57 protein-coding genes and 1 tRNA gene (2 of these 58 only partly in view) are annotated in these 55,439 nt (G+C 61.4%); 24 read left to right on the plus strand and 34 right to left on the minus strand.

The window, feature by feature from the left end:
• The 3 genes from pbpG to AC07P1_RS04495 form a co-directional block, all read right to left on the minus strand.
• A protein-coding gene (pbpG, locus tag AC07P1_RS04485; protein ID WP_494694677.1) for a D-alanyl-D-alanine endopeptidase crosses the window boundary here: on the minus strand, positions 1 to 632 show its 5' portion. Its footprint begins 445 nt before the window's first position; the window shows 632 of its 1,077 coding nt (coding positions 1-632); its start codon is at positions 630 to 632; the stop codon falls past the left edge of the window.
• A 144-nt stretch (positions 633 to 776) separates the two neighbouring features.
• Positions 777 to 1,478, minus strand: a complete 702-nt coding sequence (locus AC07P1_RS04490; RefSeq protein ID WP_494694678.1) for a nitroreductase — start codon at positions 1,476 to 1,478, stop codon at positions 777 to 779.
• Positions 1,479 to 1,487: 9 nt separating this feature from the next.
• Complete coding sequence (locus AC07P1_RS04495; protein WP_494694679.1) at positions 1,488 to 2,423, minus strand: DMT family transporter; 936 nt, start codon at positions 2,421 to 2,423, stop codon at positions 1,488 to 1,490.
• A 349-nt stretch (positions 2,424 to 2,772) separates the two neighbouring features.
• On the opposite strand from AC07P1_RS04495, the gene AC07P1_RS04500 reads away from it, so the two are divergent.
• Positions 2,773 to 3,333: a phasin family protein gene (locus tag AC07P1_RS04500; RefSeq protein WP_494694680.1), complete on the plus strand. Its 561-nt coding sequence runs from the start codon at positions 2,773 to 2,775 to the stop codon at positions 3,331 to 3,333.
• 152 nt (positions 3,334 to 3,485) lie between these two features.
• Here AC07P1_RS04500 and AC07P1_RS04505 read toward each other — a convergent pair whose 3' ends face one another.
• The 6 genes from AC07P1_RS04505 to AC07P1_RS04530 form a co-directional block, all read right to left on the minus strand.
• Positions 3,486 to 4,208 (minus strand): ABC transporter ATP-binding protein, encoded by a 723-nt coding sequence (locus tag AC07P1_RS04505; RefSeq protein ID WP_494694681.1) that lies wholly within the window; start codon positions 4,206 to 4,208, stop codon positions 3,486 to 3,488.
• Positions 4,208 to 4,978: an ATP-binding cassette domain-containing protein gene (locus AC07P1_RS04510; RefSeq protein ID WP_315218791.1), complete on the minus strand. Its 771-nt coding sequence runs from the start codon at positions 4,976 to 4,978 to the stop codon at positions 4,208 to 4,210. The genes AC07P1_RS04505 and AC07P1_RS04510 overlap by 1 nt, the downstream gene beginning before the upstream one ends.
• An 11-nt stretch (positions 4,979 to 4,989) precedes the next feature.
• Positions 4,990 to 6,207: an ABC transporter permease subunit gene (locus AC07P1_RS04515; protein ID WP_494694682.1), complete on the minus strand. Its 1,218-nt coding sequence runs from the start codon at positions 6,205 to 6,207 to the stop codon at positions 4,990 to 4,992.
• Positions 6,208 to 6,219: 12 nt separating this feature from the next.
• A complete protein-coding gene (locus AC07P1_RS04520) occupies positions 6,220 to 7,149 on the minus strand; it encodes a branched-chain amino acid ABC transporter permease (RefSeq protein ID WP_494694683.1) in 930 nt (309 codons plus the stop codon).
• Positions 7,150 to 7,431: 282 nt separating this feature from the next.
• The gene (ispH, locus tag AC07P1_RS04525; RefSeq protein WP_494694684.1) at positions 7,432 to 8,394 is read right to left on the minus strand and encodes a 4-hydroxy-3-methylbut-2-enyl diphosphate reductase; all 963 of its coding nucleotides are present in this window, start codon (positions 8,392 to 8,394) and stop codon (positions 7,432 to 7,434) included.
• 7 nt (positions 8,395 to 8,401) lie between these two features.
• Entirely contained in the window at positions 8,402 to 8,854 is a 453-nt protein-coding gene (locus AC07P1_RS04530; RefSeq protein WP_209726685.1) for an FKBP-type peptidyl-prolyl cis-trans isomerase, read from the minus strand.
• Positions 8,855 to 9,003: 149 nt separating this feature from the next.
• Between AC07P1_RS04530 and AC07P1_RS04535 the strand changes: the two genes are divergently transcribed.
• From AC07P1_RS04535 to rpmG, 5 genes are all read left to right on the plus strand, one after another.
• Entirely contained in the window at positions 9,004 to 9,309 is a 306-nt protein-coding gene (locus AC07P1_RS04535) for a type II toxin-antitoxin system Phd/YefM family antitoxin (RefSeq protein ID WP_494694685.1), read from the plus strand.
• Positions 9,284 to 9,559, plus strand: coding sequence for a type II toxin-antitoxin system RelE family toxin (locus AC07P1_RS04540; protein WP_494694686.1), 276 nt, complete (start codon positions 9,284 to 9,286; stop codon positions 9,557 to 9,559). The genes AC07P1_RS04535 and AC07P1_RS04540 overlap by 26 nt, the downstream gene beginning before the upstream one ends.
• A gap of 89 nt (positions 9,560 to 9,648) precedes the next feature.
• On the plus strand, positions 9,649 to 10,323 hold the full coding sequence (gene radC / locus AC07P1_RS04545; protein ID WP_494694687.1) for a RadC family protein: 675 nt from the start codon (positions 9,649 to 9,651) through the stop codon (positions 10,321 to 10,323).
• A gap of 354 nt (positions 10,324 to 10,677) precedes the next feature.
• Positions 10,678 to 10,914, plus strand: a complete 237-nt coding sequence (gene rpmB / locus AC07P1_RS04550; protein ID WP_026637479.1) for a 50S ribosomal protein L28 — start codon at positions 10,678 to 10,680, stop codon at positions 10,912 to 10,914.
• 12 nt (positions 10,915 to 10,926) lie between these two features.
• Positions 10,927 to 11,094: a 50S ribosomal protein L33 gene (gene rpmG, locus AC07P1_RS04555; protein WP_008451489.1), complete on the plus strand. Its 168-nt coding sequence runs from the start codon at positions 10,927 to 10,929 to the stop codon at positions 11,092 to 11,094.
• Between the two features lie 237 nt (positions 11,095 to 11,331).
• On the opposite strand, the gene AC07P1_RS04560 is transcribed toward rpmG, so the two are convergent.
• From AC07P1_RS04560 to AC07P1_RS04585, 6 genes are all read right to left on the minus strand, one after another.
• Positions 11,332 to 12,534 carry a DesA family fatty acid desaturase gene (locus tag AC07P1_RS04560; RefSeq protein ID WP_494694688.1) on the minus strand — a complete coding sequence of 401 codons (1,203 nt, stop codon included), beginning with the start codon at positions 12,532 to 12,534 and terminating at the stop codon, positions 11,332 to 11,334.
• 112 nt (positions 12,535 to 12,646) lie between these two features.
• Complete coding sequence (locus AC07P1_RS04565) at positions 12,647 to 14,026, minus strand: mechanosensitive ion channel family protein (protein WP_494694689.1); 1,380 nt, start codon at positions 14,024 to 14,026, stop codon at positions 12,647 to 12,649.
• Positions 14,027 to 14,158: 132 nt separating this feature from the next.
• Positions 14,159 to 15,469, minus strand: coding sequence for an RsmB/NOP family class I SAM-dependent RNA methyltransferase (locus AC07P1_RS04570; protein ID WP_494694690.1), 1,311 nt, complete (start codon positions 15,467 to 15,469; stop codon positions 14,159 to 14,161).
• A gap of 17 nt (positions 15,470 to 15,486) precedes the next feature.
• Positions 15,487 to 16,122 carry a phosphoribosylglycinamide formyltransferase gene (purN, locus tag AC07P1_RS04575; protein WP_494694691.1) on the minus strand — a complete coding sequence of 212 codons (636 nt, stop codon included), beginning with the start codon at positions 16,120 to 16,122 and terminating at the stop codon, positions 15,487 to 15,489.
• A 113-nt stretch (positions 16,123 to 16,235) separates the two neighbouring features.
• Positions 16,236 to 16,622: a barstar family protein gene (locus AC07P1_RS04580; protein WP_315218838.1), complete on the minus strand. Its 387-nt coding sequence runs from the start codon at positions 16,620 to 16,622 to the stop codon at positions 16,236 to 16,238.
• 80 nt (positions 16,623 to 16,702) lie between these two features.
• The gene (locus tag AC07P1_RS04585) at positions 16,703 to 16,993 is read right to left on the minus strand and encodes a hypothetical protein (protein WP_494694692.1); all 291 of its coding nucleotides are present in this window, start codon (positions 16,991 to 16,993) and stop codon (positions 16,703 to 16,705) included.
• 89 nt (positions 16,994 to 17,082) lie between these two features.
• On the opposite strand from AC07P1_RS04585, the gene AC07P1_RS04590 reads away from it, so the two are divergent.
• From AC07P1_RS04590 to AC07P1_RS04610, 5 genes are all read left to right on the plus strand, one after another.
• On the plus strand, positions 17,083 to 17,598 hold the full coding sequence (locus AC07P1_RS04590) for a glycine zipper 2TM domain-containing protein (protein ID WP_315218809.1): 516 nt from the start codon (positions 17,083 to 17,085) through the stop codon (positions 17,596 to 17,598).
• 125 nt (positions 17,599 to 17,723) lie between these two features.
• Complete coding sequence (locus tag AC07P1_RS04595) at positions 17,724 to 18,512, plus strand: spermine/spermidine synthase domain-containing protein (protein ID WP_494694693.1); 789 nt, start codon at positions 17,724 to 17,726, stop codon at positions 18,510 to 18,512.
• Positions 18,513 to 18,637: 125 nt separating this feature from the next.
• On the plus strand, positions 18,638 to 20,449 hold the full coding sequence (gene tfpB / locus AC07P1_RS04600) for a type IV pilus assembly ATPase TfpB (protein WP_494694694.1): 1,812 nt from the start codon (positions 18,638 to 18,640) through the stop codon (positions 20,447 to 20,449).
• Positions 20,450 to 20,505: 56 nt separating this feature from the next.
• Positions 20,506 to 20,581 (plus strand) — tRNA-Lys (locus AC07P1_RS04605).
• Between the two features lie 275 nt (positions 20,582 to 20,856).
• Positions 20,857 to 21,726 (plus strand): hypothetical protein, encoded by an 870-nt coding sequence (locus AC07P1_RS04610; protein WP_494694695.1) that lies wholly within the window; start codon positions 20,857 to 20,859, stop codon positions 21,724 to 21,726.
• 25 nt (positions 21,727 to 21,751) lie between these two features.
• Here the strand turns inward: AC07P1_RS04610 and AC07P1_RS04615 are convergent, their stop codons facing one another.
• On the minus strand, positions 21,752 to 23,011 hold the full coding sequence (locus AC07P1_RS04615; RefSeq protein ID WP_494694696.1) for a hypothetical protein: 1,260 nt from the start codon (positions 23,009 to 23,011) through the stop codon (positions 21,752 to 21,754).
• Between the two features lie 9 nt (positions 23,012 to 23,020).
• Positions 23,021 to 24,568, minus strand: a complete 1,548-nt coding sequence (locus AC07P1_RS04620) for an MBOAT family O-acyltransferase (RefSeq protein ID WP_494694697.1) — start codon at positions 24,566 to 24,568, stop codon at positions 23,021 to 23,023.
• Between the two features lie 161 nt (positions 24,569 to 24,729).
• Between AC07P1_RS04620 and AC07P1_RS04625 the strand changes: the two genes are divergently transcribed.
• A complete protein-coding gene (locus AC07P1_RS04625) occupies positions 24,730 to 25,473 on the plus strand; it encodes an MGMT family protein (RefSeq protein WP_494694698.1) in 744 nt (247 codons plus the stop codon).
• A gap of 133 nt (positions 25,474 to 25,606) precedes the next feature.
• Here AC07P1_RS04625 and AC07P1_RS04630 read toward each other — a convergent pair whose 3' ends face one another.
• A complete protein-coding gene (locus AC07P1_RS04630) occupies positions 25,607 to 27,031 on the minus strand; it encodes a poly(ethylene terephthalate) hydrolase family protein (RefSeq protein WP_494694699.1) in 1,425 nt (474 codons plus the stop codon).
• A gap of 87 nt (positions 27,032 to 27,118) precedes the next feature.
• Between AC07P1_RS04630 and AC07P1_RS04635 the strand changes: the two genes are divergently transcribed.
• Both AC07P1_RS04635 and AC07P1_RS04640 read left to right on the plus strand, forming a co-directional pair.
• A complete protein-coding gene (locus AC07P1_RS04635; RefSeq protein ID WP_494694700.1) occupies positions 27,119 to 27,904 on the plus strand; it encodes a substrate-binding periplasmic protein in 786 nt (261 codons plus the stop codon).
• 83 nt (positions 27,905 to 27,987) lie between these two features.
• Positions 27,988 to 30,096, plus strand: a complete 2,109-nt coding sequence (locus AC07P1_RS04640; protein WP_494694701.1) for a dipeptidyl-peptidase 5 — start codon at positions 27,988 to 27,990, stop codon at positions 30,094 to 30,096.
• A gap of 156 nt (positions 30,097 to 30,252) precedes the next feature.
• On the opposite strand, the gene AC07P1_RS04645 is transcribed toward AC07P1_RS04640, so the two are convergent.
• From AC07P1_RS04645 to AC07P1_RS04680, 8 genes are all read right to left on the minus strand, one after another.
• A complete protein-coding gene (locus AC07P1_RS04645; protein ID WP_494694702.1) occupies positions 30,253 to 32,412 on the minus strand; it encodes a metallophosphoesterase in 2,160 nt (719 codons plus the stop codon).
• Between the two features lie 199 nt (positions 32,413 to 32,611).
• Positions 32,612 to 33,913, minus strand: a complete 1,302-nt coding sequence (locus AC07P1_RS04650; RefSeq protein WP_494694703.1) for an MFS transporter — start codon at positions 33,911 to 33,913, stop codon at positions 32,612 to 32,614.
• Positions 33,914 to 34,057: 144 nt separating this feature from the next.
• A complete protein-coding gene (locus tag AC07P1_RS04655; protein ID WP_494694704.1) occupies positions 34,058 to 34,768 on the minus strand; it encodes a BON domain-containing protein in 711 nt (236 codons plus the stop codon).
• 135 nt (positions 34,769 to 34,903) lie between these two features.
• Positions 34,904 to 35,650 carry a hypothetical protein gene (locus tag AC07P1_RS04660; protein ID WP_494694705.1) on the minus strand — a complete coding sequence of 249 codons (747 nt, stop codon included), beginning with the start codon at positions 35,648 to 35,650 and terminating at the stop codon, positions 34,904 to 34,906.
• Positions 35,651 to 35,814: 164 nt separating this feature from the next.
• The gene (locus tag AC07P1_RS04665) at positions 35,815 to 37,515 is read right to left on the minus strand and encodes a DUF8614 domain-containing protein (protein WP_494694706.1); all 1,701 of its coding nucleotides are present in this window, start codon (positions 37,513 to 37,515) and stop codon (positions 35,815 to 35,817) included.
• A gap of 56 nt (positions 37,516 to 37,571) precedes the next feature.
• Positions 37,572 to 39,305, minus strand: coding sequence for a serine hydrolase domain-containing protein (locus tag AC07P1_RS04670; RefSeq protein ID WP_494694707.1), 1,734 nt, complete (start codon positions 39,303 to 39,305; stop codon positions 37,572 to 37,574).
• A gap of 69 nt (positions 39,306 to 39,374) precedes the next feature.
• A complete protein-coding gene (locus tag AC07P1_RS04675) occupies positions 39,375 to 39,974 on the minus strand; it encodes a short chain dehydrogenase (RefSeq protein WP_494694708.1) in 600 nt (199 codons plus the stop codon).
• A 10-nt stretch (positions 39,975 to 39,984) separates the two neighbouring features.
• Entirely contained in the window at positions 39,985 to 40,584 is a 600-nt protein-coding gene (locus AC07P1_RS04680; RefSeq protein WP_494694709.1) for a short chain dehydrogenase, read from the minus strand.
• Positions 40,585 to 40,685: 101 nt separating this feature from the next.
• On the opposite strand from AC07P1_RS04680, the gene AC07P1_RS04685 reads away from it, so the two are divergent.
• Positions 40,686 to 41,621: a LysR family transcriptional regulator gene (locus AC07P1_RS04685; protein WP_494694710.1), complete on the plus strand. Its 936-nt coding sequence runs from the start codon at positions 40,686 to 40,688 to the stop codon at positions 41,619 to 41,621.
• Positions 41,622 to 41,776: 155 nt separating this feature from the next.
• On the opposite strand, the gene AC07P1_RS04690 is transcribed toward AC07P1_RS04685, so the two are convergent.
• Genes AC07P1_RS04690 through AC07P1_RS04700 form a run of 3 tightly spaced genes read right to left on the minus strand, consistent with a single transcriptional unit; the run spans position 41,777 to position 46,090 of the window.
• A complete protein-coding gene (locus AC07P1_RS04690; RefSeq protein WP_494694711.1) occupies positions 41,777 to 43,231 on the minus strand; it encodes an efflux transporter outer membrane subunit in 1,455 nt (484 codons plus the stop codon).
• 43 nt (positions 43,232 to 43,274) lie between these two features.
• Positions 43,275 to 44,900: a DHA2 family efflux MFS transporter permease subunit gene (locus AC07P1_RS04695; protein ID WP_494694712.1), complete on the minus strand. Its 1,626-nt coding sequence runs from the start codon at positions 44,898 to 44,900 to the stop codon at positions 43,275 to 43,277.
• An 11-nt stretch (positions 44,901 to 44,911) separates the two neighbouring features.
• Entirely contained in the window at positions 44,912 to 46,090 is a 1,179-nt protein-coding gene (locus AC07P1_RS04700; RefSeq protein WP_494694713.1) for an HlyD family secretion protein, read from the minus strand.
• 130 nt (positions 46,091 to 46,220) lie between these two features.
• Here AC07P1_RS04700 and AC07P1_RS04705 point away from each other — a divergent pair, with 130 nt between their 5' ends.
• A complete protein-coding gene (locus tag AC07P1_RS04705) occupies positions 46,221 to 46,943 on the plus strand; it encodes a TetR/AcrR family transcriptional regulator (RefSeq protein WP_494694714.1) in 723 nt (240 codons plus the stop codon).
• Between the two features lie 54 nt (positions 46,944 to 46,997).
• Positions 46,998 to 47,180, plus strand: coding sequence for a hypothetical protein (locus tag AC07P1_RS04710; RefSeq protein WP_494694715.1), 183 nt, complete (start codon positions 46,998 to 47,000; stop codon positions 47,178 to 47,180).
• 92 nt (positions 47,181 to 47,272) lie between these two features.
• On the opposite strand, the gene AC07P1_RS04715 is transcribed toward AC07P1_RS04710, so the two are convergent.
• A complete protein-coding gene (locus AC07P1_RS04715; RefSeq protein WP_494694716.1) occupies positions 47,273 to 47,596 on the minus strand; it encodes a TfoX/Sxy family protein in 324 nt (107 codons plus the stop codon).
• 3 nt (positions 47,597 to 47,599) lie between these two features.
• The gene (locus AC07P1_RS04720; protein WP_494694717.1) at positions 47,600 to 48,259 is read right to left on the minus strand and encodes a thiol:disulfide interchange protein DsbA/DsbL; all 660 of its coding nucleotides are present in this window, start codon (positions 48,257 to 48,259) and stop codon (positions 47,600 to 47,602) included.
• A 131-nt stretch (positions 48,260 to 48,390) separates the two neighbouring features.
• Here AC07P1_RS04720 and AC07P1_RS04725 point away from each other — a divergent pair, with 131 nt between their 5' ends.
• On the plus strand, positions 48,391 to 49,698 hold the full coding sequence (locus AC07P1_RS04725; protein ID WP_494694718.1) for a M20/M25/M40 family metallo-hydrolase: 1,308 nt from the start codon (positions 48,391 to 48,393) through the stop codon (positions 49,696 to 49,698).
• Positions 49,699 to 49,826: 128 nt separating this feature from the next.
• On the opposite strand, the gene AC07P1_RS04730 is transcribed toward AC07P1_RS04725, so the two are convergent.
• On the minus strand, positions 49,827 to 50,738 hold the full coding sequence (locus AC07P1_RS04730; protein ID WP_494694719.1) for a LysR family transcriptional regulator: 912 nt from the start codon (positions 50,736 to 50,738) through the stop codon (positions 49,827 to 49,829).
• 91 nt (positions 50,739 to 50,829) lie between these two features.
• On the opposite strand from AC07P1_RS04730, the gene AC07P1_RS04735 reads away from it, so the two are divergent.
• A complete protein-coding gene (locus AC07P1_RS04735) occupies positions 50,830 to 51,258 on the plus strand; it encodes a PACE efflux transporter (protein ID WP_494694720.1) in 429 nt (142 codons plus the stop codon).
• A 117-nt stretch (positions 51,259 to 51,375) separates the two neighbouring features.
• On the plus strand, positions 51,376 to 51,633 hold the full coding sequence (locus AC07P1_RS04740) for a hypothetical protein (protein WP_494694721.1): 258 nt from the start codon (positions 51,376 to 51,378) through the stop codon (positions 51,631 to 51,633).
• Between the two features lie 7 nt (positions 51,634 to 51,640).
• Here AC07P1_RS04740 and AC07P1_RS04745 read toward each other — a convergent pair whose 3' ends face one another.
• A complete protein-coding gene (locus AC07P1_RS04745) occupies positions 51,641 to 51,862 on the minus strand; it encodes a hypothetical protein (RefSeq protein WP_494694722.1) in 222 nt (73 codons plus the stop codon).
• A gap of 337 nt (positions 51,863 to 52,199) precedes the next feature.
• Here AC07P1_RS04745 and AC07P1_RS04750 point away from each other — a divergent pair, with 337 nt between their 5' ends.
• The 4 genes from AC07P1_RS04750 to AC07P1_RS04765 are packed head-to-tail and all read left to right on the plus strand — an operon-like array spanning position 52,200 to position 55,013.
• Positions 52,200 to 52,649, plus strand: coding sequence for a hypothetical protein (locus AC07P1_RS04750; RefSeq protein ID WP_494694723.1), 450 nt, complete (start codon positions 52,200 to 52,202; stop codon positions 52,647 to 52,649).
• Positions 52,650 to 52,651: 2 nt separating this feature from the next.
• Positions 52,652 to 53,230, plus strand: a complete 579-nt coding sequence (locus AC07P1_RS04755; protein ID WP_494694724.1) for an Nmad2 family putative nucleotide modification protein — start codon at positions 52,652 to 52,654, stop codon at positions 53,228 to 53,230.
• Positions 53,231 to 53,238: 8 nt separating this feature from the next.
• Positions 53,239 to 54,333, plus strand: a complete 1,095-nt coding sequence (locus AC07P1_RS04760; RefSeq protein WP_494694725.1) for a pyrophosphatase — start codon at positions 53,239 to 53,241, stop codon at positions 54,331 to 54,333.
• Positions 54,334 to 54,335: 2 nt separating this feature from the next.
• Positions 54,336 to 55,013 (plus strand): uracil-DNA glycosylase, encoded by a 678-nt coding sequence (locus tag AC07P1_RS04765; RefSeq protein WP_494694726.1) that lies wholly within the window; start codon positions 54,336 to 54,338, stop codon positions 55,011 to 55,013.
• Between the two features lie 174 nt (positions 55,014 to 55,187).
• Here the strand turns inward: AC07P1_RS04765 and AC07P1_RS04770 are convergent, their stop codons facing one another.
• Positions 55,188 to 55,439 carry the 3' portion of a hypothetical protein gene (locus AC07P1_RS04770; protein ID WP_494694727.1) on the minus strand. It continues 129 nt past the right edge of the window, so only the last 252 of its 381 coding nucleotides appear in the window; the start codon falls outside the window, past its right edge; it ends in the stop codon at positions 55,188 to 55,190.

Genomic DNA, 55,439 nt, shown 5'->3' on the forward strand with positions numbered 1-55,439 from the left:
GCGTTCATCGCCTCGACAAACGCCGGCTTGCCACCCGGGTAGTTGCGGCCGAGTGCCGAAGCGGCGCGGTTTTCCGAGCTCATCAGAGCGATATGCAACATGTTGGCGCGGGTCAGCTGGGCGCCGACGCGCAGGCGCGAGCTGCTGAATTTTTCGCGGTCGACATCGGCGTCGGTCACGGTCAGCACTTCGTCCATGTCCTGGTTGGCTTCGACCACGACCAGGCCGGTCATCATCTTGGTGATCGAGGCGATCGGCAAGGCGACGTTGGAATTCTTTTCAAACAATACTTCGGAGTTGGCCTGGTCCAGCACCAGCGCCACGTTGGACTTGAGGTCCAGCGGATCGTGCGTCGAGTTCAACCCGGCCAGGTCGCCCATGGTCGGCATCGCCGGCGCGGCGGTGATGATGCGCTGATAGACCACCTTGCGGCGGCCGTTGACCTTGGTCACACGCTTGACCATGCGGTCGCCGGCGTCGACCGCGGCGATGCGCACGGTCTGGCGGGCCTTGGCCTTCTTGACCACGGCTTTTTTCGGCGCGGCGGTGTTGGCGGTCGCGGCCTGGGCGGCAGTCATGCCGGCCGATGCAAACATCAGCGAAATGAGCGCACTTAACGCTAGTTTATACATTCGTATCCCCAAAAGAAGAAAAGCCGGATTTCACAATCGACTGTTGCAGTGTAGCAAAATGGTGAGAGAGCGCAAGCTAAATTATCCCTCGCAGCATCTTTGGTTGCGGATCTGCAATACGGCTTTGTTAACCTTTTATGCAAGCTAGTCCTTAACGACAAATTTAACAAATTCTTCGACACGCATACGCTCGGTGATCAAAGAATTCTCGATTTTTGTCGTATCGGCGTAACCAAGCGCCATGCCGCACACCACGGTTTCATTTTCTGGGATGTTCAGGACAGAACCGATGACCCGATGATACTGCGTAAAGGCGGCTTGCGGACAAGTATCTAGTCCCCGGCCGCGCGCCGCCACCATCACGCTCTGCAGGAACATCCCGTAATCGAGCCAGGAGCCCTGCTCCATGATGCGGTCGATCGTAAAGATCAGCCCCACCGGCGCGCCGAAGAACTCGTAGTTGCGGCCATGCTGGGCCGCCATGCCGGCCTTGTTGTCACGGGTAAGCCCCAGCAAGGCATACAAATCCCAGCCGACCTTGCGGCGGCGGTCGATATACGGCGAGACCCATTCCCTCGGGTAATACGCATACTCCTCGGTGTGCAGCTTCGCTTGCTCCGGGTCGTTATGTATGGCCAGAATCGCCGAAGACAACTCCCGCTTGCGCTCGCCCTCCAGCACATACACCTTCCACGGCTGGGTATTGGTGCCGGACGGCGCCCTGCCCGCCACCTGCAGTATCTGCAATATATCCTCGCGCGCCACGGCTTGCGGCGTATAGGCGCGGATCGAGCGGCGCGACGTGATCGCGGCGTCCACCGCCTGCTGTTCGGGAGTAGAAATCATGTGTCCTCGCTATTTGGGTTTGCTCTTGCTGACCACGAAAAACACCCCGGTGACCGCCAGCGCCATGCCCGCCACGCCGAGGAGATTGAACACTTCGCCGAACATCAGCCAGGCCATCACGGCCGTGGTGGGCGGCGTCAGATACATCAAGCTGGTGACCTGGGTGGCGTCGCTGCGACGTATCAGCGCGAACAGCAGGAAAATGGCGCCGATCGACAGGCCCAAAACCGACCACAGCAGCGCGCCGATAAACTGGGAGGTCCACTGCACCGCAGCAAACGCCGGCGTCCAGTCTTCAAATATGATAGCCAGCGGCAACACCACAACGGTCGACGCGGCGAACTGGATCACGGTGCCGGTGCGCAGGTCGAACTGCGGGCAATGGCGTTTCTGATACATGGTGCCCACCGTGATCGACACCAGCGCCAACACGCACAGCGCGATCGCCTCGACCGACAATCCGGTCAGCTTGATCTTGGCGGCCACCACCAGGGCGACGCCGCCGATACCGAACAGCAGCCCGAGCCATTGACGGGGCAGTACCTTCTCGCCGATCAGCGGCGCGGCGAAGGCGGTCAGGATGGGCTGCATGCCGACGATCAGCGCCGACAAGCCGGCCGGCATGCCCAGTTTGATGGCGCACCAGACGCCGATCAGGTAACCGGCTTGCACCAGCACGCCGGCCAGCCCCACCTGCCAGATCTTGCCGCGCGGCCAAGGCGCGCGCAGCAGCAGGACGATCGGCACCAGCAGCACCAGTACGCCGACAAAACGCATCAACAGGAAGGTCAGCGGCGGCGCATACGGCAGTCCGAACTTCGCCACGATGAAGCCACTGCTCCATAAGAGTACAAAAAACAACGGCATCGGCGACAGAAAAGTCGCGTGCGCGGCGGGCGCGGGAGGCTGTTTTGCGGCTGGAACGGCGGTCGGAGTATCGGACATGAAAACTGACTAGCTGACTGAAAGGAAACCGGAGGCCGGAAAACGGCACCGGTTCGGGGTCCGCCGAGTCTATCACGGCGGGCGTTTGCGCATCGGCGTGGGCGCCACAGCAAGCAACCACGCCATGTCTTGGTGTGCACCACGAGAAGTTTTAGCTGGGAAATGCTTCCTCAAAACGATGTTTCATGCCTTGATGCAACGCACAAAAAATCGCTTGACTTAATTTCCCAACGCCGTAAAATCGTATTTGTTGCGTTGCACAATTTGATCGGTTTGAAACATGGATGTTCTGTTTCTCGCCGAGTAGAACGGCAGTATCCAATTAATGACTATTTTCCTGGAGAGTTAAATGTTTTCAATCCCTGAGCAATTTTCCAATGCGACCAAAGCCAACTTTGAAGCGCAGTTCGCTATCTTCTCGGCCCTGACCAACAAGGCGTTTGAAGGCGTGGAGAAGTTTGTCGACCTGAACCTGACCGCCGCCAAGGCATCGCTGGAAGAGTCGTCGATCACCGCCAAGCAACTGTTGTCGGCAAAAGATCCGCAAGAATTCTTCTCGCTGGCATCCGCTCAGGCCCAGCCGACCGCTGAAAAGACCATCGCTTACGGTCGTCACCTGGCGAACATCGCCCAGAGCACCAGCGCCGAGTTCAGCAAAGCCGCTGAAACCCAGATCGCCGAAACCAACCGCAAAGTCATCTCGCTGGTGGAAGAAGTCAGCAAGAACGCCCCGGCCGGCAGCGAAAACGCCGTCGCCCTGTTCAAATCGGCCATTGGCAACGCCAACGCCGGCTACGAGCAGTTCAGCAAAACCGCCAAGCAAGCTGCCGAGTCGATCGAAAGCAACGTTGCCCAGGCCGTGAACCAGTTCTCCGCAGCCGCCGCCAAGGTCGCTCCGGCACGCAAGTAATCAGCAATAGTGGCCGGCGCCCAGGCGCCGGTGCCCGTTCTGCGGTCTCCTCGGCATCCGTGGTTTCCTCCTGACGGATGTCCTTAAAAGCCTCGGCCCGTGCCGGGGCTTTTTTTTGCCTGCTGCTTATTGGCAGCGATTACCCGGGATATTTACTCGCCCAGATAGGCCGCCTTGACGCGCGGATCGTCCAGCATGTCGCGAGCGTTGCCGGTCATCGTGATATTGCCCGAATCCATGACGTAGCCACGGTGGGCCGCCTGCAACGCCAGTTTGGCGTTCTGTTCGACCAGCAAGACAGTGATGCCTTCTTTGGAGACGTTGCGGATCACTTCGAAGATCTTCTCGACCATGATCGGCGACAGCCCCATCGACGGCTCGTCCAGCAGCAGCAGGTTCGGATGCGACATCAGCGCGCGCGCCATCGCCAGCATCTGCTGTTCGCCGCCCGACAAGGTGCCGGCCATCTGCGCCGCCCGCTCTTTCAGGCGCGGGAACACGTCGAACCACTTGGCGATGTCGGCCTCGATGCCGGCCTTGTCGTTGCGGGTGAAGGCGCCCATCATCAGGTTTTCCTGGATCGACATGCGGGTGAACACGCCGCGCCCTTCCGGCACCATCGCCAGCTTCTTCTGCACCAGATGGAAGGACTTGCTGCCCTTCAGCGACTCGCCCTCGTAGGTGATCGTGCCTTCAACCTTACAGGCCGGCAAGGTGCCGGTGATGGCTTTCAGGGTCGTGGTCTTGCCGGCGCCGTTGGCGCCGATCAGCGCCACCAGCTCGCCCTTGTTCACTTCCAGGTCGATACCCTTGACGGCCTTGATGCCGCCGTACGCGACTTTCAGTCCCGATACTTTTAGAACATTGCCGCTCATTAGTGCGATCCTCCCAGATAGGCTTCGATGACCGCCTGATTGCTCTGTATTTCCGCCGGCAGACCCTCGGCGATCGGCTTGCCGTATTCCAGCACCATCAGCCGGTCGCACAGGCCCATCATCATTTTGACGTCGTGCTCGATCAGCAACACGGTCTTGCCCTCGTTCTTGATCTTGACCAGCAACTCGCGCAGCGCCAGTTTTTCGGTCGCGTTCATGCCGGCGGCCGGCTCGTCCAGCGCCAGCAGTTGCGGGTCGGTGGCCAGCGCGCGGGCGATTTCCAGACGGCGCTGGTCGCCGTACGACAGGAAGCGCGAGGTGCGGTTGGCGAACTGGCCGATGCCGACGAAGTCCAGCAACTCCTGCGCGCGCTTGCGGATGCCCGCCTCCTCCTCGCGCGCCGCCTTGTGGCGGAACACGGCGCCGAACACGCCCTGATGCGAGCGCACGTGGCGCCCGACCATGACGTTTTCCAGCGCGGTCATCTCGCCGAACAGACGGATGTTCTGGAAGGTGCGGGCGATGCCGGCCTTGGCCACCTCATGCGGGGCGGACGGCGAATACGGCTTGCCGGCCAGCTCGAAGGTGCCGGTGTCCGGCTGGTACAGGCCGGTGATGACGTTGAAGAACGTGGTCTTGCCGGCGCCGTTGGGACCGATCAAGCCGTAGATCTGGCCCTTCAGGATCTTGATGCCGACATCGGTCAGCGCCTGCAGGCCGCCGAAGCGCTTGTTGACGCCGGCGATGTTGAGAATTACTTGTTCGCTCATGTCTGCTTTCCTCAGGCCGCCACGGTGCCGGACGATTGATCTTTGGTATCCGAATCGCTGTCGGGACGGTCTTCATGCTTGGGTGCCGGCCACAGGCCGGCCGGACGGTTGAGCATGATCAGCACCATGGCCAGGCCGTACAACAACTGGCGCAGCACTTCGGCCTCGATCAGGATGTGGCCGAACAGTTTTTGCTGCAACGGTTCCACGACGTGGCGCAACACTTCCGGCAAGGCCGCGAGCAGCACGCCGCCCATGATGACGCCGGGAATATGGCCGATACCGCCCAGCACCACCATCGCCAGCACGGCGATCGACTCGGTCAGCGAGAACGATTCCGGCGACACGAAGCCCTGGAACGACGCGAACAGCGCGCCGGCGACGCCGCCGAACGAAGCGCCCATCGTGAACGCCAGCAGCTTGACATTGCGGGTGTTGATGCCCATCGCTTTGGCCGCGATCTCGTCCTCGCGGATCGCGACCCAGGCGCGGCCCAGGCGCGAGTGCTGCAAGCGCGACGTGACGAACACGATGGCGATGCACAGGAACAGGAACAGGAAGTAGTAGGCGTTCACGGAAGGCATGGAGAAGCCGCCGAAGACGACGGTGGCGCGCGAACCGGCCTCCCCCGCCAGATTGACGCCGAACACCCGGATCGGATCGATCAGGTTGATACCCTGCGGGCCGTTGGTGAAGTTGATCGGCTCGTTGAGGTTGTTCATGAAGATGCGGATGATCTCGCCGAAGCCCAGGGTCACGATGGCCAGGTAGTCGCCGCGCAGCTTGAGGGTCGGGGCGCCGAGCAGCGCGCCGAACAGGCCGGCCGTTGCGGCCGCCAGCGGCACGATCACCCACACCGACAGGTGGATGCCGTTTTGCTGGATCTCCGGTCCGAAGATGGAGACCAGCGACTCGCCCAGCACCGGATACTGGTTGATGACCGATTCGAGCAGCGCCGCGAATTGCGGCGAGGCCAGCAGGCCGGTCATGTAGGCGCCCACCGCGTAAAACGCGATGTAGCCCAGATCGAGCAGGCCGGCGAAGCCGACCACGATGTTGAGGCCCAGCGCCAGCATGATGTACAGCAGCGCCATGTCGATGATGCGGACCCACGAGTTGCCGAACTGCGCGGCAAAGAACGGGAAGATCAGCAAGCCGATGAAGACCACGGCCATGCTGCCGTAGGCCTTGCGCGGGTTGCGGGAAACGTCGAAATTAAGAATAGCCATGATGCCCCCCTGTTACGCGCGGTCGGCGACGCGCTCGCCCATGATGCCGGACGGACGCACCGTCAGCACGAGGATCAGCACGACGAAGGCGAAGATGTCCTGGTAGTGGCTGCCGAGGAAGCCGCCGGTCAGGTCGCCGATGTAGCCGGCGCCCAGGCTCTCGATAATGCCGAGCACGATACCGCCGATCATCGCGCCGTAGATGTTGCCGATGCCGCCCAGCACCGCCGCCGAGAAGGCCTTCAGGCCCGGCACGAAGCCCATCGCGAACTGGATCGACGCGTAGTTGGCGCCCCACATCACGCCGGCCACGGCGGCCAGCGCCGCGCCGAGCGCGAAGGTGGCGACGATGACCTTGTTCGAGTCGACGCCCATCAGGCCGGCGACCCGTGGATTTTCCGCCGTGGCGCGCATGGCGCGGCCCATCTTGGTTTTTTCCACCAGCAGCACCAGCCCGGTCATCGACACGGCGGCCAGCACCAGCAGCAGGATCTGCGTCTGCGAAATGAGCGCGCCGCCGATCACCACCGGCTCGGACGACAGCAACTGCGGGAACGGCAGCGGATTGCGGGTCCAGATCATCATGGCGAAGGTTTGCAGCAGGATGGACACGCCGATCGCCGTGATCAGGGGCGCCAACCGCGGCGCGTTGCGCAGGCGGCGATAGGCGACACGTTCGATCAGGATGTTGACGATGATACAAACCGGAATGGCGCCGCCGATGGCGATGGCCAGCTTGACGTAGCCGGGCAGGTCCGGCGCATACTCGTTGAGGTATTTCAGGATGGTCAGGCCGGTCATGGCCCCGACCATCAGCACGTCGCCGTGGGCGAAGTTAATGAGGTTGAGCACGCCGTACACCATGGTGTACCCCAGCGCGACCAGGGCGTACATGCTGCCCAGCACCAGTCCATTTATAATTTGTTGGATAAAAGTATCCATTAAGAGCCTTTAAATTGGTGTTGCACAGACGGTCCAAGTAACAAAAACGGCACCCGGGGATAGATGTCCCCGTAGTGCCGCGGTTGACTACACGATAATCATGCAAGTTTCATGCCTGAGCCGGCATCAAACTCTGCGAACTGGCTGGGTGTCGGCAAGCCCCTTAAGGGCCTAATCGACAAGTTTTTGCGAGCGAGGCAATGATAGCGAGATTCCCGAAAAACTAACTGCGGAATAACGTTAAAAGTGCTGAATTAAGTTCTGCCCGCTCCGCCGCTGCGCTCAGGTCGCGCTGTTGATCGCCGCCGGTTTCTGGCCGTCCAGGCCCTTCGGCAGCGGGAACGTCACCGCCTCCTGCACGCCGTCGAGCGGGCGGACGCTGCGCACGCCGCACTCTTTCAGACGGTCGATGACGGCCTGCACCAACACCTCGGGCGCCGACGCGCCGGCGGTCACGCCCACCCGCAGCTTGCCCTCCAGCCAGGCCGGATTGATCTGCGTGGCGTTGTCGACCATGTAGGCGGGCGTGCCCATCTTCTCGGCCACTTCGCGCAGGCGGTTGGAGTTGGAGCTGTTCGGGCTGCCGACAACAATGACCAGCTCCACCTGCGGCGCCATGAATTTCACGGCCTCCTGGCGGTTGGTGGTGGCGTAACAAATGTCGCCTTTTTTCGGCTCGATAATGGCCGGGAATTTGCGTTTGAGCGCCTCGATGATATCGGCGGTGTCGTCGACCGACAACGTTGTCTGGGAAACATAGGCCAGATGCTCCGGCTTGTTCACCTCCAGGCGCTCGACGTCGGCCACGGTTTCCACCAGATACATGCCCTCTTCGGTCTGGCCCATCGTGCCTTCGACCTCGGGGTGGCCGTCATGGCCGATCATGATGATTTCGCAGCCCTGCTTGCGCATCTTGGCCACTTCCACGTGCACCTTGGTCACCAGCGGACAGGTCGCGTCGAAGATGCTCAGGCCGCGGGATTCCGCCTCGGCGCGCACCGCCTTGGACACGCCGTGGGCCGAAAACACCAGGGTGTTACCGGCCGGGACATCATCCAGGTCCTCGATGAAGATCGCGCCCTTGTTGCGCAAGTCTTCCACCACATAGGCGTTGTGGACGATTTCGTGGCGCACATAGATCGGCGCGCCGAACTGCAGCAGCGCGCGCTCGACGATCTCGATCGCGCGGTCGACGCCGGCGCAAAAGCCGCGCGGCTGGGCCAACAGGAGTTCTTTATCGCTCATCAGTGCCTCACAGAACGGAAATTAGGTTGACTTCGAACTTCAACGGCTGGCCGGCCAGCGGATGGTTGAAGTCGAATAAGCAGGTGTCGTCGCCCAGCTCGCGCAGGATGCCGGCGAAGCGGCCGCCGCCCGGCGCGGCGAAGTCGACCAGGTCGCCCACTTTGTAGTCGGCGCCGGGCACCGAGTTCTCGTCCAAGGTCGCGCGCGTCACTTCGCGCACCAGTTCCGGGTTGCGCGGGCCGAAGCCGACACCGGGTTCCAGCTCGAAGGTCTTGTGCGTGCCTTCGGGCAGGCCGATCAGCAATTCCTCAAGCACCGGCGCCAGCTGGCCCTGGCCCAGCATCAGGGTCGCGGGATTTCCACTGAAGGTAGTGACGATATCAGTACCGTCCAGGGAGGCGAGACGATAATGCAGGGTGAGATAAGCCGATTTGGTGACGACAGGTTGCGCGTTGGACATGACTGGGGTTCGGTGAGCTAACAAAGGCTATATTGTAAGCCACCTTGCCCCTCGCGCCCGCCGCCTGTGATGATTTGGGATCAATTGACTGTGCTACGCAAGGGTGTATATTGATTTGGCCTGTAGCGCATGATTTTTTAGGAACGGACATGACCACCGCAGCGACCCTCAAGATATACAACGCCAAGGATGCGGAGACCCAGTTCGGGGAAGTGCTGAATGAGGCGTCACACAAGCCGGTTGGCATCACCAAGCAAGGTCGGGTTGCCGCTTATATCCTCTCACGGCGCGATTTCGACGCCATGGTGTCCCGCATTCAAGAACTGGAAGATCAGCTTTGGTTGGCGAAAGCTGACTTGGCTCGAGAAGGAGGCTTCGTCGGGTCCGAACGGGTAAAAGCTATTCTTGGTGCTTTAGGGGACAGCAAAAATGAGGAAGCTGGCTCTAACTCATAGCGCCGAGAAGTTTTGGTCCGGGCTTGACCCCAAACTCTACAAGCAGATTGGCCATGCGGTGCTCGGACTTTTGCGCAATCCCGAGCCCCATGATAGCTCGCTCCTCAAAGGGGGCAAAAATCGCGAGCGAAGGGTCGATGCCGGGGAATACCGCATTGTGTACGCAGTCACCGACGACACGATCGAAGTGCTGGTAATTGGCAAGCGCAACGATTCGGACGCCTACAAGCAATGGGAAAGAATCAAGTGACCGGCGCTTAAATCGTCCTTCATCAGACTCCCATCAGTATTTCAATTTGCGTTTTGACCACAATGGGTACTTCTGCTCGGAGGATATCCATGACGATCAATGACTGGCCGGCCGAACGCAGGCCGCGCGAGCGGCTGATTCGCGAAGGCGCAAGCGCGCTGTCGGATGCCGAATTACTGGCGGTATTCCTGCGCATCGGTGTGCCGGGACAGGACGCGGTGCAACTCGGCCAGCACATGGTGCACCATTTTGGATCACTGCAACGACTCTTCAGCGCCAGCCTGAAAGAGTTCTCTTCGATCCACGGCCTCGGGCCGGCAAAGTTCGCCCAACTGCAAGCGGTGATGGAACTGGCGCGGCGCGCCATGCTGGAGGAAGTACGATCCGGAGCCATGCTGGGTTCGCCGCGCGCGGTGAAGGAATATCTGCTGCTTCTATTTAGGGGAAAACCCTTCGAATCATTTCACGTGCTGTTTCTGGATGTTAAAAACCGTCTGATCGACAGCAAAGAACTGTTTCGCGGCACACTAACCCACACCAGCGTCTACCCGCGCGAGGTGGTCAAAGAGGCGCTGGCGCGCAACGCCGCCAGCGTCATGCTCGCACACAACCATCCCTCAGGCACGCCGGACCCAAGCGAGTCGGACCTGCTGCTGACGCGTGCGCTGGTGCAGGCGCTCGCATTGGTAGATATCCGCATCCTCGACCATTTCGTGGTGGCCGGCCACCAGGTCCACTCTTTTGCCGAGCATGGCCAGCTTTAGAGATCGATCTCGAAACCATCATGCTCTGGTCCTGCCGCATCGTTTGAAAAAGCTGACTGAAAGCGTTTCGTAGATGAGCGTGATAGGGCAGCCCGATGACAGTTAGTCCCTAAGGGGCCAAGGCACTTTAGACGCCGGCAGGGCGACCTTTAACCATGGCGAAAACACCATCATTCTATCGTCGGAGCCCTCCCCGGCCCAGCATTTCCATAGGAGAAGCACCCCGAAGTCACAATTGTTAAATTTATCGAGATACTTAAGACACAATTGTTTTTCACAAGTCATTGAAAAAGCTAAGTTTTTTGGATATACTCTCGTTTTTCCAATTGTGGAATGTCTTTTAAGGAGTGCGTTATGGCACGTGTTTGCCAAGTTACTGGGAAGAAGCCGATGGTCGGCAACAATGTTTCCCACGCAAACAACAAAACCAAACGTCGTTTCCTGCCTAACCTGCAGAACCGTCGTATTTTTGTTGAATCTGAAAACCGCTGGGTTTCCCTGCGTCTGTCCAACGCTGGTCTGCGCGTCATCGACAAGGTCGGCATCGATGCCGTCCTGACCGACATGCGCGCCCGTGGCGAAAAAGTCTAATTAGGAGCTACCATGGCAAAAACTGGCCGCGACAAAATCAAACTGGAATCGACCGCAGGCACGGGTTTCTTCTACACCACCACCAAGAACAAGCGCACCACGCCTGCTAAAATGGAGATCATGAAGTTCGATCCTAAAGCACGCAAGCACGTCATGTTCAAAGAAACCAAGATCAAGTAATCGATCTTCGCTTCCGAAAAAACCGCCCAGCGCAAGCCCGGCGGTTTTTTTACGCCCCTACGACAACTCCGGGGTCTGGTCCACCATTGCTACACGCACTCATCCGTATCCATACGTCTGAGCAGTTTTTGCGGTTCAAACGTGCGGCCAACGTTGAGCTCGTGTAGCAATGGTGGACCTGCCCCCGGATGTAAAAAGGCCCCGAACGGGGCCTTTGATGTTGGTGCGGAAGATTGTTTAGGCGTAGCTGCGCAGGCGGAACGAGAATTCCTGCAGCGATTTGATGCCCGACGCTTCGGCGCGGTTGCACCAGTCTTGCAGCTTGTGCAGCAGCTGGTCGCGCGTGAAGTGCGAACGCTCCCAGATCACGCCCAGTTCCACGCGCATGTTGTGCATGGTTTCCAGCGCCTTGCTGTGCTGGAACAGTTCCACCAGTTGCTGTTGCTGCGGCGCTTCCAGCTTGCCCGGCTCGCGCTGCAACAGCTTACGCGACGACTTCAGGAACCGCGATTCCAGCTCGGCCTTGGTTTTCAGGTGCTCGACCTCTTCGTGCCAGGCGGCTTTGATCGATTTCGCGTACTTGGCCATCACGTCGTAACGGTTGGCGATGACCGATTGCAGGGTGTCGAAGTCAGCTTCCACTTTGCCTTTGGCGAACTTCGGCTCCGGCGCGCGTTTCTTGACCTTGGCCAGGCCCATGATCTCCAGCGCGCGGATGTAACCCCAGCCGATGTCGAACTCGTACCATTTCGACGACAGCTTGGCCGACGTCGCGAACGTGTGGTGGTTGTTGTGCAATTCCTCGCCGCCGATCAGGATGCCGAACGGGATGATGTTGGTGGCCGCGTCGGAACAATCGTAGTTGCGGTAGCCCCAGTAGTGGCCGATGCCGTTGATGATGCCGGCGGCGGTCACCGGAATCCACATCATCTGCACGGCCCATACGGAAATACCGATGACGCCGAACAGCGCGAAGTTGATGAACAGCAGCGCGACCACGCCCAGCCAGCTGTAGCGGGTGTACACATTGCGCTCCATCCAGTCGGTCGGCGTGCCATGGCCGTACTTTTCCATGGTTTCCATGTTCTTCGATTCGGCGCGATACAGTTCGGCGCCTTCCCAGAACACTTTTTTGATGCCCCGGGTAACCGGGCTGTGCGGATCTTCCTCGGTGTCGCATTTGGCGTGGTGCTTGCGGTGGATCGCCGCCCATTCCTTGGTGACCTGGCCGGTCGTCAGCCACAGCCAGAAACGGAAGAAGTGGCTTGGGATCGCGTGCAGCTCGAGCGCGCGGTGGGCCTGGTGGCGGTGCAGATAGATGGTAACGCTGGCAATGGTGATGTGCGTAACGGCCAGGGTGTAGAAAAACACTTCCCAGGCGCTAAACCGGGTGACCCCGTTAGACAGAAAATCCAAGACCGCATGTAAACTAAAGCTCATTAATACTCCAAAGTGGGCGTGTCGCGCATCGCGGTGGCTCCGCAAATATTGCGTTTTCGACAGGCGCAGGAAGTCCATTAGTCGTGCTAACAACCTGCAATTGTACGCTGAATCAAGGGTGATTTGAGGAAGGATTTCCAGCGGTCACAGGGTTTTCCTTTGGCACGGTCGTGCTTTCTTCGCCGGCCAGCGCCGGTGGCAGCGCGCCTATAATGCGCATTTCCCTCTGCGGGAACGGTACCGATATGCCGTGTTCCTTTAACGCGCGCCAGATCGCACGGTTGACGTCGGATGTGACGCCGCCACGACCGTTTTCCGGGTCGTCGATCCAGAAACCGACTTGCAATTCGAGACCATCTGCGCCGAAATTGAGCAAGGTGGCCGAGGGCAGGCGCTCCTTGTTGACGCGCTCGACGCTCAGCGCGGCGTCCTCGAGCAGCTTGAGCACCATGTCGACATCGGTGTCGTAGGCCACCGATACCTTGGTGGAAATATTGACCATGCTGCTGGAGAGCGACGAGTTCTGCACCGCGCCGGACACCAGCATCTCGTTCGGGATGATCGACTCCATGCCGTCCAGCGCCTGCAGCACGGTGTAGCGGGTGTTGATCTGGGTAACCTTGCCGCTGTAACGGTCGACCGTGATCATGTCGCCGATGGTCAGGCTGCGGTCGAGCAGGATGATGAAGCCGGACACGTAGTTGCTGGCGATTTTTTGCAAGCCCAGGCCCAGGCCGACCCCGAGCGCGCCGCCGAACACCGACAACACGGTCAGGTCGATCCCCACCAGGGACAAACTCATCAGCACAGCCGCCAGGATCAACACGGCGCGCGCCGTGCGCGACGCCACCACCCGCAAGCTGGTGTGCATGCCCTGCAGGCGCATCAGCCATTCTTCCAGCGCGGTGCCGGCCCACAGCGCCAGCATCAGCATCACCACCACCGACACGACCGCCTGCAGTACGTCGGCGATCGACACCTTGTATTTGCCCATCGGCAGGATGGTGTTGTCCATGTACTGGAACACGTCGTCCCACAGGCCGGTGATATAGAGCACGAACGCCAGCCACACCAGCAACTGGAAGATTTTTTCAAACGCCAGCATGCCCGCGCCGATCTCGCCACGGCGCGCGAACACGCGGCGCAACAGGTAGACGGTGAAGCGGATCACCGCCAGCGAGCCGAAAATCGGGATGGCGACCTTGATCAGATTGTTGGGGTGTTGGTAGAACTTGAGCAACGCCAGGCGCGACAAGGTCAGCAGGCCGACGATGAGCATCGGCGGCACCACCCTGCCGATGCTCTCGACGCCGAACCGCATCATGTCGCCCTGTCCGTCGCGTCGTCCAAAATACTTGCTCAGCAGCCGGGCCAGGGCCCATCCAAACGCGACGGAGATCACAATCGCGACGATCTGCCATAGCAGGCCGGGGTCGCGCAGGTCGCCGGAAAGGTCTTCGATCAGATTGATAAGCGGCTGTTGTTTGGGCATATATAGTGCTGAGTGTGGCTGGAGGCCGTAGATTAGCGTAAACCGCCGGCCCGCAGGCCAGGCTGTTCAGATGTTAAAAAGACCGGGAGAGTCGATCTCCCGGTCTTTCAGATATTGCGTGCCGGACCAGGATTACTCCTCGTCGGCCGCTTCCCCGTCTTCCTTCACCGGCGCCACTTTCTTCGGCATCGGCTTGCGTTCGAACACGGCGGCGAAGAAGCCGTCGGTCTGGTGCTTGTGCGGCAGCAGCTTAAGGTAGTCGCCCATTTCCAGGTCGATCTTTTGCTCGGCCAGCACTTTGCTCATCGGCACCAACTCGAAGTCGGCGTGGGTGTCCAGGAATTGCTTGGCGATGAAGTCGTTCTCGTCTTCCAGGAAGCTGCAGGTGGCGTACACCAGGCGGCCGCCGCCCTTGAGCAGGCGCGCCGCGCCGTCCAGAATCGCCGCCTGCTTGACCTGCAGTTCGCCGATCGCGCTCGGCTGCTGGCGCCATTTGACGTCCGGATTGCGGCGCAAAGTACCCAGGCCAGAACACGGCGCGTCGACCAGCACGCGGTCGATCTTGCCGGCCAGACGCTTGATCTTGGCGTCGCGCTCGTGCGCGATCTGCACCGGATGCACGTTCGACAGGCCGCTGCGCGCCAGGCGCGGCTTCAGCTTGGCCAAACGTTTTTCCGACACGTCGAACGCGTACAGGCGGCCGGTGTTGCGCATCGTCGCGCCCAGCGCCAGGGTCTTGCCGCCGGCGCCGGCGCAGAAGTCCACCACCATCTCGCCGCGCTTGGCGCCGACGATGGCCGACAGGATCTGGCTGCCCTCGTCCTGCACTTCGATATGGCCGCTCTTAAACAGCGGCAGGTTTTGCAGCGCCGGCTTTTGCAGCACGCGCAGGCCCAGCGGGGAATACGGCGTCGGCGTGCTGCGGATCGGCGCTTCGGCCAGGCCGGCGGCGACTTCCTCGCGCGTGCCCTTCATGGCGTTGACGCGCAGGTCCAGCGGCGCCGGCTGGTTCATGCCGTCGGCCAGCGCCAGGGTTTCCTCTTCGCCCATCTGCTCGACCAGCTTGTCGAACAGCCACTTCGGCATGTTCGAGCGGCTCGATTTGTGCATCACCTTGCGGTCGATTAGCAGGATACGCTCGACCCATGCGATCTCGTCCTCGGTCAGCCCGCCCATCGAATCGAGGCCGACGGCGTCGGCCATGCCCAGCAGGGTCAGACGGCGCATCGTGGCGCCACCGCCGGCTTCGGAAAAATCGGTATAAAACGATTTGTTGCGCAGCACGTTGTAGATGCACTCGGCGATGCCGCCGCGTTCGCGGCCGCCCAGGCGCGGATGATCTTTAAAGTAGCGCGACAACGTCGTGTCGGCGGGCGCGGCAAAGCGCAAAATCTCGCGCAACACTTCTTCGGCGTTGGCGAGTATCGCTGGTGGCAATCTCATGGAATTCCTTGGTTAAATTATTTTGTGGTGGTCACATGCTCGTCCACATGGACCTGGCCCTGAACTTGGCCCTGCGCTATCGTCAACCCGCCTTCGACAAACCAGCGCACCGCGCGCGGATAAATCACATGCTCTTGTTCCAGCACGCGCGCCGACAGGGTTTCCACCGTGTCGCCGGGCAGCACCGGCACGGCGGCCTGCGCCACCATCGGTCCGTGGTCGAGTTCGGCCGTCACGAAATGCACCGTCGCGCCATGCTCGGCCACGCCGGCGGCCAGCGCCTGCGCATGCGTCGCCAGGCCGGGGAACAGCGGCAGCAGCGATGGATGGATGTTGAGCATGCGGCCGGCGTAATGCGCGACAAAAGGCTCCGTCAAAATCCGCATGAAACCGGCCAGCACCACCAGATCGGGCGCGAAGCCGTCGATCGCGGTCTGCAAAGCGGCGTCGAACTCGGCGCGGCTGGCATAGTCTTTGTTGGCAACAACAGCCGTCTCGATTCCGTGTTCAGCGGCGAACGCCAGCCCGGAGGCGTCGGCGCGGTTGCTGATGACGGCGGCAATACGGGCGGGCCAGCGCTCGGCTTGCGCCGCGCGGACTATCGCTTCCATGTTGCTGCCGCGACCCGAAATAAGGATGACGATGTTTTTCATAGGCCGACATTGTACCTTGTCCACACGGACCGGACCAGAAAATGCCGAGAATTGCTGCGGCGCAGCAGACATCCGCCCCTGGTTCGAAGCGGGATACGGAGGGTGATCCCGGCTTACTCGAAGGAGTAAAACACCCGGAACGGAACTTTCTTTTCGGCCCAATAATCGGCAGCGTCGCGGAAGACGTCCAATAGGGTTTCCCGCGCTTCCTTGTCAAATTTCTGGGTATTGGGCAATTGCTCCAGCACCACCAGGAAACCTTCCTGCGTGCCGGCCTTGGCCATGGTGTCGGTCAGCGTCTCGCGCAGCCCGTCGAAATTCTTGCCTATACCTTTGGGAAACAGAAACGATTCCGCGATGATGCCTAGCACCTGCTGCTTGGTCGCGCCGGCGTTGCAGTGCGCGTACAGGAAGTGGTGGCCCAGGCGGGCGGCCTCCTCCTGCAACTCGACGACGCGGAAGGCGCGGATCGACTGCACGAGGTTGGGCGGCACGGTCATCAGCAGCGTCTCGTTTTCCTCCATTTGACCTGGTATGTACGGTGTGTCCACTTTGCTGTCGTGAGTGCCTAACTTGTTGATTAATGAGTAAATAATTTGAGCACCTGTCCACTTAACACGGCTCGCTGGTCTAAGCTTGCCGTGGCTGATTCAACATCTTTCTCGAATCCCATACGCATATTAGGGTAACGTGTTGTTCCTTCCAGATCAACACGAATGTGATTGCCCACGCAATATTTGTCAAAAACAGAACAATTTTGGGCTGTTTTGGCCCTAAATCCGCACAGTTTCGACGCGCGATAGCGTTCCGCCGGCCGCGGCGTCGCCTTGGCCGTTGTTACAATTTGTTGCCACAGATACTGATTAGCCACTGGTCCCCGTCCGCCAACGGGAATACCATAGGAAGCATGCAATATCAGAATCCCTGATAAGACACCCCTGACAGACAACGAGGTACCAAATGAACTTGCAAGCCAAATTGATCGCATCCGTACTCTGCGTGAGCGCCCTGCCTTTCGCCCAGGCTGCCGACTTTGAAGATTTCGGCAAGGTGGTGCGCGTCACCCCGCAAGTGGAACAAATCAACCGCCCGCGCCAGGAATGCCGCACCGAATACGTCCAGGTCCAGCAGCCGGCGCCGCAGCGCGGCGTGGGCGGCGCCATTCTCGGCGGCCTGATCGGCGGTCTGGCCGGTAACCAGGTTGGCGGCGGCAGCGGCCGCTCGGTGGCCACCGCCGCCGGCGCCATCGCCGGCGCCGTCGTGGGCGACCGCGTCGACAACCAGAACCTGCCCAACAGCGGCGGCGTGCAGGAACAGCAAGTCAAGCAGTGCCGCACCGTCGACCATTGGGAATCGCGCACCTCCGGCTACGAGGTCACCTACGACTATCGCGGCCGCAACTACACCAGCGTGATGTCGTACGACCCGGGCGAGCGCGTGCGCCTGCGCGTGGTGGTCGAGCCGATGCAGCAATAATCCACCATCCGCCTTAATCTCCACAATGCCGGTCCATCGACCGGCATTGCCGTTTTTGGCTTGCCTTGAAGTAAGCCAACGCGGGATAATGCATACTGACCTCCCGCTCCCCTCCCCGCCACCCCATGCTGATCAAACGTAAATCCATCGAAAAAGAAGAATCCTCCCGTCCCGCGCGCAAGGCCAAATACGCGCCGGTGACCTTGTCGGAGCAGGACGGCGTGCGCTATCTGCACTTCGGCACGGAGTGGGTGCAGGGCGCCATGCGCATCCGCAAACCCAACTGGCCGGAGCTCGAGTACGCGCAACAGATGATGGCGTGGATGCTGTGGCTGCAGGAACCGGCGGCCATCGCCCAGCTGGGCCTGGGTACGGCCACCCTGACCAAGTTTTGCCACGCGAGCTTCCCGGCGGCCTCGGTCACGGCGGTGGAACTGAACCCGTCGGTGATCGCCATCTGCGCCTCGATGTTCAAGCTGCCGCCGAACGACGCCCGGCTGCGCGTGGTCGAGATGGACGCGCTCGACTACGTCAACGACGAAGCCAACGCCGGCGCGCTCGACGTGTTGCAGGTCGATTTGTACGACGCCACCGCGCGCGGCCCGGTGCTCGACAGCGCCGAGTTCTACCAGTCCTGCAACGCCTGTTTGAAAGACGACGGCGTCATGACGGTCAACCTGTTCGGCGACCACCCGAGCTACGCGCGCAACATCAAGGCCATCAAGTTCGCGTTCGAGCAGGTGGTGTGCCTGCCGGAAGTCCATGATGGCAACGTCGTCGCCATCGCCTTCAAGCGCAAGCGCGCGATCGATGTGGACGCGCTGGCCGGGCGCGCCGCGCAAATCGTCGCCGAGACCAAACTCCCGGCGAAGTCATGGGTCAAAGGATTAGCGCAAAGCCTGGCCACAGCATAGGGATTACCCCGGAAACACGTAGGGCGGATTAGCGCAGCGTAATCCGCCAAGCGCCGCCAGCGGCCCCATAATAGAAGTTGAAGTCGCATCACCGTTCCGCCCAACTTTAGAAAGTGACCGCAACGATGCCTTCCGCCCAGCCCGCCTCAAAACCAGCGCCGCTCGATCTGCAGCAGATCTACACCTGGCTGCTGGCCGACGGCATGATCCGCAAGACCGAGGTCAAGGAACTGTACGCGCAAAGCCAGGCCATCCTCAAAAACACGGTCGGCCCGATGCACCCGCTGTGTGCGGTGGCCCACGCCAAGCTGCTGTCGGCGCAACCGCCGCACAAGATGCTCACCCTCGACGCGCTGTGCGAATGGCTGGCCCAGCGCACCGGCCTGCAGTTCATCCGCATCGACCCGCTCAAGATCGACTTCACCAAGGTGGCCGACGTCATGTCGGCCAGCTACGCCGCCCGCTTCAACATCCTGCCGGTCGAGCTCACGCACGACACCTTGGTGGTGGCCACCGCCGATCCCTGCTCGATCGAATGGGAAGCGGAGATCGCCAAGGTCTCGCGCCGCGCGATCCGCCGCGTGATCGCCAACCCGCTCGACATCGCCCAGTACACCACCCAATTCTTCAGCCTGGCCAAGTCGATCAAGAAGGCCAACAAATCCAACGGCAACGACCTCTCGCTGCGCAACAACTTCGAACAGCTGGTCGAGCTGGGCAAGATCAACAAGCAGGTCGACGCCAACGACCAGCACGTCATCAACATCGTCGACTGGCTGTGGCAGTACGCGTTCGAACAGCGCGCCTCGGACATCCACCTGGAACCGAAGCGCGAGATGGCGGCGATCCGCTTCCGCATCGACGGCGTGTTGCACCAGGTGTACCAGGTGCCGGCGGTGGTGATGATCGCCATGACCGCGCGCATCAAGCTGCTCGGGCGCATGGACGTGATCGAAAAGCGCCGCCCGCAGGACGGCCGCATCAAGACCCGCACCGCCGGCGGCCAGGAGGTCGAGCTGCGCCTGTCGACACTGCCGACGGCCTTCGGCGAAAAACTGGTCATGCGCATCTTCGATCCGGACGTGGTGGTCAAGACCTTGCCGGAGCTGGGCTTCCCGCTCGACGACGCCGAGCGCTGGGACGCGCTGACCAAGCGGCCGCACGGCATCATCCTGGTGACGGGGCCGACCGGCTCGGGCAAGACCACCACCTTGTACACGACCTTGAAAGCGCTGGCGACGTCGGAGGTCAACGTCTGCACGGTGGAAGACCCGATCGAGATGGTCGAGGCGGCGTTCAACCAGATGCAGGTGCAGCCGGGCATCGACCTGTCGTTCGCCGACGGCGTGCGCGCGCTGATGCGGCAAGACCCGGACATCATCATGGTCGGCGAGATCCGCGACCTGGCCACGGCCGAGATGGCGATCCAGGCGGCGCTGACCGGCCACCTGGTGCTGTCGACCCTGCACACCAACGACGCGCCGTCGGCCGTGATGCGGCTGCTGGAACTGGGCGTGCCCTACTACCTGCTGGAGGCGACCCTGATCGGCATCATGGCGCAGCGCCTGGTGCGCACCCTGTGCGCCGACTGCAAGGCCGCCGACGGCGAACTGGGCGACGAAATCTGGCACAGCATCGTCGGCGACTGGGCGCTGCCGAAGCCGGCGACGGTCTACCGCCCGGTCGGCTGCCCGGAATGCCGCCAGACCGGCTACCGGGGCCGCACCGGCCTCTACGAACTGCTGACGGTCACCCAGGCGTTCAGCGAGCAGGTGCGCGAGGAGACCGACATCCACGCGCTGCGGCGCCAAAGCGTGGCCGACGGCATGAAGCCGCTGCGCATCGCCGGCGCGATGAAAATCCAGGAGGGCGCGACCACCGCCGACGAGGTGCTCAAGGTCACGGCCGCGCTGGGCATGAAGGAAACAATAAAATGATTTCAGAAAACCCTTTGCAGTTCGCGGAGGGCTGTATATAATACGGCCTCTTTCGGGGGTCGTTAGCTCAGCTGGTAGAGCAGCGGACTTTTAATCCGTTGGTCGCAGGTTCGAATCCCGCACGGCCTACCACCGAATTCGCAGTAATCAGATGAAGCAGCTACGAGCAATCGCAGCTGCTTTTTTTGTTTGGGCGATCCAATTCCCCTTGCCGCCAAAACGTCAAAACCCTTTTTTCTGGTTTAGCTACGGGCTGGCCTCGTCAGTGGCCTGCTACAGATAGCCCCACAAGGCCGGCCGCCTCTTGCCTTCGCTTGAAGCCTCTACTTTTCGGCTTGCGATATTTCCTCCCGGCTGCGGCGGCCTACCATGCACAAGGTAAATCTGTCGTCGACAAGGGGATAACAATGAAGCTGACGAGTATCCGTGGAACCGAGCCACACGCCGTCTCGCCGTCCGGGGCTGGGGAAACGCCCGGCACATCGCGCGCATCGACCTCCAACGCACGCCGCTCCCGCGGTTTATCGGGTGCGTTGGAAAACCTGTCGCCGGCTTTATCGCCATCGCACAAACCCGCCGTGCCCAAGTCCCCGCGCCGGTCGCTACAATCGCCACCCAACGCGCCAGGGGCCACAAAAACCGGGGCGGGATCGCGCCTGGTCGATTTGATGCACGCCGAGCGTCCCACCGACCTGACGATGGGATTCCTCGCGCGGGAAGCACACCAGGCGACAACCCCGCCTCCCGTGACAGAAATCTCCATTCTTCCGCCCGACACCGACAGCCCGGCAAGCGGCCAAAGTCCCGTGTCGGGCCGGTCGCGGGAATCGGCAGCGCGCCTGTTCGACGCGGGCAGCGACTCCATTCGGTGGGCGGCCGACAGCCAGCCGACCAACCTGCTCTGGCAAAAAATCGGACCGGATCAAAAACAGCAAATCCTCGCCGCCCTGAGCGACCGCAACGATCTGGCGGGAGTCGCGCTGTGGGAAAGAGCCGACAATGGCGACATCCGCGCGATGGACAAGCTGGACGATCATCTGCTGCTGCACTACTACAAGGACGAATCCGGCAACGCCAACCCACTGCGCTTCGCCCCCAGGGAAGGTCGAGGTGTGCCGAGGGAGACCACCCCGACGGACACGCGCGCCTACATGCATAAAATGCAGCCACTGCTGGATGCGCATCGCGAGAAACTGGAAAAAAAACAAACCAGCGCCGCGCAGGGCAACGGCGGCTGGCTCAACTCGCTATTTAAGAAGGGCAACAAGCGGACGTGAGCCTGCGCGGCGGTCCGCGATGCCGCTAGCCGTCCGCGGCGGATTTTTTCGGATGCCGCGCCTGGACGTCGTCGACCATGCCGGCGGCGTCCCGGAACATCGCCGGCTCGGCGGCAAGGCAAACGCTGCGTTCGCGCGCGATGCGTTCGCGGTTCTCTTGCCAGTTGGCGGCGTCCAGCCGAAAGCCGAATTCCTCGGACCGGTGCGCGCTACCAGCCGTCCCGAATACCGCCTCCAGCACCCGCTCGCCGAGCGCCGATTTGAAGTGTCCCGACTCCCAGTACCATCGCGTCCCGTTCACGACATCGCCCCTGGCCGGAATACGCTCGCATTGCAGCGCGCCGTAGCCGCTGAAGTCCCACAGCACGATGCGCGCGCCGGGATGGGCCGCGTTGAGGCGGTCGACTTCGCGCAGCAGCCGCAGCTTCCATTGCTCGAACACGGGCCACAGGCCGGTCTGCTCCATCATCGCCATCAGTTGCGCGTGGTAGGGATAGATGATCAGATGGACCTCGGTCCCCTCGCGCGCGGCCGCGTCCAGCAAGCCGCGCAGGCCGCGCCAGTCGGACGAGCTGTCGCTGCGCGCGTTGGCGATGCCGTGCGGCGCCAGCGAAAAGTTCCGCGCGTTCTCCTGCGCGCGCTGCAGGAAAATGCTGTAGTACCCGTCCTGGCGCGCGAAACGCAAATAATCGAACAGCGGATTGAAGCCGCGCGCGGTCATGGTGCCGGCATCGGGATCATTCTGTATCCTCAATGTCTTCGCCGCGTCGAGCAGCGCGTCGAGCGAAAACACCGTGTCGATCTTCCACCGATGGCTGGCCAGACCTGCCGGCAACGGCTTGTCCGGCGCGTCGATGCCGTCCGGTTTCAGTAGGAAATCGAAGAACTCCACTCCCAGCAGCATCGTCGCCGGCGCCGCGCCGGCCGCACGCAATTGGTTGAATTGCTCGCGCGACGTGCCGATGCCGGTTCCCGGTATCGCCAGGTTGTAAGCCGAACGCTTCGCCGCCCGCAAGTTTTCGCTATCGGGATCGATGCCGACATCGACGCGCGAATTGCCCATCAAAACAAGGGCCGGACGCAGCGCCCGCGCCCCGGCCAGCTTGATCTCGGACTGGTAATGATCGGGGCGCGGCTTGACGGCGTTGAAGCCAACGATATCAACCAGGCGGAACAGCCGATAAGGATCGACCACCACGACAAACAGCACGGTCAGCAGCACGCCGGCCAGCAACGAAGCGGCCATCCATCTGATAAATCCGGCGTAGCTGCGGTCCTCGGCCATGCGCGCTTCCTAAAATTGAAAATACAAGAACTCGGCCGGACGCCCCAGCGACAACAGACAGGCCAACATCAGCACGCTGAGCGCCACCGCCCAGCGCCTGTTCGGCAGCCAGGCCAGCGGCACGGCCGGCAATGGCCGCGCGCCGTCTGCCCCGGCGTGGAAATCCAGCGCGGGCTCGTAGCGCCGCATGATCTGCTGCGTGTTCGGCATCGTGAAGCAAATCGCCGCCGCCACCAGCACCCACAGCCACGTCTGCACGAAGCGTGTGCCGCCGCCGAGGTAAAAGGTGACGCCCAGCTTGTCCAGCAAGGGTTGCAGCGCCCGCAGATGGGCGGCCAGCGACTCCGGCAGCGCGATACCGTCGTTGCCGCACATGGCGCCGACGATCGTCACCGCGCGCGAGAAATCCGTGGCGCGGAAAAACACCCACGCAAAGCAAACGGCGGCGAAGGTCAGCGCGACGCTCGCCAGCCGCCATGGCAGCGCGCCGGTGGGCAGGCGCAGGCGCGCCGCCAGCGCCGCCCAGGCGTGGTTGATCATCAGATAAGCGCCATGCAACATGCCCCAGACGGCGAAGTTCCAGCCGGCGCCATGCCACAAACCGCCCAGCAGCATGGTCAGCATCAGGTTCAGGTAGCGGCGCACCGTGCCCCTGCGGCCACCGCCCAGCGGAATGTAGAGGTAGTCGCGCAGGAAACGCGACAGCGTCATGTGCCAGCGCCGCCAGAACTCGATGATGTTGACCGACTTGTACGGCGAATCGAAGTTGAGCGGCAGGCGGATGCCGAAGATGCGCGAGATGCCTATCGCCATGTCCGAGTAGCCGGAAAAATCGAAGTACAGCTGGAAGGCGTAGGCCAGCACGCCGCCCCACGCCACCAGCACGCCTTGCGGGTCGGACTGGTTGAAGAAGAAGTTCGCGTGCGGCGACAGGTTGTCGGCGATCAGCACCTTCTTGGCCAGGCCGATGGCGAAGATGCTCAGGCCAATCGCGACGTTGGCGGCGGACAACCGGTAGCTTTCCTTGCGTTCGAACTGCGGCATCATCTCGGCGTGGTGCAGCACCGGGCCGGCGATCAGGTGCGGGAAATAGGTGATGAACAGCAGGTAGTGGACGAAGCGGTATTCCTTCACCTTGCCCTGGTAGGTGTCGACCAAGAAAGCGATCTGGGTGAAGGTGTAAAACGAGATTCCGATCGGCAGCACCACATGCCACAGCGGCCAGCCGGTGCCGCCGATGGCGTTGACGCCGGAGATGAAAAAGTCGGCGTATTTGAAGTAGCACAGCAACAGCAGATTGGCGCTGACGGCCAGCGCCAGCCAGCGCAACTTCGCCGGACCGTCGCTGTGGCCGATGCGCCGTCCCGCCAGGTAGTTGAAGCCGATCGACGCCAGCAGCAAGGGGATGTATTCGACGCTCCACCAGCCGTAGAAAAACAGCGAGGCCGTCGCCAGCCAGCCGGCGGCCAGGACCTGGCTGCGCCGCGCCAGCGTAAAGTAGCCCAGGGCTGTTATCGGCAGAAACAGCAGGATGAAACTGAACGAATTGAATAGCATATCGGTCCGGCATGGCTGGGGGGAAAGTCGCGCCCGGCGCGGCGCGCAGCGAGACCATGCTAAAGTTAAATTATCTAATTGTCTATTAAAAATTACTACCTTCCATCGATGCAATGCAATGAGGAATGCGCGCTCACGAAGCGCCACGCTATACTGGCTCCATGACCGCCAAGGCAGAACATCTCTTCGTCAAAACCCGCCACGCCAAGCCCACGACCGCCGCCGAAAGCGTCAGCCTGACCGCAGGGTTCGGCATCGAGGGCGACATCAACGCCCACAGACTCAGTCCGCGACAGATCCTGGTGACCGTCGCCTGCGAGCTTGATGCCTTGGCCCTGCCACCCGGCGCGCTGCGCGAGAACCTCGTCATCGCGACCGACACGCCCGGGCACTTCCAGCCCGGCAGCGCGCTTACGAGCGCTAGCGGCGTCGAGATCCGCCTGACCATGCACTGCGAACCCTGCAAGCAACTACTGCCGCTGGTCGGCGACCTGGCCGGCATGATCGGCCGGCGCGGCATCCTCGGCGTGGTCGTCGGCGGCGGCCAGTTGCGACGCGGCGACGTGCTCGAACTAATTCCCGGCCGCTATCCTGCGCTGTCCGAATCGGTCTACCAGAAGTTTCTCGATTTCGTGCCGACGATCCCGCACGGACGGGTCGTACGCTACAGCGATGTGGCGCTGGCGATCGGCGCCGACAACAGTTTTGTCCGCGCCATCCCCGGTTACATCAAGCGCAGCCTCGCCACCGGCGTGCCGCTGCACCGCATCGTCACCGCGCGCGGGCACTTGCCCGCCACCCTGCCCGACCAGGCGGAGAGGCTGCTGGCGGAAGGCGTGCCTTCAAACGGTGCCGTCGAACTCGACGCCTTTCTTTGGCAGGGCGAGCGGGTGACGTATCCGTAGCGTAGCCGCGGACACCGGCGCCTAATTCGGAGCGCCCAGCGCCTTCAAATGCCGCGCGGCGTTGTCGTTGCCCGGATTCAGTTTGAGCGCGCGCTGGTAGTTGTCGATCGCCCGCGCCTTGTCCTCGTTGGCCTCATACGCCCTCGGCCAGGCTGTCGTAGGCGTTGCCGCTTTCCGGGTGCAGCGTCGTCACCAGCTTGAGGACGGCGAGCGCGCCCCGCTTGTCGCCGGCGGCCAGCAATTTGTAGCCCCAATTGTTCAAGGCCTGCTCCGGCGGCGCGAATTTCGGATCGCGCTTGCGCATCGCCGCGTACACCTCCTCCACATTGCCGAAGCCGGTTTTGGACGACTCGACCGCCAGCATCTCCAGCGTTGGCGCCGGGCCCTGCGCCAGCTGCGTCACCGCCGTAATCATGTGCGCCGGCACGCCGTTCTGCTTGGGCGCATTGGACAGAAAAGTCTTGGCCGGCGCCAGCTCCAGCAGATAGGCGTTGAGGAACTGCAGCACGTAACGCGCCATCCAGCCGTGCGCCTGGCTCACTTCGGCGGCGCTGTATTCGTTGAAGTTGTCCGTGCCGATGAAGCGCAAAGCCTCCGACGCGAAAGCGAAGTGCTCCATCGGATGCAAGGTAACGTTATAGAGGTCGGCGTACTTCATGTCGTTGAGGAAACTGACGGCAGGCTTGTCGCGCTTGGCCAGCTCTTCCAATGAACGCGGCCGCTGCGCCAGGAACAACATCGGCACCGCCACCCGCGCCGGCACCACATACTTGGCCTGCGCGATCATGTCGGGCCAGTAACGCACCGAGCCGTCCAGGTTGACCAGCGCCTTCACGCGGCTGTCGCGCGCGGCGACAAACACGTTCGAGATGCCACCCCAGCTGTAACCGGCGACCGCCAGCCTGGCGGTGTCCGCCTGCGGCAGGGTGTGCGCGTAGCCGATCAGGAAGGCGATGTCGGCGGCCTGGGTTTCGATGCCCTCCAGGTCGTCGCTCATGCCGCGCGCGTGCGCGCCCATGCTGGGACTGGCGATAACGACATAGCCATGGCTGGCCAGGTACTCGCACAGATCGGCGTTCTCGGTGGCGTTGGCGCTGAAGCTGGGCGCGTAGATTACCACCGGGAACTTGCCCGGCGCCGGCTTGCCTTCGCGCACCGCCCACATCGGCCGCGCCAGTTCCGCGTTGGCCTGCCCGGCGCCGTTGTCGCTGCGCTGCTGCTTGAGCCAGGCGGCGGTGGCGGCGGCGATCTCGGCCTCGCCACGGCCGAACTTCTCGGCGCCGACCGTCAGACGCGCGTAATCGCCGTACATGACGCGCTTGCCGGATTTTTGCGCCGGATACCAGATCACCGTCTGCATCGGGCGCGCTTTTTCCCCGTCCACGGGCTTGCCGGTGACGAGATCGAAATTGCCCAGATAAGAGCGCGCGTAATCGTACTGTTCGACCACGCGCAAACCCACGCCATGCGGCCCGGGCGCAACGTCGAAGGTGAAGTTGGAAGCGGCCTGGCTCAGGCTCGCGGCGCAGCAAAGGATGACGGTTAGCAGCAGACGCACTGTTATACTTTCCAGAGGTTAAAAAATTAAGTATATAAGCAATATCGGAATAACAATAGAAATGCGCACAATCGATCGAATGAAGTCATGCTGCTGAGACGGATGCACGGCCCGCTGATGGCCTGCTGGCTGCTGCTCGCGGCCGCCCCGCCCCTGTACGCGGCGGCGGCCGGACCGGTCGTCACCCTGCGGGTGGCGGCGCAGGCAGGCACCGATCCCAAGTTCATCGACGCCGGGGACGGCCGCGTCATCGGCGTGTGCATCGATATCCTGCGCACCATCGAACGCATCGATCCGGGCCTGGTGTTCGTCGGCGACCAGCAGTGGCTGCCGCTGGTGCGCGCCCACGCCGAGGTGGTGAACCACCAACACGACGCGCTGTGCGCGATCCAGCGCACGCCCGAGCGCGAAGTGCAATACAACTATATCGACCTGCCGCTGCTGCCGCTGCGCTTCCATTTGCTTGCCCGCGCCGACGATCCCGTCGTCATCCGCGGCTGGAACGACGTGCGCAAACTGGGGGCGAACGGCGTGATTCTGACCAATCGCGGTTTCGGCACCACCGAGGCGCTGGAACGCATCGGCAACCTGCGCTTCAGCGCCAGCGCGGCCGATCCCATGAACAATCTGCAAAAGCTGGTGGCGCGCCGGGGCCGGTTCTTCCTGCACCGGGGACCGGGACTGAAGAGTTTCGTGCAGCGTTCCGGCTACGGCGCCAAGGTCAGGATCCTGCCGCAGGTGATGTACCAGACCGAGACCTATATGGCGATGGGCACGCACGTCGATCCGGCGGTGACGGCCCGCGTGCGCCGCGCCGTCGAACAGATGGAAAGAACCGGCGAGCTGGCCCGCCTGCTGAAGAAATGGGATTGACGCAGCGCGGCCCACAGAAACTTGATTGACAGCAACCGCAGTTTTGGCGACTATCGTCGTTTTGTCTTTTTAACGAGCACGCCATGACCCCACCGCGCCTTTCCATACTCACCCTGCTCCTTTCCGCCGCGCTCGGCGGCCACGCCCTCGCGGCCGACGCGCCCGCCAAACGCGCGATCACCCACGAGGACGTGTGGCTGATGAAACGGGTCGGCGCGCCGACCGCCAGCCCGGACGGCAAGTGGGCCGTGTTCGCCGTCACCGATCCGGCCTACGACAGCAAGGAGCAATGGTCGGACCTGTGGATCAAATCGCTGACCGACGACACGCCGGCGCGCCGCCTGACCTTCAGCAAAGGCGGCGAAGGCGCGCTGAACTGGTCGCCGGACAGCCGCCAGCTGGTCTTCGTGGCCAAACGCGACGGCGACGACACCGGCCAGATCTACCGCATCGACGTGGCCGGCGGCGGCGAGGCCCAGCGCCTGACCACCTTGACCCTGGGCGCGCGCCAGCCGAAGTTCAGCCCGGACGGCAAGCAACTGCTGTTCGTCAGCGATATCTTCCCCGGCGCGACCGGCGAGGACGACATCAAGAAAATCGCCAAGGAACGCAAGGACCGCAAATACAACGTGCGCGCCTACGAAAGCTTCCCGCCGCGCTTCTTCGACAAGTGGCTCGACGACAAGCAAGTGCGCCTGTTCGTGATGGAGGCGACGATCGGCGCCAAGCCGCGCGACCTGCTGTCGGGCACCAAACTGGCCGCGCTGCCGGGCTTCGGCGGCGGCCAGGGCGACGAGGGCCAGTCGCTCGACGCGATCTGGTCGCAGGACGGCCAGGCCGTGGTGTTCCCGGCCTCGACCAACCGCGACGAGGCGGCGCGCGCGGCCGGCTACACGCAAATCTTCTCGGTGCCGGCCGCCGGCGGCGAAGCGCAACAGCTGACGCGCGACAAGCACAGTTACCGCGCACTCAAGTTCAGCAAGGACGGCAAAACCTTGTTCAGCCTGACCGAGGCGGAGGAGCCGGGCAAGGTCTACGACGTCAGCCGCATCGCCAGCTTCGCCTGGCCGATCACTGATCCTTCTCCGAAGATTTTAACGGCATCGCTGGACCGCTCGATCTCGCGCTTCGTGCTGCCCGATGGCAGCAACCGCGTGGTGTTCAGCTTCGAGCACGCGGGCCTTGAGCAACTGCACTCGATCAACTACGCTGGCGGCGACTTGCGTGCCGAGCCGTCGCTGCCGACCGGTTCGATCGGTTCGCTGAACGCCGGCGGCAAGGCGGTCGTCGGCGTATGGGAATCGGCCATCAACCCGCCGGAGGTGTACGCCTTCGGCAACGGCGCGCCCAAGCGTTTGACCGCGTTCAACACCGAGCGCGCGGCCGCCATCGACTGGCAGGCGCCGGAGCACTTCTGGTTCAAGGCCAGCGACGGACGCATGATCCACAACATGATCGTCAAACCGGCCGGCTTCGACCCGGCGAAAAAATATCCGCTGTTCGCGGTGATCCACGGCGGCGCGGCCAATATGTGGCGCGACCAGTTCGTGCTGCGCTGGAACTACCACCTGCTGGCACAGCCGGGCTATGTGGTGCTGCTGACCGACTACAAGGGCTCGACCGGCTACGGCGAGGAATTCGCGCGCGCGATCCAGGGCGATCCATTGAAGGGGCCGGGCGACGAAGTCAACGAGGCGGTCGACGAGGCGGTGCGCAAGTACAGTTTCGTCGACGGCAACAAGCTGGCGGCGGGCGGCGCCAGCTATGGCGGCCACTTGGCCAACTGGCTGCAGGCGACCACCACGCGCTACAAGGCGATCGTGTCGCACGCGGGCGAGATGGATCTGGTGATGCAGTGGGGCACCAGCGACAGCATCTTCGGGCGCGAGGTCAACAGCGGCGGACCGGTGTGGGGCAATTTGCCGGTGTGGCGCGAGCAAAGCCCGGTGATGCAGGCCGGGAATCATGAGAAAGGTACGGGGTTCAAGACGCCGATTTTGATCTCGGTGGGCGAGCTGGATTATCGCGTGCCGGCCAATAATGCGCTGATGAATTTCGCGACGCAGCAGCGCTTGAATGTGCCAAGCAAACTGCTGGTGTTCCCGGACGAGAACCACTGGATTTTGAAGGGGGACAACAGCCGGTACTTCTACAGTGAAGTACACGGCTGGCTGGCGAAGTATTTGAAGTGATGCGCACGCTGTGCCGAGCGTGACCACGGAGACACGTAGGGCGGATTAGGCGGAACGCCGTAATCCGCCATGCATGCGTCATTGGCGGCGCATGCAATGGCGGATTACGCTGCGCTAATCCGCCCTACGTGTATCCCCATGTAAGCGGCTCTCCTTCTAATTGAAACTCAACCCCGTGGCACTGGTGTTGGTCAACGTCTTGGCCTTCAGGTCGATACGGAAACTATCGCTCGGCTTGCCCGAACCCAGCCCCTTCAGAATCCCGAACACCTGCTTGAACTGATACTGGAACAGCACGTTGACCGGGTTCTGATCCGACGGCAAATCGCCGATCTTCGCAATGGCCGCTGGCGATGCCGGGAACGCCGCCATCAGCACCTTGTACTGCGCCACCCGCTGCGCGCCCATGTCGCGCAACGCCAGCTCGCCCGCATACACCGTCCGGTGGAAGTCGCCATAGAACTCGTACGCGCTGATCTTGGCGAAATCATCGAGCTTCAGATTCGCCGCCGACGCCAGCTGCTCTGCCTTCGCCGTCGCCGCCGCCCAGTCCGCCGTCAACTGGCCCGCCGCCACGCCACCCTCGGCAACGGTCCCCTTGGCCGCACACGCGGCCGTCAACGGCACCACGCCCGGATTGTCCTTCAACTGCGCCAACGTCACCTTGGTCTGCAACTGCGACAGGATCAACATCTGGCGCGCATCGAGCGAGGTCGCCGCCTGCTTCATTTCGCACGGCCAGTACTCGTCCATGAACCGCAGGCGCGACAACTCGCCAAAATAGGTGCGGGTGAATTCGCCATACGAGCGGCTATCGAGAATATTGCGGTTCCAGCGCTTGGCGACGTCGCCGGTCAGCACGCTGCCCTGCAGGTAGTCGTACTCGGTCTGGTACAACGGGAACAGCTCGTTGTAGCGCGCCACGTTGTTGAGGCCAACGGTCTGCACATCGACCAGCTCCTTGCTCTGGTAGCTGACGATCTTGTACGCGGCGCCGAACACGGCCAGCGACGGCGACTGCACGTTGACCAGATAGTTGCCGGCGCCATCCTGATAATCGTTGGTGCCGTTGAAGTGCATGTGTCCGCCCATGTGCAACGGCAGGCCCGTCGCGGCCAGCGCCTTGGTGGTGGCCGCATCCGGCACGCGCGCGGTCTGGAACGCGCCCGGCTTGAACACCGCCTTCATCGCGAAGGTCTGGTTGGCGTAGAAGTCCATCGTCGGATAGTGCGAGAACGCCATCAACTGCTTGCCCTGCGCCTTGGCGCGCGCGGCCACCGACTTGATCCACTCCATTTGATGGATCTTGTGCGTGGTCACCTTGTTCCAACCGGCGTTGCCGGCGTTGTCGAAGCCGGCGAAGGCGGTCGGATTGGCCGGGTCGAACTTGCCGTTGGGGACGTGGACGTTGGCGTCGACCGCCAGCAGCCACAAGCCCTTGACCGGTTCGACCAGGTAGCTGGCGTCGATGATGTTGGTGCAGCGCGTGTAGGATTTACCCAGCTTGGTTTCGCCGGCGGCCTTGTAGCTGCCGCCCTCGCCTTCGGCGCAGATCTCGAACTGGCGCTTGTTCAGCGCGGACGAGGCCGATGCGGCGTCGAAGCTGTATTTGCCGTCGGCGTATTTGCTGAACGGTGTCTCCCAATAGACATCGGACTTGTTCGGCATGTAGCCGAAGTCGCCGAGTTTGGTGAGCAGGCGTTCGTAGCCCTGCTCGGTCAGCTGGGCGGTGCAGACCACGGTCGGGTCCTTGGCCTTGCAGGCGGCGTTGTTGGGCGCGTAGATCTTTTGTTCCTTGCCGTCGCGCGTAAGGAAGTCGTTCTTGCCGGCTTCATCGTCGTCGTACGGCTCGTTAGGGTCGTGGTTGCCCGGCGCGATGAAGAAGCGCATGCCCTTGGCCTGGTACTCGCGCAGGATGTCGGCCAGGCCGTCGATGTTGATCGGCTGGGCGTCGTCGGAGATGTCGCCCGGCAGCGCCACCAGGCGGATGTTCTTGCCATAGGCGTCGTCGAGCGCGGCGCGGAAGGCGAAATAGTTTTCGTTGAACAGACGGGTGGACGTCAGTTGCGCGTACATCGTGCGGATGGTGGCGTTCCTGCCATCCTTGGTGGGAATGCCGGAGAACTGGCTGCTTTTGAAGTCGCCGTAGATGTTCTCGAAGTGCACGTCGCTCATGAAGGCGACCGGGGTGGAGGTGTAGCCGTCGGCCGGAATGGGGTCGGTGGTCGGGACGCTATCGCTGCCGCATGCGGATAACAGCGACATCATGGCGGCGGCCGCGATCAGCGGCCGGCGGGCGTTCAAGGCATTGCGCATGCAATCTCCATCTGTCTGTATTGGGTGGTGCGCATTGTGGCACCCCGGTGTGACAGGTTGATTACATGGCGCAATGCATGCACTACCAACAGTACATCAAGCAGCCGCCATCGCCCGCGCCTGCGCCAGACCATGGAGACACGTAGGGCGGATTAGCGCGCAGCGCGTAATCGGCCATGCACGCGCCGCAGCCACCACATCACGCAGCCGCTTTGACCTCCGCAGCGACAGCCACCGCCGGCCGCCTGATCAACAAAATAACCCCGGCCGCGATCAAGCAAGCCGCCCCCGCCGCGAACAGCGCCGGGTTATACGTCAGCATCATGGTGCGCACCCTGCCCGCGCCCCAGGCCGCCACCGCCGCGCCCAACTGGTGTCCGGCGAATACCCAACCGAACACCATCCCCGCCCGCTCCTTGCCGAACGTCGAGGCCACCAACCGCACCGTCGGCGGCACGGTGGCGATCCAGTCCAAACCATAAAACATGGCAAACAACGACAAGCCGTAAAACGTGAACTCCGAATACGGCAGCCAGAACAACGACAAGCCGCGCAGACCGTAATACACAAACAGCAGCTTGCGGTTGTCGTAACGGTCCGACAGCCAGCCCGAGCCGATGGTGCCGACCAGATCGAACGCCCCCATCATCGCCAGCACCGATGCGGCAGGCACGGCGGCCAGTCCGGCGTCGCCGCACAGCGAAATGAAGTGCGTCTGGATCAGCCCATTAGTGCTCAGCCCGCAAATGAAGAAGGTGCCGAACAAGATCCAGAACACGCGGTTGCCGGCGACGCTGGCGAGCACCTTGAACGGCGTGGCGAACGTGATGTGCATAGTCGGCGTCGGCGGTGCGACTTCGGTCCCCGGCGCGGCGCCGTAGGGAGTGAGGCCCAGTTCGTTCGGCCGGTTGCGCATCAACAGCAGCACCAGCACGGCCACCACGGCGCACGCGGCGAAGACGGGAATGACGGCCATGCGCCAGCCGAAGCGTTCGATCAGCCAGGCGCCCACCGGCAGGAAAACCAGCTGGCCGGTGGCCGAACTGGCGGTGAGCATGCCCACCACCAAGCCCCGGTGACTGTCGAACCAGCGGTTGGAGACGATGGCGCTGAGCACCAGGGCGGTCATGCCCGAGCCGATGCCGAGCATGATCCCCCAGAACAGCACCAGGTGCCAGAACTGCGTCATTTGCGTGGCCAGCGCCATGCCGGCGGCCACCAGGGTCAGCGCGGTGACCACCACGTGGCGCAGGCCGAAGCGCTCCATCAGGATGGCGGCGAACGGCCCCATCAAACCGAACAGCACGAAGCGCACGGCCAAGGCGGACGAGATCTGCTCGACATCCCAGCCGAACTCGGTGGCCAGCGGCTGCAGCAGCGCGCCCGGCAGGCCGAGCGCCGCCGACGAGGTCAGCCCCGTCAGGAAGGTGACGGCGACGATCACCCACGAATAATGCAGGCCGCGCCGCCGCAGCCAGTTGGAAAGCGATAGTGCGAACATGATGCTCCTTGCAATGACTAGGGAGGCGGCATAGCGACAAGCCCGCGCTGCCGCCATTTTAGATTATGGTCATAATGAATGCAAGGAAAAGAAAGGGGCCTCGGCGGAGGCCCCTGTCAGGGGGGAGTTACAGCCAGCTACAGCTTATTTGATGCGCAGCGAGCTCTTCACGTCGGTGACGCCTTTGACATTACGGGCCACGTCAACGGCTTTGTCAGCCTCGGCCTGCGACGGCACGAAACCGCTCAGCGCCACGGAACCATTGTTGGTTTCAACCTTGACGTCCAGCGATTTGAGCGCCGGTTCGGCCATCAGTTCGGTTTTGACCTTGGTGGTGATCACGGTGTCGGCGACGGCATCCTTGGCCAGCTCGGTTTTCGATTTGGCTTCGCACGATGCCTTGTCGGTGCCGGTCATGGCGCTACAGTCGATACCGGTCTGGGCAATGTCGGCGGCATCCTTGCCGGCCTTGGCGGCGTTGACGGCCGCGACCTGCTGCGACTTGGCGGTGCTCACGCAGCTATCCTTGGCGTTGCCGTCCAGCGTGTCGCACTTTTCCTTGGCCAGGCCGTACTGGGCGTCGGCCAGTTCGATGCGGGCTTTTTCGATCGATTTTTTATCGTTCTTGTACTGCATCGTGGCGTTGGCTTCGGCCGTCGCGCGGGCCACTTTGGCCTGCTCTTCGCACACGTCCTTGGCGTTGCCGGACTGCGCGTCGCAGGCGGACTTGGCGGTCTTGTAATCGTTGGCAGCTTTATTGGTCGCTGCCTTGTAGGCCACCGAATCGTTGACCGGCGTGGCGGCGAAACTGGCGCTGGCCGCACCGGCCATGACCAGGAAGAGGAGCTTGTTCATGATGTGTCCCTTTGTTGTGGTGGTTGGTGGACACATTAAACGCCGGCGGCAGAGAAAGCTCTGTGCGGGAACGAACAGAGTTAGGGAATTGCTATTTTGTAGCCTATGAACGACGCCGGCGTGACTTCGATGTCGCTAGCGCTGCAGCGAGGCCTGGCGCATGCCCTGGCGTGCGTCCTGGCGCGCGTCCTGGTTCAGCAAGCCCTTTTGCCACAGGCTGCTCGCCTGCTCGAACAAGGGCAGTTCGGCGGCAAAGGCGTCGCCGGTTGGCGCCAGTTGCAGCCATTCCATGGTGGTGTGCGAACCGACAGCCGGGCTGGACGACGACGGTTGACGCACCTGGCGCATCCACTCGGCGACGGCGCCGTACTGTTCCGGATGGCGCTGCTGTATCCATGCCAGCGCGGCCAGATCGGCGAAGCCTTCCTCGCGGCGGGTCTGCTCCAGTTCCTGCGCTTGCGCCTGGTTATGCGGGGCGTCGTGGGAGTGCTCGGCGTGTTCCTCGAAGCCGGCCGGCATCTCGTGCCACTGGCCCTGCACGTAGCGCCAGCAGTGGCCCACTTCGTGCGCGAACATCGCCTCGATCATCAACGGCCGTTGCTCGGCCGGCACGCTCGCCAGGACGTCTTCGACGTTGGTCCTGTTGCGCATCGTCAGCACCAGCTTGCAACGCCCATCTTGAAAGCCCAGCGCCAGCGGCACGTCGGTCGGCTTGCCCGTGGGCTGGACGATGATGTCGATCGGCAGCTTGAGTTCTTTCTTGGCGTACTTCAGCATGGCCGATCCGGCGGTGAGCCAGCGGGTTTCCATGTCGGTCAACTCCGCCGCGTAAGCGAAGTTGGAGCACAACAGCAGCAGGGAGATAAGTAGGCGCGTGATCATGATTTGGTTTCCTCAAACCAACTTTATCACGATCACGGAAACTTTTATTGCCGTACGGAAGTATTTTTCTACGTAGGCAAAGTGTAACTATTTGTATGAAACGCCATTGTATGAGCGTTATAGCAACGGGGACCGGACGGCCCCCGTTAGAGGAAGGTAAGGACTTACTTCGCCAGCAGGCCTTGCGCCGTCTTGAATTCCGGGCGGATGTCGTTCGGCACGGATTTCATTTTATCCAACGCTTTCTGGACATCGGGACGGATAACGACATACTTGGTCATCATCTCCTTGGCACGCGCATAGTCGCCGGTGGCCTCGATCGTCAGGAATTCGCGGTCGAGATCTGTGACGGCGGCCTTGATTTTTTTGAAATCCACCGCGAACGTACCATCGCCGTGCGACACGAAACCGCCCTTGTCGAGAAGATAATTCACCTGGATCGCCATGCCGCGCGCGTGCGAATCGGTCAGGCCGAAGTGCAGGGTGCGGAAGGCCGACGCCAGGAAGGTCGTGTACAGCTTGCGCTCCGCCGCCTCGCCCTGCCCCAGGGTGCCGGCCAGTTGGCCCTTGTCCATCATGTAGGCGAGCACGTACAGGCCGGTGATGTCGGCCTTGGCTTCCTCGATGGTCGAATAGGCTTCCTTCAGGTCCTGGCGCGGCGTCGATTCCTTGCCGTCGACCTTGGTGACGTGCGGCCCCAGGCCGTGCGTGATTTCGTGCGCGAGGATGTGCGTGAAGAACGAGTCGAAATCGACATCCTTCTCGTCGGCCGGCTTGAGCACCAGCTTGGAGATCGGCGTCAACGTCGATTTGAACTTGGCTTGCTGCACGTTCTTGAGCATCACGCGCTTGGAGCCGCGCTGGCTGATGATGCGCTCGTCGTTGGGCAGGTTGTAGGCGGCCGTCTGCACGCCCATGTTGCCGTCGCCGGCGCCGTACACCTGGTTGACCACCACCATCGGCGCGATGGCGCCGACCTTGGGATTACGGTACTGCGCGTCGAGCGGCAGATTATCCTCCAGCTCCTGCATGTGCTTGGCGAAGAAGTCGAGCTTTTGCGTCTCCTTCTGGTCGCGGATATTGACGTAAGCCTCGAACGCGGCCTTGTAGCCGAACAGCTCGTCGTTATAGGTCTCGTACGGGCCGATGGTGACATCGACCGGCGCATCCAAGTCCATCCAGGCGAAGTCGGAGGCGAGGTAATCATTGCTCAGGAAAGCGTCGGCGCGCAGCTCGAGGAACTTCTTCAGCGACGCGTTGTCGGTCTCGGCGGCGGCTTGCTTGAGCAGGGCTGCGGCCTGCTGCAGTTCGGCCTTGTACTCGTCCGAGTATTTGACGGTGGTGAACTGGCCGTCGGCATTGCGGCGTATCGTCGTGAAGAACCACTGCGCCTGTTCCTTGTCGATGGCCGGCAAGGCGTTCATCCAGGTTTCCAGCTGCGCCTTGCTGGCGTCGGCCGGATAGAAGTTGCCCCCCTCGGGCTTCTTGGCCGGAATCTTGATGCCGTCGATCTCGGCCGGCAGGAAGGATTCGTGGCTGTCGAGGATAGACCACGGCCCCTTGTTAAGCCAGAAGTAGCTCAGACGCGCCTGGCCCAGCGGCGTCTTGTCCTTCTTCAGCGCGGCCCACAGCGCCTCGTTGCCGGACCAGCGCTGGCGCAGTTGCAGCACGTCGATGATCTTGGCCGCTTCGATCAGTTTGACGATGGCCTTTTTGTCGCCGGCGGAGAGTTTGCTGGTGTCGGCGGTCAGCGCGATCGGCGCGTACCGCTTGCTCATTTTGTTCAAGTCGGCCACGTCGGCTGGCGCGGCGTAGGCGGCGGCGCAGGCGAGCGCCAACGCCAATGGGAGCAGGATTTTTTTCATTCGAACCTCGGGTGGAGTGAGGGTCACATTGTAATCCAGCCGGGCAGCTGGCCGCGCTACTTCGAGGCCTTGTCGGCGGCGGCGGACGTCGACGCCCCGACCGCGCCGGCCACCCGCGTGGCGCGCATCGCCCGCCCGTCCTGATGCAGCACCAGCGCCGCCGCCGCGCCGTCGGCGTCGGGCTCGAACTGCAGTTCGGCGGCCACCACATCCCAGGCGAAGCGTCCGGCCTTGCCCGGCACCGGAAACACCGGCAGCAGCGGCTGTTGGTCCAGACGAGCCCACAACTGCCCGTCGATCGCGCGCACGTCGAAGTCCAGCTTGGGCGCACCGTCGCCGCCGGTCAGATAATGTCCCGTGTAGCGTTGCGCCGTGAGGGCGGCGTCGGTGGCGACGGCCGGCGACGGCTCGTCCGTGCGGCGCGCGGGGATCTCGCCGCCGTGCTGGCGCAGCACCATGCTTGCCACTTTGCCGTTCTCGCGTCCGAAGGCGAACTCGGCGCCAAATTGCGGCAACGTGAAAACGTCCGGCGCCGCCGGCGTCATCGCGGTATAGGGCTGCCCCGTCATGCGGCCGTACAGCTTGCCGTCCTGGACCACGAAGGTGAAGGCGATCCTGGCATCGGCGCGGAACACGCCGGCGTATTGCGGCAGCGCCGCCGCGTCCAGCGCGATACTGGTGTCGCCGACCTTGTAGCGCGCGGCCAGCACGTTGGCGCCGAAGGAATCGGCCTGCGCCTCGGCGTTGCTGACCATGACGATCGCCGCCTGCCCGACATCAGGCATCATCAGCAACTGGGTGCGAAAACCGCCGGTGCCGCCGCTGTGAAAATAAGTGCGCCGCTCCGGCGGGCCGCGCATGATCAGCGCGTAGCCGATCTGCGCGCCGTTCATCGACCCCAGTGGCTGCAGCACCCGCTCGGCGGCGGCGCCCAGCGGCCCACCGCGCCCCGCCATCAAAGCGCGGCCGAACGTCAGCATATCCGGCGCCGTGGAGCGCAGCGAGCCGGCGCCGGCGAAGGCGTCGAAGTCCCACAGCGAGGCGGCCTTGTCACCGCTGAACGGCGGGGCCATGCGCCCCAACCCGTCCGCCTTCCGTTCCGGCAGATGCTGGAAAGTGCTGGCCATGCCCAACGGCGTGGCGATGCGATCGATGACCAGCTTTTCCCACGTGCGACCATAGCGCAGCGACAGCACTTCGCCCAACACGGCGAAGCCGAAATTGCTGTACTCGGCCTCGCACGGCGCCCGCTTTGGCTTGAGCGCCGACAGCTCGGCCAGCATCATCGTGCGGGTATAGCCGGGATAGGGATTGGCCGCGTTCAGATCGGGGAAATTGGCGGGCATCCTCGGCAGGCAGGAAGTGTGCGTGACCAGCTGGCGCAGCGTGATCGCCGCCACTTCCGGCTTCAGTTTGAGCGCGCGGGCCTGCGCCGCGCCCAGCGACGCTGGCAGCAGTTTGCCGAGCGTATCGTCGAGTGCCAGATCCCCGCGTTCAACCGCCTGCGCCAGCAGCAGGCCGGTGAACACCTTGGAGATCGAACCTATTTCAAACAATTGGAACGCGCCGTCCGGCTGGCGCTCGGCGGCCCCGCCGACGGCGGCGCGGCGCACCTCGGCGTAGAACCTCTTATCGTCGTGCCACAGCCCCACGGCGGCCGCGCCGGGACGCCCGCCCAGCACCGAGCGCGCGACGGCTTCGGGCTCGCTCTCCATGCTCAAAGGCGCCGAAGCGGCAAGTGCGCACATCGGCACGCAAAAAACCAGCAGACCAACCAAGGTTTTGAACACGGAGGCTCCCCTATCAAGTGAAGCCGCAGCATACGCTTTTTACAATGTCAAAATACTCACGGATTGTCACTACCAGGCCCGGTACACCTGCCCCGTTTGCGCGCCATCGACACTGCGCGCATACGCCAGCGCGGCGCGCTTGCCGGCGATCGGTTCGAAGCCGATAAACAAGGGGCCGAACACCGGCATCGACTCCTCCAGCACCGTCGGGCTGACGACGTTGATGCGCAGCCCGCGCGGCAGCTCGATCGCCGCGCCGCGCACGAAGCCCACCACGGCCGCATTGGCCGTGCTGGCCGCCACCGCGCCGCGTATCGGATGATCGGTATCGACGCCGCTGGTGAGCGTGATCGAGCCGCCGTCGTTCAGATAGTCGCGCGCCACCAGCGCCACGTTCACCTGCCCCATCAACTTGCTGTTCAGGCCCACGTGGAAATGCTCCGGCGTGAGCTCGTCGAACGGCCCGACGTGCAGCGCGCCGGCGGCCACCACCACCGCGTCTACCTTGCCGACCCGCGCGAACACCGCCCGCACCTGGCCGATGTCCGCGATATCGGCCTGATATCGGCCGCTGCGCGTACCCACGCCGACGATGTCATGCCGTTGTCCCAGTTGTTCGACGACGGCGGAACCGATGGTGCCCGCCGCACCAATCACGATCACTTTCATGGCAGCCCCTTTACCAGGCACGATAGACTTGGCCGGTCTGGGCGCCATCGACGCTGCGCGCGTACGACAGCGCCACGCGCTTGCCTGCCGCGGGTTCGAAACCGATGAAGAACGGGCCATAGCTGCCCATCGATTCCTCCAGCACCGTGGGGCTGACGGCGTTGATGCGCAGACCGCGCGGCAACTCGATGGCTGCGGCGCGCACGAAGCCTTCCACCGCCGCGTTGACCATCGTCGCGCTGGCGCCGTTGCGGATCGGCTGCTCGGCCACGATACCGCTGGTGAGCGTGATCGAACCGCCGTCGTTCAAATATTCGCGCGCCACCAGCGCCACATTCACCTGCCCCATCAACTTGCTGTCCAGGCCCACGTGGAACTGCTCCGGCGTGAAGTCGGCCAGCGGGCCGAAATGCAGCGAGCCGGCGGCCACCACCACCGCGTCGACCTTGCCGATTTGTTCGAACGCCGCCCGCACCCGGGCGATGTCGGTGAAGTCGGCCCGATACTGGCCGCTGCCCGCGCCCACCGTCACGATCTGGTGACGCTTGCCCAATTCCTCCACCACCGATTTGCCCACCGTGCCCGAGGCACCGATAACGACGACTTTCATGATCCACTCCTTGTCTGGTTAAGTGCAACCAGTATCGCGGCGATCGCGCCATGAATAAATGAGCTAAGATTAAGTTCATTACAAACGGATGGTTAGCAATCATGGACAAGCTGCGCAGCATGGAGATTTTTGTCGCGGTGGTCGACGCCGGCAATTTCACGGCCGCCGCCGACAACTTCAAGATCTCCCCCGTCATGGTCGGCAAGCACATCGCGCAGCTGGAAGCGACGCTCGGCGCGCGCCTGCTGACCCGGACGACACGCCGCCAAAGCCTGACCGAGATCGGCGCACAGTACGTCGAGCGATGCCGGGCCATCCTGGCGCAGATCGCCGCCGCCGAAACCGGCGCCGAAGCGATGCGCAGCGTGCCGCGCGGACGGCTCAAGGTCACCGCGCCGGTGTCCTTCGGCACCGAATGGATCGCGCCGGCGATGACGGACTACCTGCGCCGGCATCCCGAGGTGAGTCTGGATTTGAGTTTGAGCGACCGCACGGTCGATCTGGTGGAGGAAGGATATGACGCCGCGATCCGCATCGGCCGGCTGGAGGATTCGACGATGGTGGCGCGGCCGCTGTTCGACTACGCGATGGCGATTTGCGCCAGTCCCGCGTACCTGGAAAAGCACGGAACGCCGCAAACGCCGGACGACCTTGCGCGGCACGAGTGCCTGGATTTCATGGCGTGGTCGCTCAATATGCGCTGGCGCCTGCAGGGGCAAACAGCCAACCGCAACATCGAGGCCAGCCGCTTCCGCGCCAACAACGGCCAGGCCTTGCGCATGGCCGCGCTACAGGATTTTGGATTGGTGATGCAGGCGGAGGTGCTGCTGGCGCAGGACATCGCCGCCGGCCGGCTGGTGCCGGTGCTGTGCGACTACATGCCGACAGCGCGTCCGATGAACCTGGTCTACCCGCGCGACAGGCAAGCCACGCCGAAGCTGACGACGTTCATCGACTTCATCGTCGAAAGATTCGGCCCAACCTGGACCCCGGCCACCACACAAAAAAATCCAACGGAAACACGTAGGGCGGATTAGGCGGAACGCCGTAATCGGCCATGCAAGAGTCGCCGACGGCGCATGCATGGCCGATTACGCGGTTCCCGCTAATCCGCCCTACGTGTCTCCGTGATTCCCAAACGCTCAGGACCAGCGGCGCACCGCCGCTGGCCTCATCGCGTAACCGTAAAAACTTAATTGGCCACCGCCGCCAGCCGCTCCGACGGCTGCCAGCCCGCGCCCAGCGCGCGCGCCACCGACACGGCCGCCAGCAAACGCTGCGTATTGATCTGCACCGCCGCCCGATCGGCCGTCAGCGCGCTGCGCTGCGCATCCGTCACATCCAGATAGGTCGACACGCCACGCTCGTAGCGGGCACGCGCCACCAGATACCCGCGCGCCGCCGCCACCTGCGATGCCGACTGCGCCTCGCCCTGCAACTGGCGCTGCTGCACATCCGACAGCGCATCCTCCACCTCGCGCAAGGCCGTCAGCAGCGTGGTCTGGTGATTGGCCAGCGCCTCCTCGTAGCGCGCCTTGGCGATCGCCAGATTGGCCTTGTTGCGGCCACCGTCGAAGATCGGCAGCGACAGCGCAAGCGGGCCGGCGCTGAACTGGCGCGCACTGCCCTCGCCCAGCTTGCGCAGGCTCTCCGACGCGTAACCGAAATTGCCGGTCAATGTCAGCGTCGGATAGAACGCGCCTTCGGCCACGCCGATCTGCGCGTTGGCCGCGCGCAGGTTCGCCACGCTGCCCGCCAGGTCCGGACGCTGCGCCAGCAGGCTGGCCGGCAGGCCGACCGGAATCGCCGGCGGCTGCGGCAGCACGGCCGGATTCGTGTTGGCCGCCGTCAGCATCGCCGACGGCGAAGCGCCGACCAGGGTCGCCAGGCTATGTTCCAGCAGGTTGCGCTGACGCTGCACTTCCTGCAGATCGGATTTGGCGTTCGCATACTCGATGCGCGCGCGCGATACATCCAGCTCGTTCGACAGGCCGGCGTCGAAGCGGGCCGTCACCAGTTCCTCGCTCTCGCGGCGCGTATCGAGCGCGCCCTTCAGGATCGCGATCTCGGCATCCAGGCCGCGCAACTGCCAGTAGGTCGTCGCCAGCTGCGACGACAGCACCAGCAGCACGCCGTCGCGGTCCGCCTCGGCCACCAGCGCCTGCGCGTCCGACGCCTCCACCAGGCGGCGCACGCGGCCCAGCAGATCGAGCTCGTACGACATCGACGCGCCGACCGTGTAATTGTTACCCTTGATCGAACGGCCGCCCAGCGCCAGCCCCTGCGATGTCTCCGCCGAGGTGCGCGAGTTGGCCACCGAGGTGTTCACGCTCAGCGACGGCTGCTGGCTGGCGCGGCTCACGCCGGCCTGCTCCAGCGCCTGCACCAACCGCTGCGCGGCCGCCTTCACGCTCGGGTTGTCGCGCAGCGCGGTTTGTTCCAGACCGTTCAAGGTCTCGTCGTTGAACACCGTCCACCACTGCGCCGGCAGATGCGCCTCGCTGGCGCCGGCCTGCGGCAGATGGCGGAACGACGCGTCCGCGACGTTTTTCGGTGCGGTGAAATCGCTGCCGACGGTGGCGCAGCCGCTGACAGCCAACGTGACGGAGACAGCGAGCGTCAGGCGCTTCAAAGCTGAATTGAACATGGTGTTACCTCACAAATTAGTTAGTGTTAGCGCGCGCATCGATTTAGTGCGCACCGCCGCCGCCACCGCCCGAAGGGGCTTTGACTTTATCCGAGAACCACAGCACGCCGATGCAGGCGAACAGCACCATCGCCACCAGGAAGAAACCGTCGTTGTAGGCCATCACAAAGGACTCCCGCCGCACGATGCCGTCGACCGCCTTGAGGGCCATGTCGGACGCCGTGCTGGGGTCCATGCCCTGGCCGATGAACGATTGCGTCAACGCCGCCAGACGCTCCTGCGTGGCCAACGCGAAGTTGGTCACCGACTCGCCGATGCGCTGCGAATGGAAATGCTCGCGCGTCGTCAGCGCCGTCGCCAGCAGGGCGATACCGATCGAGCCACCCAGGTTGCGGGTCATGTTGATCAGGCTCGATGCCGACGGCATGTCTTTCGGCTGGATGCCGTTCATGGCGAAGTTCGACAGGGTCAACATCACGAAAGGCTGGCCCAGCGCCCGCACCACCTGCGACCACAGTAACTGGTCGTAGCCGGTGGTGGCGTCCATATAGGCGTTCATCAGGCACGAGCCGCCGAACAGCAGCAGCCCGAAACTGCACAGGATGCGGTTGTCGATCTTGGACGACAGCTTGGCCACGAACGGCATGATGAACAGCTGCGGCAGTCCTGACCACATGATCACTTCACCGATCTGCATCGGCGAGTAGCCGGCTATCTGCCCCAGGTACAGCGGCAGCAGGAACGACGAACCGTACAAGCCCATGCCCATCGCCATCGACAGCGCGGTGGCGGCGGCGAAATTGCGCTTGCCGTACAGCCCCAGGTTGACGAAGGGCTGCGGGCGCAGCGCGCTGTTGACCACCCAGCCAAGCAGGCCGACGATGGACATCGCCGCGAAGGTGATGATGAAGGACGAATCGAACCAGTCCTTGCTATTGCCCTCTTCCAGGAAGATCGTCAGGCTGCCCAGGCCCACGGCCATGAAGACGATGCCCAGCCAGTCGGCGGTCAGCAACAGCGACGGTTGCGACTTTTCCTTTTCCAGTCCCAGCCCGATACCGGCGATCAGCAGCAGGCCGGGCACCCAGTTGATGAAGAAGATCGACGGCCAGCCGTAGATTTCGCTCAGATAGCCGCCCAGGGTCGGGCCCATCGACGGCGCCAGGGTTGCGGTCAGGCCGAAGATGGCCATGCCGGTGGCGCGCTTCGATGGCGGCAGCAGCGTCATCACGATGGTCATCGCCATCGGGATCAGCGCGCCGCCGGTGAAGCCCTGCAGCATGCGGAAGGCGATCATGCTCTCGAGGTTCCACGCGAAGCCGCACAAGGTGGAGAACACCAGGAACAGCGCGGTGGTGCCGATCATGTAATTGCGCAGGCCGAAAACGCGCGTCAGCAGGCCGGTCATCGGGATGATGATGATCTCCGCCACCAGGTAGGCGGTGGCGATCCACGAGCCCTCTTCCTGCGTGGCCGACAGCGCGCCGAGAATATCCTTGAGCGAAGAATTGGTGATCTGGATGTCGAGCACCGCCATGAAGGCGCCCATCATGCCGGCGGCGACGGCCATCCAGGTGCGGGCGGAGACCTTCTCGCTCGGCATGACCGGTGCTTGTGGAGGGGCGAGCGGCTTCCCGCCGCCCGGCGTATCGATCGTGGTGCTGGCCATGGAGTGGCTCCTTAGTGCGCCGCGACTTTGGACGGTGCCGCGGCATGCGCCTTGGCGTCATCCTTCTGCTTCAACGACACTTCGGCGATCGCCGACATGCCCGGCACCAGGCGGCCGTTCAAGGCCTTGATGTCCTCCGGCTTGAACACGATCTTGACCGGCACGCGCTGGACGATCTTGGTGAAGTTACCGGTCGCGTTATCGGCCGGCAGCAGCGCGAACTGCGCACCCGACGCCGGCGCGAAGCTCTCGACGGTGCCGATCAATTCCTTGCCCGGCATCGCGTCGATGCTCACCGTGACTTCCTGGCCCTTTTGCAGTTCGGCCAACTGGGTTTCCTTGAAGTTCGCGGTCAGCCACACGTTGTCCTGCACGATGGCGGCGATCTGCTGGCCCGGCTGCAGGCGCTGGCCCACCTCGATCGTGCGCTTGCCGATACGGCCGCCGACCGGCGCCAGGATCCGGTTGTACGCCAGCTGCTGCTGCGCGTCCTTGAGCTGCACGCGCAGCACGTCCACCTGCGCCTTGAGCACGTCGCGCGCCGAACGGGCGGCCGCGATCTGCGCCTTGGCGGCCGAAGCGCTGTCCTTGCGGGCTGCCAGGTCGGCGATGGCGCTGGCGCGGCCGGCGACGGCGGTGTCCAGTTCCGATTTCGAGACGGCCTTCATCTGGCTGTTATACAGCTGGCCGTAACGCTCGGCGTCCTGGTTGGCGCGCACCAACTGGGCCTGCGACTGCGCCACCTGCGCGGCCGAGGCGCTGGCCTGGGCCTGGGTCTGGACGATCTGCGCCTCGGACTGCACCACCTGCTGCTCGGCGCTGGCGATCTGCGCCCGGATCTGCTCCACTCGCACGCCCTGGTCGAACGGATCGAGTTCGGCGATCACGTCGCCCTCGCGCACAATCTGGTTATCGTCGATCAGCACCTTGGTGACCACGCCGGAAATGCGCGACGACACCGGCGTGACGTGGCCGGCCACGTAGGCGTTTTCCGTCTCGACGAAGTAATGACTGCGGTACCACATGCGTCCGCCGGCGGCCAGGGCGGCGATGGCGATCAGGCCGGCGATGACCAGCACCTTGCGGTTCGGCTTGGCCGGGCCGGCAGGCGCGGCGGCTGCGGGAGCGCCGGCGGCCTGTGCTGGTGGCACGGCGCTGAGCACTTTTTGTTGTTCTTGTGGATTGGACATGTGTTGCTCCGCGAAAATGAAATGGAATAAGGTCATTATTCGCCTGTTCAATTCCAAAGTCAAGAAATGAAACGATTGCATTTCATTTTTGTTTGGACTAGCATGGCCGCATTCGTTATCATTAGCCGCCATGAAAATTTCCGACCTACAAACCACCGCGACCACCGCGCCAGAGGAGCTGGACTGCCCCGACGAGGCCGTGGCCGATCCCACCTCGCCCTGCTTCGGCAAGGCCGCCGGCCGCCCGCGCGCGGCCGACAAGGAAGCGCGCCATCTCGCGCTGTTGCACACGGCGAAGCAGTTGTTCCTGGAAAAGGGTTATAGCAAGGTCAGTCTTGAAATGATCGCCCGCGAAGCCCATGTGGCGGTACGGACGATCTACGTCAAGTTCGGCGGCAAGGCCGGGCTGTTGAGCGCCATCATCAGCGAGGGCCGGGCGCACTTCTTTGCCGATATGGCCAGCATGGAAACGGACCCGCGTCCGCTGGAGGAGATTCTCGGCGACTTCTCGCTGCGCTTCCTGGAGTTGGTGTCGTTGCCGTCGTTCGTCAGCCTGCACCGCATGGTGGTGGCCGAGGCGCTCAGCACGCCGGAGCTGGCGGACACGTTCTATCAGGCCGGGCCGCGACAATCGCGTGAACAATTGAAGCGCCTGTTCGTGCGGCCGGAAATCCGTGCCCGGCTGCGGCCGGAGCTGGGTTTGGAAATGCTGGCGGTGCACCTGACCAACTGCCTGCTCGGCGACCACATGACGCGCCTGCTGTATCCGAACCAGGTGCCGCCGACCACGGATGAGTTGCGCCAGCGCGCGGCGGAGGGGCTCGATCTGTTCCTGCGCAGCGTGCTACGTTAGAAGCTGTGCAACTTTGCAGTTTGTTCTATACTTGATTTTTAAATTGGAGCGTACATGAGCAAATTGAATCGACTGGACTGGAGCAAACAAGTAACACTCATGAATGAGCGCATCAAGAGTTTCCAGGCCAATCCTGGGCAGGAGCAGCTGGACGCCGTGATCCAGGAATTGAAGGCCTACGCCGAAGCCGCGCGCACGGGCGGCATCGAAATCCCGACCCGCTTCACGGTCAATTAAGCCAAGACACGGGACGGCTGAAAAACGCGGAAACACGTAGGGCGGATTAGCACAGCGTAATCCGCCAGGTTCCGTCGACACCGGATGATCGATTACGCGGCGGCGGCAATCGCCTTCCGCGCCCAGACAAGCATCTGCTCCGAATCGTCCATCAAAAACTCCGGCGCCGTATAAAACTTGCGCACCAGGACAACTCCCTTTTTGGTCGAATAAGAAAACGGCTCCGCCCCGTGTTCCTCGAACTCGGCGCGGGTCGCATCACCGGCGCGCAGATACAGCGTGCTACCCATCACCCAAGCGAACTGCTTACCGCGCCAGCTAAACGCGCGCCCACCGAAAAACACTGCATCGGACACGCCTCCCAAAGGCGCGAACTGCTCGCGCATGTGGGCGACGAATTCGGCGCTCGCCGCCATTCCTTATTTGCGCGACATCGCCACCAGCGCGTCCAGCACCTGCAAGGTGGCCTGGTTTAGCTGCTGGCGCGGAATCTGACCTGGGTTGCTGCTATCGACCATGGTCGGATTGGTCAGATAACGGCCATTGACGATCAAGGTCGGGGTGCTGTTGACCTCATACGTGGCGGCCACGCGACCGGCGTTTTTCAAACGGGTGATGATCGCGAACGAGTTATACACGGCCAAAAACTTCTGCTTGTCGATACCGTTCTTGACGGCCCAATTGATGTTGTCATCGTCGCTCTTCAAACGCTGGCGCTCGACGTGCCAGGTGCTTAGCACTTTGGCGTGCATCGACTCTTCCAGCTTCATCGCCTCCAGGGTCAGGAACAGATGCGCCTCCGGATCGTTGGCGCCCGTCAGCGGCAGGTGGATGCGGCGGAACACGATGTTGTCGCCTTGCTTCTTGACCCACTCGTTCATGGCCGGTTCCAGCGCGTAGCACGCCGGGCAGTGGTACATGAAGAACTCAATGACCTCGACTTTTTTGCCTTCGGCCTGCACCGGCTGCGGCGCCTTCAGGGTGGTGTACTCGGCGCCGTTCTTCGGCGCGGTAGGAGAGGCAAAGGCGGCACCGGCCATCAGGGCGGCTGCGGCGAAAACGAATTTCAAGCGAAACATGGTTATCCTTTAAAAAAATCTGCAATGGGAATATACCAGCTTCCCGCGCCGCGCGGCGACCATGGCCGCCCAAAACCGCCCTCGGCTACAATTGCTAACAACTGATACCGATCGCGCCACCCGGAACCCCGATGAAAATGACACCGCTCGCCCTTGCCGCACTGACCTTGTCGCTGGCCGCTTCGGGCCCCGCCCATGCCGCCGCGCTCTCCCCCACCGAGCAAAAAATCATCGCCGCGGTCAAAGCCCACGCGCCCCAAGGCCTGCAACTGTTGGAGCGTTCGGTCAACATCAACAGCGGCACGATGAACCACGAAGGCGTGCGCGAGGTGGGCAAGCTGTTTCGCGAGCAGTTCGACCAACTGGGCTTTGCCACGCGCTGGATCGAGATGCCGCCGGCCGTGCGGCGTGCCGGCCACCTGGTCGCCACGCGCGAGGGCAAACGGGGCAAACGCCTGCTGCTGATCGGCCATCTCGACACGGTGTTCGAAAAAGACAGCCCGGTGCAGCTGTGGAAGCGCGAAGGAGACCGCGTGCGCGGCCAGGGCGTCAACGACATGAAGGGCGGCGACGTCGTCATCATCGAAGCGCTGCGGGCGCTGCACAAGGTCGGCGCGCTGGATGACACCACCATCACCGTCATGTTCACCGGCGACGAAGAGGACGCGGGCGAGCCGATCGACGTCTCGCGCGCGGATATGGTGGCCGCCGCCAAACGCAGCGACCTCGCGCTCGCCTTCGAGGGCACGGTGCGCGACAAGGACGGCAAGGACACCGGCACCATCGGCCGCCGCGCGTCGTCGTCGTGGGAGCTGGAAGTCAAGGGCAAGCAAGGCCACACCAGCGGCATCTTCAGCGAGAAAGCCGGCTACGGCGCGGTGTACGAGGCCGCGCGCATCCTCGACGGCTTCCGCCAGCAGGTGATCGAGCCGGATCTGACCTTCAGCCCGGGCTTGATATTGGGCGGCACCGATGTCGACGTCGATGCCATCGGCGACAAAGGCCAGGCCGCCGGCAAGACCAACGTTATCTCCCGCATCGCCACGGTCAAGGGCGACCTGCGCTACCTGAGCTACGAGCAGCGCGACCGCGCGCGCGCCAAGATGCGCACCATCGTCGGCCAGAACCTGCCGGGCACCAGCGCCAGCATCGTCTTCCACGACGTCTATCCGCCGATGGCGCCGACCGCCGGCAACATCGCCATCCTCAAAACGTATTCGCAGGCCAGCGTCGACGCCGGCCTGGGCGAGATTCCCGCGCTGCCGCCGGGCCAGCGCGGCGCCGGCGACATCCAGTTCATCGCGCCGCTGATCGACAGCCTCGATGGACTGGGCGTGACCGGCAACGGCGCCCACTCGCCGGATGAGGATCTGGAGATCGCTTCGGTCGAACGCGCGACCATCCGCACCGCGATCCTGCTCTACCGGCTGACGCGATGACCTCTCATCTAAAACTCGTCTAAAACACGTAGGGCGGATTAGCGCAGCGTAATCCGCCAATGCATGCGTCTCGACGGCTCATAGATCGGCGGATTACGGCGTTACGCCTAATCCGCCCTACGTGACTCCTATGGATGCCCCGGCCGCGGTTCCAGCCCGGCGATATCCTTCATCAGCGCGATGAGGCGCTTCGCGCCAAGCCCCAGCGGCCGGTCGTTAAGCCACACCACATCCACCCACAACCGCAGCTGATTGCTCATGGTGGCGAAGTCGATGCCAATCAACGCCCCATCCTCCATCAACGGCGTCACCAGCCGCCTGGGCAGAAAAGCCCACCCCAGCCCCGCCTGCACCATGCCCAACATGGCCAGATGACTATCGGTGCGCCAAAGCTTGCGCGACACCAGCACCCGCATGTCCTCATCGTGCGCGTCGCGGCTGACGATCGCGATCTGACGGATGTCGACCAGATCCTCCAGCCGGAAATGCCCATTACGCTCGCGCGCCAACGGATGGCGCGGCGAGATCACCGCCACCAGCACCTCGCTGCCCAGCTCCTGGAAGCTCTCATGTTCATCGACCTGCGGACGCTCATAGAGCAACGCCAATTGCGCCGAGCTGTCGTGCAGCATGCGCCGCGCGTCGGCCTGCGGCGCCGACAGCACCTCCACTTCCAGCGACGGGAATTCATCGGCCAAGCGCGCCAACGGATCGCCCCACGCGGCCGACAGCAACTCCGGCGCGATGACCAGGGTCAGGCGCCGCTCCAGCCCCTGATGCAGCGACAGCGCGTGCGCCTGCAACCGCCGCAATTGCCCGGCCATCTGCCGCGCCTCCGCCTCCAGCGCGCGCGCCATCTCGGTCGGCCGCACATCGCGCGAAGTGCGCTCGAATAACTGCAGATCGAGTTCGGCCTCCAGATGCGCGATCGCCATGCTGACGGCGGACGGCACCCTTCCCAGCGCCCTAGCGGCGGCCGAAAATGACCCGTGATCGATCACGGCAAGGAAGATCAAAACGTTATCACTGGAAAAGGCCATACGCCATGCTGTCAGAAAAACTGATAGCTGTCGACTTTTTCAATCAGAAATACTCAAGTACCATGCAGGCAATAGTTTTAGAGGAAATATTATGCAAGGTTTGAAACGAAAAGTTGTCTATGTCTCACTGTTCGAGTTGTTCGCCGTGGCGCTCACCAGCAGCTTCCTGATGCTGCTGGCCGGGCATGACGCGACCCACTCCGGCGTCGCCGCCATCGCCTCATCCACCGTCGCGGTGGTGTGGAACTTCATCTACAACGGCCTGTTCGAAGCGTGGGAAGCGCGCCAGGCCACGCGCGGACGCAGCGTCGCGCGCCGGGTCGCACACGCCGTGGGTTTCGAAGGTGGCCTGGTGGTGATACTGGTGCCGTTGTTTGCCTGGTGGCTCAACATCACGCTGTGGGAGGCGCTGGTGCTGGACGTGGGCCTGGTGGTGTTCTTTATGATCTACACCTTCCTTTTCAGTCTGGCCTTCGACCGGGTGTTCGGCCTGCCCGCTTCGGCGCAAGCGCTGGGCTGACACTAGATACTGCCGACATTACTTTTTATTGTGATGCTGCAAGTATCGCGCCGCACTACGGGCTCATCATGAATAGATAGACGCAACAGGCTGCCAACTATCTATTCAGGAGAAAAAGTGGAAGAGCCAATCGACATACTTTTGCTAAGCCTTGCTAATTTGATCATCCTGATCATCCTCGTTGCCAAAACCGATGCGCAACTGAAGAAGATCAGAAGTATTGAATTATTCCTAGCCGAAATGTTCGTCAAGGCATCCGAAAAATCCAAGGAGCTAGGCGATATCTCGCCATCCTTACTTGAGCAAGTAAAAGCAGGCAATATCAATAAAGCTGGAGCTGGGTATTACAAAGTTCTACGACGTTTCCATACATGAAGCGCTCTTAGCAGTTCGAGACTTGAATTTCAAAATGCAGCCTTGTGCTGATGAGGAAGAGAACCTTCAAAAACGTCCCAGCCAGCACATTCAAGCTGACTATAAAAACAAAGGCGATTAGCGCCACCGCTGCCCCCGCCCCCCACTGCCCAAAGGTCGCCCCGGCTGGTATCGGAAGTTCCAGCGGCGAGCCTACAATCCCCGTCCTTGCAGCGTAGGCCTCGACCATGCGTTCGCCTATTCCCGCAGCACGAGGCTCCAAGAATTAGGGTTCCGGCGCAACATAAGATAAGAGCTAGGAGGAGAACTATCTGCCTAGCCACCCCGGTCCTTGTTGCAAATACAATATTGCTGCATCTACTCATCGAAAGCACTGAATCGCGATCGTGCGCGCTATATTTTCGCAACCAAGATACACCTCTAAATCTAGGACACACAATTAACGTTAATTATTTACACAATTGTGACTATTGGAGAGTATTTGAAAAAAATATATTGTCATAATTAGAGAGATGAAACAATGATTGGGAATAAGTAATTTACTCTTTAAACCTACTGGAACAAAAATGACAATGCCGTCTGCCGCCGTCGTATATGTTGGTAAGAAACACGTTAACCACAATCAGATAGTTAATGATCTAAGCATAAACAACATCACAAAAGAGATACAAATACAGTCCAACAAAACGTCGGACTGCGCCGAGAAAAAATTAATCGACGATTCATTAATTGGCATTAAATTAGTTATTATTTACATATATGAAGATACAAAAAACAATCCTTGTATTTGTTATCTCTTAGACGAAGCCGCCAAAAGAAAAATAAAAATTATTGGAATCTGGACAGAGGATGCAACGATATCACAGATAAGTAGTTGCATAGTAGATTTAGGCGATACCGTCACAAACTACCCTTGCAACCTTCAAGAAATAATTTTTTCCGATTCCACTCCTTGGGTAGACCCAAACGGTAGACCTTTTGAAAAAATCATTATTAAAAAACACATTTGCGGATAAAAATGCGAATTCATTCTTATGTAGTAGCACGGGACTTCGGATTTGCGCCAAATCCCTTTTATGATTATTGCACTTTAGCCACTTGCAAGCCAATAATTAGAAAATTTTCTGAGATTGGCGACATAATCGTCGGCACCAGGGCGGCGCCCCGACAATACGAACTGGTTTTCTTCATGGAAGTAAATGAAATACTTACTCTTCAAGAATATTGGGATGATACGAGATTTGAGAATAAACGACCAAATTTGTATTCTGGCAGAAAGCAGGCATTTGGCGATAATATCTACCATAAGGACATAGATCAAAAATGGATCCAAGAGGATTCCCATCATACCGACTATAGTGGCAACCAGATCAACGCCAATATTGAGACCGATACATCAGGAATAAATGTACTAATTTCGAATAATTTTTGCTATTGGGGGAAAAATAGTCCGTCGATTCCTCAGAACTTGTATTCACTAAAGAAAATAGGTCCAGGGCATAAGTCTGACTTTTCAGAAGTTTTTAAAGAATCTGTATTGACCTGGCTTAAAAGCCAGCCTAGAGGATTTCAGGGAAAACCGATAGATTGGAAATAGGTCCCGTAATGAATATTGATGAATATTGCGCGCGAATTAGACCACTCGACAAACTGAAAGATATCTCTTCGATAAAACTAGGACTATTTGGTGAAGTCGGCAGTATTTTGACTTCCGCAAAAAAACGAAGTCGCGAAGGTGAATCTTTTGACTATATTAGCAATATAACAGAAGAATTAGGCGATGCATTCTGGTATTTTTGTAGACTTCTTGACAGGCTCGGTATAAACTTCGGCGAAGTTATTCCAGACGAATATTGTGCGAGTCAGAGTTCTGGCCTTCTGGCGACTGACTTTCCTACAACACCTATTGCGCACGTGCCGGTCTTAAAGGAAGTCGATCTTGAGATGACGCTTCCCATGCTTGGCAACGCAACCGGAAAACTGCTCTACGCCGACATGAGCGACCTTACTGCTGCAAAAAATTTGTTTAAAGATTTTCTGCTTCATTTTTTTAACGTTTTGACGTCTACTCAAATCACTTTCTCCTCCATTCTCGTGGAGAATCTTAAAAAAAGTGAAGGGAGGTTTTTGTTACCTGTCTTTGATGAATTGCCTCGTTTTGACGATAAATTTGACATCGACGAACGCCTCCCGGATTATTTTGAGATAAAAATTATCGAGCGATCCAACGGAAAATCATACCTAAAATACAACGATGTTTTTATTGGGGACCCGTTGACAGACAATATTGCTACGCAAGATGGCTATCGATTTCATGATGTCTTTCACATGGCAAATGCGGCAATTTTACATTGGTCGCCGACCTTTAGGGCATTGCTTCGGCACAAAAGAAAAAGTGATCCAACCTTTGATGAAATTCAGGACGGAGGTCGTGCGATAGTGATTGAAGAAGGTTTAACCGCCTGGATATTTTCACACGCCAAAGAGGCTCGCTTTTTTGCAGACAGGGATCATGTTTCCTTTGACCTATTGAAACGAATTAAGCAATTTGTAAAAGGTTACGAAGTAGAATCTTGCCCCGTTTCCTTGTGGGAAAAATCGATAATCGATGGTTACAGGGTGTTCAGGCAATTGAATGAAAATAAATCGGGAATTGTCTTAGGCAACAGGAAAGATAGATCCATCGAGTATAGGAGGTAAAAATGAATTCACTGGATTTTGTGAATGCAGTGGCAGCGTTAAACATGAGGAATACGTTTAACCCTTATTCCGAGATTTGTAAGAAATTTGATGCAAAGAATGCAGATTCTCTACGCAAAAATGCACTGCACAAGTTAATGAAAAAAGCTGAAGCTAACGGAGTTGATTCTCTTTGGATAGGTAGAGATTTAGGGCACCGAGGTGGGAGACGTACGGGTTTAGCACTAACTGATGATGTAAATATTGAGCATCATGCGAGAAGATGGGGAGTTAGCATAACGCCAGCGACATTGGGTCCACCCATCGCGGAACGCACAGCGGCGGTAATTTGGAGCGTATTGAATAAAATATCGGAGGATATATTTTTATGGAATGTATTTCCGCTTCATCCATATGAACAAGACGATCCGTTCACAAATCGTTCTCATAACTCCGAAGAAAGACGGGTAGGAGAAGAAATTTTAGCTAAGCTAATTGAGGTAATTAGGCCACGTCGAATTATTGCAATAGGAAATGATGCAGCAACTTCTGCCAAAAAAGTAGGCCGAGAAATCGAGATAATAAAAATTCGTCATCCTAGTTATGGAGGCCAGAATATATTTCTTTCCCAGATACAATCTATCTACGGCGTTTCGCCAGCGGCTTGCCAAAAAGATCTCTTCCACCAAGACTTGGACTGATACCCAAATGAACGACTTAGGCTTTTGAACGTCTAGTCTAAGGGTTTTAACAGCTATTGTTTGAGTATCGAAACGTGGGAAGTCGCCGTCTTGCACTCATTAGCTAGACAGCCGCCTGCACCCAGAAGAATTGCAGCAATTCCCACGAATTTGACCGTCACTCTATTGTTATCTTCATACCATGCTAATGGTTAATGCAGCTAGGGCTCCTAAACCCGCTAGTAACATATAGGCGATTACTGCAAGAAGTGCACCTCCCTTACCGCCCAACGGCTCTCCGGTGGTGTGGTGCGTACGCGACGCCAAGAACCAAGCGCCAATGCCGGCCTGTATCACCAAACCGGCGACGACCAGCACCGCTATCGGCACGACGTTGCCGGAGAGACGGTTGAGCAGCGTGGCAGTGCCAAGCACCATCAATAAAAT

It is taken from the genome of Duganella sp. GW821-FHT07F09, from assembly GCF_059418705.1.

What these genes read in the sequence shown, in the direction of transcription:
- AC07P1_RS04490 (WP_494694678.1), bottom strand. Translation starts at nt 1,478, where the DNA reads ATGATTTCTACTCCCGAACAGCAGGCGGTGGACGCCGCGATCACGTCG.
- AC07P1_RS04495 (WP_494694679.1), bottom strand. Translation starts at nt 2,423, where the DNA reads ATGTCCGATACTCCGACCGCCGTTCCAGCCGCAAAACAGCCTCCCGCG.
- AC07P1_RS04500 (WP_494694680.1), top strand. Translation starts at nt 2,773, where the DNA reads ATGTTTTCAATCCCTGAGCAATTTTCCAATGCGACCAAAGCCAACTTT.
- AC07P1_RS04505 (WP_494694681.1), bottom strand. Translation starts at nt 4,208, where the DNA reads ATGAGCGGCAATGTTCTAAAAGTATCGGGACTGAAAGTCGCGTACGGC.
- AC07P1_RS04510 (WP_315218791.1), bottom strand. Translation starts at nt 4,978, where the DNA reads ATGAGCGAACAAGTAATTCTCAACATCGCCGGCGTCAACAAGCGCTTC.
- AC07P1_RS04515 (WP_494694682.1), bottom strand. Translation starts at nt 6,207, where the DNA reads ATGGCTATTCTTAATTTCGACGTTTCCCGCAACCCGCGCAAGGCCTAC.
- AC07P1_RS04520 (WP_494694683.1), bottom strand. Translation starts at nt 7,149, where the DNA reads ATGGATACTTTTATCCAACAAATTATAAATGGACTGGTGCTGGGCAGC.
- ispH (WP_494694684.1), bottom strand. Translation starts at nt 8,394, where the DNA reads ATGAGCGATAAAGAACTCCTGTTGGCCCAGCCGCGCGGCTTTTGCGCC.
- AC07P1_RS04530 (WP_209726685.1), bottom strand. Translation starts at nt 8,854, where the DNA reads ATGTCCAACGCGCAACCTGTCGTCACCAAATCGGCTTATCTCACCCTG.
- AC07P1_RS04535 (WP_494694685.1), top strand. Translation starts at nt 9,004, where the DNA reads ATGACCACCGCAGCGACCCTCAAGATATACAACGCCAAGGATGCGGAG.
- AC07P1_RS04540 (WP_494694686.1), top strand. Translation starts at nt 9,284, where the DNA reads ATGAGGAAGCTGGCTCTAACTCATAGCGCCGAGAAGTTTTGGTCCGGG.
- radC (WP_494694687.1), top strand. Translation starts at nt 9,649, where the DNA reads ATGACGATCAATGACTGGCCGGCCGAACGCAGGCCGCGCGAGCGGCTG.
- rpmB (WP_026637479.1), top strand. Translation starts at nt 10,678, where the DNA reads ATGGCACGTGTTTGCCAAGTTACTGGGAAGAAGCCGATGGTCGGCAAC.
- rpmG (WP_008451489.1), top strand. Translation starts at nt 10,927, where the DNA reads ATGGCAAAAACTGGCCGCGACAAAATCAAACTGGAATCGACCGCAGGC.
- AC07P1_RS04560 (WP_494694688.1), bottom strand. Translation starts at nt 12,534, where the DNA reads ATGAGCTTTAGTTTACATGCGGTCTTGGATTTTCTGTCTAACGGGGTC.
- AC07P1_RS04565 (WP_494694689.1), bottom strand. Translation starts at nt 14,026, where the DNA reads ATGCCCAAACAACAGCCGCTTATCAATCTGATCGAAGACCTTTCCGGC.
- AC07P1_RS04570 (WP_494694690.1), bottom strand. Translation starts at nt 15,469, where the DNA reads ATGAGATTGCCACCAGCGATACTCGCCAACGCCGAAGAAGTGTTGCGC.
- purN (WP_494694691.1), bottom strand. Translation starts at nt 16,122, where the DNA reads ATGAAAAACATCGTCATCCTTATTTCGGGTCGCGGCAGCAACATGGAA.
- AC07P1_RS04580 (WP_315218838.1), bottom strand. Translation starts at nt 16,622, where the DNA reads ATGACCGTGCCGCCCAACCTCGTGCAGTCGATCCGCGCCTTCCGCGTC.
- AC07P1_RS04590 (WP_315218809.1), top strand. Translation starts at nt 17,083, where the DNA reads ATGAACTTGCAAGCCAAATTGATCGCATCCGTACTCTGCGTGAGCGCC.
- AC07P1_RS04595 (WP_494694693.1), top strand. Translation starts at nt 17,724, where the DNA reads ATGCTGATCAAACGTAAATCCATCGAAAAAGAAGAATCCTCCCGTCCC.
- tfpB (WP_494694694.1), top strand. Translation starts at nt 18,638, where the DNA reads ATGCCTTCCGCCCAGCCCGCCTCAAAACCAGCGCCGCTCGATCTGCAG.
- AC07P1_RS04610 (WP_494694695.1), top strand. Translation starts at nt 20,857, where the DNA reads ATGAAGCTGACGAGTATCCGTGGAACCGAGCCACACGCCGTCTCGCCG.
- AC07P1_RS04615 (WP_494694696.1), bottom strand. Translation starts at nt 23,011, where the DNA reads ATGGCCGAGGACCGCAGCTACGCCGGATTTATCAGATGGATGGCCGCT.
- AC07P1_RS04620 (WP_494694697.1), bottom strand. Translation starts at nt 24,568, where the DNA reads ATGCTATTCAATTCGTTCAGTTTCATCCTGCTGTTTCTGCCGATAACA.
- AC07P1_RS04625 (WP_494694698.1), top strand. Translation starts at nt 24,730, where the DNA reads ATGACCGCCAAGGCAGAACATCTCTTCGTCAAAACCCGCCACGCCAAG.
- AC07P1_RS04635 (WP_494694700.1), top strand. Translation starts at nt 27,119, where the DNA reads ATGCTGCTGAGACGGATGCACGGCCCGCTGATGGCCTGCTGGCTGCTG.
- AC07P1_RS04640 (WP_494694701.1), top strand. Translation starts at nt 27,988, where the DNA reads ATGACCCCACCGCGCCTTTCCATACTCACCCTGCTCCTTTCCGCCGCG.
- AC07P1_RS04645 (WP_494694702.1), bottom strand. Translation starts at nt 32,412, where the DNA reads ATGCGCAATGCCTTGAACGCCCGCCGGCCGCTGATCGCGGCCGCCGCC.
- AC07P1_RS04650 (WP_494694703.1), bottom strand. Translation starts at nt 33,913, where the DNA reads ATGTTCGCACTATCGCTTTCCAACTGGCTGCGGCGGCGCGGCCTGCAT.
- AC07P1_RS04655 (WP_494694704.1), bottom strand. Translation starts at nt 34,768, where the DNA reads ATGAACAAGCTCCTCTTCCTGGTCATGGCCGGTGCGGCCAGCGCCAGT.
- AC07P1_RS04660 (WP_494694705.1), bottom strand. Translation starts at nt 35,650, where the DNA reads ATGATCACGCGCCTACTTATCTCCCTGCTGCTGTTGTGCTCCAACTTC.
- AC07P1_RS04665 (WP_494694706.1), bottom strand. Translation starts at nt 37,515, where the DNA reads ATGAAAAAAATCCTGCTCCCATTGGCGTTGGCGCTCGCCTGCGCCGCC.
- AC07P1_RS04675 (WP_494694708.1), bottom strand. Translation starts at nt 39,974, where the DNA reads ATGAAAGTGATCGTGATTGGTGCGGCGGGCACCATCGGTTCCGCCGTC.
- AC07P1_RS04680 (WP_494694709.1), bottom strand. Translation starts at nt 40,584, where the DNA reads ATGAAAGTCGTCGTTATCGGTGCCTCGGGCACGGTGGGCAAATCGGTG.
- AC07P1_RS04685 (WP_494694710.1), top strand. Translation starts at nt 40,686, where the DNA reads ATGGACAAGCTGCGCAGCATGGAGATTTTTGTCGCGGTGGTCGACGCC.
- AC07P1_RS04690 (WP_494694711.1), bottom strand. Translation starts at nt 43,231, where the DNA reads ATGTTCAATTCAGCTTTGAAGCGCCTGACGCTCGCTGTCTCCGTCACG.
- AC07P1_RS04695 (WP_494694712.1), bottom strand. Translation starts at nt 44,900, where the DNA reads ATGGCCAGCACCACGATCGATACGCCGGGCGGCGGGAAGCCGCTCGCC.
- AC07P1_RS04700 (WP_494694713.1), bottom strand. Translation starts at nt 46,090, where the DNA reads ATGTCCAATCCACAAGAACAACAAAAAGTGCTCAGCGCCGTGCCACCA.
- AC07P1_RS04705 (WP_494694714.1), top strand. Translation starts at nt 46,221, where the DNA reads ATGAAAATTTCCGACCTACAAACCACCGCGACCACCGCGCCAGAGGAG.
- AC07P1_RS04710 (WP_494694715.1), top strand. Translation starts at nt 46,998, where the DNA reads ATGAGCAAATTGAATCGACTGGACTGGAGCAAACAAGTAACACTCATG.
- AC07P1_RS04715 (WP_494694716.1), bottom strand. Translation starts at nt 47,596, where the DNA reads ATGGCGGCGAGCGCCGAATTCGTCGCCCACATGCGCGAGCAGTTCGCG.
- AC07P1_RS04720 (WP_494694717.1), bottom strand. Translation starts at nt 48,259, where the DNA reads ATGTTTCGCTTGAAATTCGTTTTCGCCGCAGCCGCCCTGATGGCCGGT.
- AC07P1_RS04725 (WP_494694718.1), top strand. Translation starts at nt 48,391, where the DNA reads ATGAAAATGACACCGCTCGCCCTTGCCGCACTGACCTTGTCGCTGGCC.
- AC07P1_RS04730 (WP_494694719.1), bottom strand. Translation starts at nt 50,738, where the DNA reads ATGGCCTTTTCCAGTGATAACGTTTTGATCTTCCTTGCCGTGATCGAT.
- AC07P1_RS04735 (WP_494694720.1), top strand. Translation starts at nt 50,830, where the DNA reads ATGCAAGGTTTGAAACGAAAAGTTGTCTATGTCTCACTGTTCGAGTTG.
- AC07P1_RS04745 (WP_494694722.1), bottom strand. Translation starts at nt 51,862, where the DNA reads ATGGTCGAGGCCTACGCTGCAAGGACGGGGATTGTAGGCTCGCCGCTG.
- AC07P1_RS04750 (WP_494694723.1), top strand. Translation starts at nt 52,200, where the DNA reads ATGACAATGCCGTCTGCCGCCGTCGTATATGTTGGTAAGAAACACGTT.
- AC07P1_RS04755 (WP_494694724.1), top strand. Translation starts at nt 52,652, where the DNA reads ATGCGAATTCATTCTTATGTAGTAGCACGGGACTTCGGATTTGCGCCA.
- AC07P1_RS04760 (WP_494694725.1), top strand. Translation starts at nt 53,239, where the DNA reads ATGAATATTGATGAATATTGCGCGCGAATTAGACCACTCGACAAACTG.
- AC07P1_RS04765 (WP_494694726.1), top strand. Translation starts at nt 54,336, where the DNA reads ATGAATTCACTGGATTTTGTGAATGCAGTGGCAGCGTTAAACATGAGG.